A 56,847-nucleotide genomic window follows, 5' to 3' on the forward strand; every position below is an offset into this window, starting at 1 on the left:
GTCCTTTTTCAGCTGTATTGACGGCGATCGGCGGCTGAGTCCGCCACCTTCAGGAGCCCGAATGGTCTGATGTCCCCCAAAGAGGGGACAGCAAACAGTCGGAAACTTCTCGTACACTTGAATCACACGTTGTGCGAGTGTGCGGTGTCGCTGTCCCCAGCAGCGGAAGTGCCTGTCCCCAGCAGGCCCACCGTCTGCACAGCGTTCGGACCCTCTCGAGTCGCCCAGTCCCCAATGAGCGACTCGAGAGGGTCCTCTCTTCTTCTCTGCGATCCGTCGCCCGGCTCGGACACGCCGTCCGCCGCGATTACGCTGGGGACGTGGCATCCGGCAAGAAGCGCCCCAAGACGCACGCGAAGCAGCTCGAGTTCCGCAACACCCAGCTGGCCGACGCGCTGCAGACCCAGGACATTGCGGCTGTCGCGTTCGCTCTGCGGCACGGGCCGACCGTCGTCCCGCTGATGCACGCGGGCGCCCGCGACGACCCGCGTGATGCGGGCGAGGTCTGGACGTTCCGCGATCCGAGCTCGGGCGACGTCGCGCTGCTGCTGTTCAGCGATGCCGTGCACAAGCCCGAAACGCTGCCGCCCGCGGTCGGCCTGCACTCGCCGGCGTGGCTGCGGTCGTTCCTCGAGGCGCACAGAGACGAGATCACGACCGTGTTCTTCGACATCGCAGGTCCCCACCCGATGCAAGCGACGCCGTCCGACATCATCGCGGCGCTGGAGGCCTGAAGCTCAGAACTCGGGCACGCCTTCGGTGGATGCCGGGGCCATCGCGGTTGCGGCGAGGGTGCGGATCGCGTGGCCGATCGACTCGGCCCGCTCGTCGATCACCGTGCGGTAGCCCAGGCGCGCGGCCTCGTTGCGCCGCTGCGCCGCCTGCGCGACCGGCCGGATCTCGCCCGACAGGCTCAGCTCGCCGATGGCCGCCACGTCGTGCCGCACGGCCTTCTCGCCGCGGGCCGTGGCGATCGCGATCGCGATCGCCAGGTCGGCGCCCGGCTCGACCAGGCGCACCCCGCCCACGGTGGAGACGTAGACGTCCTGCTTCGACAGCTCGATGCGCGCCCGCTTCTCAAGCAGCGCGAGGATCATCGCGACGCGCGACGAGTCCACGCCGCTGACCACGCGACGCGGGTTCGGCCCGGGGGCGGCGACCGTCAGCGCCTGTACCTCGACGGGGATCGCGCGGCGCCCTTCGAGCGCGATCGTGACGCACGTGCCGGCCACGGGCTTGCCGCTGCCGAGGAACAGCCGACTGGGATCGGGGACTTCTTCGATTCCCGACCCCGTCATGTCGAAACATCCGACCTCGTCCGTGGGCCCGAACCGGTTCTTGAGCGTGCGCAGGAACCGCAGCGACGTCTGCCGGTCGCCCTCGAAGTGGCACACGACGTCGACGAGGTGCTCGAGGATGCGCGGGCCCGCGATCGACCCGTCCTTCGTGACGTGGCCGACGATGACCACCGGCAGATGCCGCTCCTTCGCGACCCGGATGAGGGTGGCCGCGACCTCGCGAACCTGGCTCGGGTGGCCGGCCAGCCCGTCCGACAGCGCCGACGACACCGTCTGCACCGAGTCGACGATCAGCAGGTCGGGCTCGACCTCGTCGACGTGACCGAGGATCGTTGCAAGGTCCGTCTCGCTGGCCAGGAACAGTTCGTCGTGCAGGGCGCCGGTGCGCTCGGCACGCAGGCGGACCTGGGCCGTGGACTCCTCGCCGCTCGCGTACAGCACGCGCCGGCCCGCCCGCGCCGACTGTGCGGCCACCTCGAGCAGCAGCGTCGACTTGCCCACGCCCGGCTCGCCCGACAGCAGGATCGCGGCGCCCGGCACGACGCCCCCGCCGAGCACGCGGTCGAACTCGGCGATGCCGCTCGTGCGCCGCGGCGTCGCGGTCGTGTCGATCATCGTGATGGGCCGGGCGCTGCGACCGGCCGCGGGTGCCATGGGGGCGACCTTGCGCGCGGCGATCCCGGTCGACTCGGTCGCCTCGACGACCGTGCCCCATTGCTGGCACTCCCCGCAGCGGCCGACCCACTTCAGCGTCGTCCACCCGCATTCCGTGCAGCGGTAGGGGGACGCGGTGGGTCGCTTGGTGGCCATGGATCCCAGGCTATGCCGCGGCTGCGACATCCCTCGTCACGACGTCGGTGCGGGCTCGCCCATCCAGCGTCGGATGCGGGAGGTGCGGTATGCGTCCTTCGCCCCGGCCAGCGCGTCGCTCGCGTCGTCGAAGGTGCCGCCGGCGAACGTCACGCCCACGCGTGCGGCGCGGTGGCCGCCGAACTCGACGTAGCAGACGCCGCCCCCGTCGTACTGCGCGGTGCCGGCCGCCGAGTGGATGCGCGCGGAGATCCGGTCGGCGACGACCGCCGCCTGACCCTCGGCGAAGGCGCCGGCCTTGGGCGTTCCGGCGCCGGCGACGTCGCCGATCGCGTAGACGTCGGGGTGACCGGTCTGCAAGGTCGCCGGGTCGACCGGCACCCAGCCGTCGACCACGAGACCGGAGGTCGCGACCACCGGCGGGGCGACGTGGCGCGGAACGCCGAGGAAGAAGTCGTACGGCAGGGCCCCGGCATCCTCGAACACCACCTCGTGCGGATCGAGCCGGGCGATCACCCGGTTCGGGTGCCACCGGATGCCCCGGTCGGCGAACGCCTGAAGCAGGGCGTCGGATGCCGCCGGCACGGGCGGGACCGGGGCAGGCAGCGGCATGACGAGGTCGATCTCAGAGGCCCCGCGCAGCCCGCGGGCGCTCAGGTGCTCGTGCATGAGCAGCGCGGTCTCGCTGGGCGCGGGCGGGCACTTGAACGGCGCCGACGCGACGCCGATCACCACGCGTCCGCCGCGGAATCCGGCGAGCACGTCGGCGGCGGCGAAGGCGCCCTCGGTCGAATAGAACTCGTGGCCGTGCTCGGCGAGCCCGGGTGTGGCCGATGGGTCGAGGTCGGCGCCGAGCGCGATCACGAGATGTTCGGCCTCGAAGTCACCGGCATCCGTCTTCACGCGCCGTGCGGACGGGTCGATGGCGCGGATCTCGGTGCGCACGAACCGCACGCCAGGCTTCGCGAGGCGCCGATACGGGTGCGAGACAGCGGAGGCCGTGCGCTTGCCGAACAGCACGTCGAGCTTCGCAAAGCCGAAGACGAAGTGCTCGGATCGGTCGACGAGCGTGATCTCGATGTCGTCGGCGAACCGCTCCGACAGGCTCGCCGACACTTCGAGGCCGCCGAACCCGGCACCCAGGATCAGTACACGTGCAGGCATCGACGACCTCCGTCCACGGGTCGGGCGGCGCGTGCCGCCCGGCTCCGGCGCCAGCGTATCGTGCGCCGGAGAGGTGCCGGGCCGTCGACGCAGAGGCGGACGGCGCCCGGTGACGGAGGTAGCGTGGGATGCGGCATCCACCCTCTTCTCGAAGGCACGATCATGACCCAGCCCCAGGGCGCCCACCTCGTCGGCAGCGTCAACTACGACGACGCCGAGACCACCATGCGCACGGCCGCCGAGATCCTCGGCGAGAGGCTCAAGCGCATCCCCGACGGCGAATGCGGGCCGCGGTTCCACTGGATCATGTTCCAGCCCGACGTGCTCGGGCAGACCGAGGGCATCGAGCGGGTGGGTGCGGAGCGGATACCGCTCAGGATGCTGGATGCCCGGCCGCTGCGCGTCGCCGACGGGGTCGACCCGGCCTCGCTGCGGCTGCCGCCGCTCGGGTACGCCGCCGCGGCGGAGGAGTCGTACGCGATCTTCCGGAGGCTGCGCGAAGAGGGTGCGATTCCGCCGGCAACGAGGTTCCAGGTATCGCTGCCGACGCCGCTGGCGGTGGTCGGGGCGTTCTTTCCGCCCGAGCAGCGCGCCGCGATCGAGCCCGTCTACCGGGCGGCGATGTACCGCGAGCTCGACGAGATCCTCGCCGCGATCCCGCACGAGGACCTCGCGATCCAGTGGGACAACGCCGTCGAGTTCGGCATGATCGAGGGCGTCTCGGCCGCGCCGTGGTGGGAGGGCGACGTGTGGGACGGGCTGACCGCGCGCTCGGCGGAGCAGGCAGATCGGGTGCCGGTCGACGTCGAGGTCGGTTTTCACCTCTGCTACGGAGACGTGGCCGAGAAGCACTTCGTCGAGCCGACCGACGCCGCCAACCTCGTGCGGTTCGCGAACGACATCGTGGCGGCCGCGTCGCGCCGCATCGACTGGATCCACCTGCCGGTGCCGATCGAGCGCGACGACGACGCCTATTTCGCGCCTCTCGATCGGCTTCGGGTCGGCGATACGGAGCTGTACCTCGGGCTCGTGCACCGCGAGGACGGCGCTGCGGGCGCGGCGCGCCGGATCGAGGCCGCGCTGCGGCACGTGCCGGTGTTCGGCGTGGCGACCGAATGCGGCATCGGGCGTGCACCCGAGGGGACGACCGAGGGCATCCTGCGCACGCACGCCGAAGTCGCCGCCGCCTGGTGAGGTCGGGGCGCGGTCGCTGAGCGGCCCGCGCGAGGCGCGAGCGAATCGAAACGGCCCCGGTGATAGGCCGAATCCCGTCGATTCGCGACGACGCCGGTCGTGCCGTAAACTTGTCGGCGGTGACGTGTCCGAGCGGCCGAAGGTGCAACTCTCGAAAAGTTGTGTAGGGTAACCCCCTACCGTGGGTTCAAATCCCACCGTCACCGCGGAAATAAACACCAGATCAGCGCCTCTTCCGAGTGGCGCTGATCTGCGTTTGGGTAAAGATTTGGGTAAACGCGCCGACATTGTGCGTCGGATCGCGCCGTCAAGTCACCATTCTGCTGGGTCCCCTTTACCCACGTTTACCCGCGCGGCTCTGGCGCGCTGGCCGGTGGTGCATCGACCCCCGAGATTCCGCGGATCTGTCGCCGCTCGTCGGATACCTACGGTGGGAATCTGCATCTTCATAGGTGGCGCCGTGAGCAGTGCGGGCAGTGTTCATCCCCTCCGGTTGCGTCGGGAGTGATCCGGTACCCGCAGCATCCACCACGGCGTTACGTCTTTCGTGACGGGGCCTCAGGCGTGTCATCTGCGCGCGGCGCGAGCGGCTGCCAGTATCCGTACATGACGGTCGCGGATGATCAGGACGCCTCGCAGGAGTGAATTCACACCGGGGGAGATCGCGACGATGTTTCACATCTCCCGGGCGATTGTGTATCGGGTCGCAGAGCGCTACCGGCAACGGATCGAAGAGTGATCGACGTCGATCAGTTTCAAGGAGATGCAGTGGCACTGGGGTTCATCGACCGGTTTCGTGTGCGTCGTGATCCGATCCGGAAGGATGCACGACGGCACCTCTATCCGAGTCTCTCGAAACTGTCTGAGCGGATAGCACTGTTCAGGCAGGCCACGCCCGAGGTGCAACGGCAAGTACTTGTCGAGACGGACTTGGTTGCTGATGACAGGGAACCAGGCACGCGTGGACCTGCCATGTTGGCCGTTATTACCGTGGCGGCGACTGGCGCGACGCTGCTGATGGGGTTCATGATCGCTCTGATGAACGGGGCGATCGCGACTACGCCGTACGACCAAAGCACGGGGGCGTACACGGGGGTCGTTGGCCGAAAGCTGTTCGAGTCGATCGAGCAGACCGAGGCCCTCCTGGGCGGGTTGATCGGCACTCTGGTCCTGATCGCGTTGCTTGTGTGGCTGTTCTCCTGGCTGTCGGACCGAGAGCGAGTCCGGGCCCGTGCATGGGCACGGGTTTATCGCGAAGCACAGAAGACCCTGGCAGCACGTCCGCGTCTCATCGGCCCTATTCGCCACCGCGCGCCACGGCTGCCGGGACATCACCGCCGATTGGTCCAATCGCCAGTGACCCGACGTCGATCCGGCGGCGGGGGGTTGTGCCGCGGCGGCTGCGGGGACTCACGAATGATTCGTGAGGGCACTGGCTGCGGTGGTGGAGGCGACGGAGGCGCGGCCGGGGGAGGAGTGTCGGACATGTGTGTCTCCAACCGTTGAGGTCAGTGCGGCGGCGGCGAAGATGATCGCCAGGGCAATCATCCCGAAGCCGATCGTGACGAGAGTCGCGCGCCACCGGAGGGCGCGCTCCTGCTCTAAGAGCGTGTTGTGCTTCCAATGCGCGAGGGTCCACCGGCTCCGCACACTGCCGTAGTTCCACAGCTCAGTCTCTGCGGACGTGTCGGTTGCCATGACGGAGACCTCGGGCGCGGCACGAGGGATAAGGATCACGACGCCGAGGATCGCGGCGATGGCAGCGCACCCTACGGACGCTGCGTACAGGGGGTCCTCGATGGCTGACACCTGGAGGCCGGTCATGATTCCCGCTGCACCGACGAGCAAGGATGCCCGCGTGGAGATACTACGCGTTCGCGCGCCCACTGATTCGAGCTGACGGTCCACCTCATCGGAGAGGATTCCGATCAGCGCTGCACGATGTTCAAGCTCCTCATCCGTTGGAGGTTGCGGAGCAGAAGCGTCGCTCATTGCACCATCTACCCAGGCAAGCGGACTGGGAGTCAACACCCGGACGCCCGCACCCACAAGACGAACCGGGCCTTGGGGCTGTCGGAGGGTTCGATACGGGAGCAGCTAGCGGTGCTTCCTCGGCTTCGAAGGACGCTCAAGTGCAGAGCCGACCCCAACGATGTGCCACCAGCCGCAGTACGGACATCGGACAACTTGGGTCGGCTTGTGGGCACGTTCAGCAAGAAGGACCGCTTCGCCCTTCGAGCCAATCGCGGCTCGTTTCGTCGGACAGCGTACAGACATGCCGCGACAGTACACGGCACCTACGACATTCCGCGGCCGGCCCGGCGTCGGTCGGATCGCACATCGGGCAACGGTCGGCGGTATACTAGTCGCAGTAAACGCAAAGCTCTGCGTTTGAAGCGAGGTTGATCATGTCTGGTGCGGTGTTGGAGGAGACGTATCTTCCGAGCGACGGCCGTGTGCTCGCGCCGGTCCTCGACTTCCTCACGTCTCACGAGGCACAAGCTGGTGCGGCCAGCGGGCGCTACTTCTTGTCGGGTGCGGAGCAGGGCGACCAGGTGGAGTTGCCCGAGCCCGTCTACCGGGCGCTGGTGAAGGTCGTTGATGCGATGCGGAACGGCCTGGCCGTCTCGGTGGTGCCGCAATCGACGCGGCTGACGACGCAACAGGCAGCGGACCTGCTCAGCGTGAGCCGTCCCACGGTGGTGAAGCTACTGGATGCGGGCGAGATCCCGTTCGAGAAGGCCGGCACGCACCGTCGCATCCGTTTGACCGATCTTCTCGAGTATCGGGAGCAGCGTCGGCAGCGACAGTACGAGTTCCTCGCTGCGACGGGCAGCGAGGTCGGCGAAGACAACATCGAGGACACCCTCGCTGACCTGAAAGCAGCACGGAAGGCCGTTGCGGCGCGGAGGGCGCGCACGGCCGACTGACAGGATGGTGTCGTGTTCACCGCGACTCTCGACACCAGCGTGCTGTGGCCGAGCCTGCAACGGGACTTCCTGCTCTCGCTCGCGATCGAGGGTGCGTACCGGCCCACCTGGAGCGCCGCCATCTTGGACGAACTCGAATTCCACGAGCAACTGAAGCTCGAACGGATCGGCATCGAACCACTCGTTGCCGCCCAGCGCGCAGCAAAGCTGATTAGTCAAATGCGGGCCGTCTTCGCTGACGCAGAGGTCGAGGGATGGGAGCCACTGGTCGGCTCCTTCGGTCTTCCCGACCCAGACGATGAGCATGTGGTCGCCGCAGCACTCGTCGCCGGCGCCCGCGCGATCGTGACCGAGAACTTGAAGGACTTCCCCACCGTACAAATTCCGCCGACCATTCAGGTGCTCCGTGCGCGCGAGTTCGCCGCGAACACTGTCGCGTTGAATCCGAGACGAGCCCTCGACGCCGTGAGGGAGATCGCCGCCCGGTCGGGAGCGCATGGGCCGAGGCGCTCAGTGGGTGAGATCCTCGACATCCTCGAGTCCCGATACAGCATGGTGGACGCCGTCAGAATGATGCGCGACACGAGTTGAGCAACTTTGCGACGTGGGTAAACCGTGGGTAAAATCCTCCGAAGCTGACTCGGGCCGAGATGAACTGAATCGTGCCCAACGTGACTTGAGGCCGTCGCGAACCCGCGTGGAATCAACGGAACGCCAACCAACGCGCCGCGAGGGCGGGACTCAGATTGCGGCGCGATATGCCACGACGACCGTCTCCGGAACCGGAATCCGATCACGCGACGAGACAGTGTAGCCGTTTTGGGGCTGCTCATTCGCGGATCTCGGCGGGTGTCACCGGCGCTTGATCGCCGGACCACATCGCTGCGGCACTCAAGGACAGCGGCGCCCACGATGACCACTCGCAGCGAGGCGATGTCCCGACGAAGAAGCGCAACGGTTAACAGACAGCGTCAGTCGCCGCGCGCCACACGATCTCGTAGTCGATGTCCCCGTATTCGTGAGCAAGGACGTTCCGGATGCTGACGATCTTGTCGAGGTCGGGGACTCGGGCTGCCGTACCCGCATCATCTCTGCGGAGTCGGTTCAGCGCCTCGCCGAGAATCTCTAGCTGACGCTCGACCGCCGAGCGGACGACAAGGTCGGAGGTGAATCAGCCTCGGTCTTGCCGTGGGCGAATTCGTGGACTAGTTTGGCGGCCTCGACTGCATCCCAAAGATGCGCACCTGCCTCAGGCCGCATATAGATCCTGCGCGCTCCCGAAGGCTGCCGCCTTGAAGAAGGGGTTCCTCACTGAACGCTCCACGACGAGGTCGACTCCCCGGCCGACGATCCGTTCCAACTCGAACTTCAGATCGAAGTAGTCGTGGAACAGGTTCTCCCGCTCCGGTCGGAAGGTCACGAGGAAGTCGACATCGCTCGTCTCCGGATTGAACCGATCGGTGAGCACCGAACCGAAGACACGGAGCCGCTCCACACCATACCGCTCGCAGGCGCGCCGGATCGCCTCGGTATCGAGCGGCACGGCGGTTTCCATGCGGCCAGTCTCGCAGATCGGCTTCAGCTCCGCGAGGCGCCCGTGCAAGAGCCGATCTCCGACGATTCATCGTGAGACGTGGCCGAGCATGCTGTTATGCGGCATAGTTCCAATCCCACCGTCACCGCCCTGTGAGACCCCCGCGGTCCCTTGAGAGCACTGGGGAGCGCGGGTGCTTCTTCGTGTGCGGCGCGCCAGGGGGCGCTCCTGCATCTGTACTGCTCCACAGCATGTTGAAGCGCGGCGGCCAGGGGTCGAAGCACGCACGACCGAAAGCAACCCCTATCGCGTGCGAGAGCATCGGTGTATATGGTTCGAGGATGGATGCCATGGAGACGATGGTCCGCACTGAGATCTCGGTGAACGGGGGGACGTTCCCCTTGGCGCAAGGGCAGGAGATCGAAGATCTGAAGCGACGGATCGTAGGCGCAATCAACACCGGGGGAGCGTTCGTCGATTTCGTGGTGGTGGGGAACCGTGAGGTGAGCGTGTTGTTCTCGCCGGTCACACAGGTCTCGTTCACAGTCGAGACAGTGCAGTTCGACCCTCGCGACACCGGTGATGCACGAGACCCCTTCGGTGGTCTGTTCGATGATGTGTAAGGCCTGATTGCCGTTCCTCAGCTCACTGCGGACGATGTGCCCGATGGCGTCGAAGAGCAGTTCAACGGCGCCGCCTACATCGGCCTGTGATCCGGTGCCGAGCTGGTCGAGCGCGGTGATGGGCCTGGTCCAACGGCGGTACGCAGTTCGGCGACCGCGGCGTCGACGCCGATGATCCCGTTTCTGCCGTCCACGTGCACGACGATGGGCGCGTAGTCCGGCAGCTCCTGCTCGTCGTAATCGGCGTAGGAGATCACGATGATCGTGTCGCCGGGGTGCACGAGACGAGCTGCAGCTCCGTTGACCTGCATGGCTCCGGTGCCCCGTTCGCCGCTGATCGTGTACGTCTCGAAGCGACTGCCGTTGTTCACATCCACCACGTGGACGAGTTCGTGGGGGAGGATGTCGGCGGCTTCGAGCAGGTCGGGATCGATCGTGATCGAGCCCACGTAGTCGAGGTCGCTCGCAGTGATGGTCGCGCGGTGGATCTTCGACTTGAGCATCGTCCTGCGCATCGAGGCACCTTTCAATCAGTCGCGTTCGGATGTTACCCGACCCACCGCTAGCCTTGGTTTCGCTGCGACACCGAGAGAAATCGGCGTCGAGTTGCAGACGTCACACAGTGTTCCTCGGATCGGAGAAGTGGGATGTCGCGGCCAGCGGCACATGCCATTTGTAGCGCAGGGCGAGCAGGCGGAACGCGAACACCAGGGCGGCGGTCGCGATCTCGGTCCAGATGTTCCACGCGCCGAGTGTCCAGAGGGCGGTGATCGTGGCCGCCCCGAACATCGCCGGAACGGCATAGAGGTCATGCGGGTTGAAGAGCTGGGGGTCGCGGTTCGCGACGACGTCGCGCAGGAGTCCTCCACCGACCGCGGTGGTCACGCCGAGCAGGGCGGCTGAGACCGGATTGGCGCCGTGTTCCAGCGCCTTGATCGTTCCCGTGATGCAGAACAGCGCCAGTCCGCCGGCATCGAAGAACAGCAGCGTCTTCGGAAAGCGCTGGACGCTTCGTGACAGGAAGAGGACGAGCGCCGCTGCGGCAACCGGGGGGATCAGATAGAAGGGGTTCGCGAAGGCGGTCGGCGGCACGCCGAGGATGAGGTCTCGGATGACGCCGCCGCCCAGTCCGGTCAGGGAGCCGAGCAGGAGCGACCCGACGATGTCGAAGCCTCGGCGCGCGGCGAGCAGGCTTCCCGAGAGTGCGAAGAAGAAGGTCCCGAGCAGATCCAGGACGAGTGACCACGGCACGACCCCAGCGTACGGTGTCCCGGCGGACGACCTACCGTGGCGTGCCCAGCCAGGCCATCGCGGCGACGACGGCGGCCGCGGTGCCCACTTCGAGCGTGGGCTCGATCACGGGCGCGAACGCGGGCGAGTGGTTGGCGGGGATGTCGGTCGTCACCGTGCCGGCGGTCTCGGCCTTCGCGTACAGGTCGGGGTCGATGCATCCCACGCCCCAATAGGTGTACGGAACGCCCAGAGCGTCGGGGATCTCGCTGAAGTCCTCACTGGCGGACTGGCGCTCGATGGTGAACGCATCGTCGCCGAAGTGGCGTGCGAAGGCGTCGGCGACGCGGGATGTCGGGGCGTGGCCGTTCTCGGTGACCGGGTAATGGTCGTAGAACTCGAACGTGGGTGGCTTCGGCGACCCCGAGGTCGCGCATTCGCCTTCGACGATCCGACGGATCGCGTTCACGATCGTCGTGCGCGTCTGCGTGCTGAAGGTCCGGATGTTGAGTTCGAGCACCGCATGGTCCGAGATGATGTTGCTCTTCGACCCGCCCGCGATCCGTCCGACGGTCAGGACCGCAAACTCGCCGGGCGTGACCTCCCGCGAGACGATGCCCTGCAGCCGCAGGACGATCGTCGACGCGAGGACCACGGGGTCGACGGACAGCTGCGGCATCGAGCCGTGGCTGCCGCGCCCCCACACCGTCACGCGCATGCTGTCCCCGCTGGAGAGGAAGGCGCCCTGCCGGGTGCCGACCTTGCCCGCCGGAAACGGCAGCACGTGCTGGGCGAGAGCGACATCGGGCCGGGGGATCTTGTCGGCCAGCCCGTCCGCGAGCATCGCCTCCGCCCCGTCGGCGAGCTCCTCCGCCGGCTGGAACAGTGCGATGTAGGTGCCCTGCCAGACGTCCTGCCTCATGGACAGCAGCCGCGCGGCGCCGAGCAGGCACGCGACATGAGCGTCGTGTCCGCATGCGTGCATGACCGGCACGTCCTGGCCGTCCGCGTCCCGCGCGCGATCCATGCTCGCGTATGGCAGACCGGTGGCCTCTTGGACCGGCAGGGCGTCCATGTCCGCACGCATCAGCACGACGGGCCCGGCGCCGTTCGCGAGGACGCCGACCACACCGGTACCGCCGATGCGCTCCTGGACGTCGAATCCAGAGCCGCGCAGTCCGTCGGCGACCGCTGCCGCCGTCTTCACCTCCTGGTGTCCCAGTTCCGGATGCCGGTGCAGAGTCCGGTAGAAGTCCTCCTGCCAGTCCTTGATCTGCGGCTGTCCGGCGAGGAGTGCGTCCGCGACGTCCAAAGAATCCATTCCCCGCCTCCGCTCTCTGGCAGGCCACGCCGCCGTTCTCACGGTACGGGTAATCGAGATGGCCCGGAAGGCGAGATCGGCACTGTGCGCAGAGTCATAGGAATAACGCCGCTCCAGCCGGCACGATCACTCCTTGAAGATGTGGGTGGCTTCGCGGGCCGCGTAGAACACGACGACGAGTGCGGCGGCCGGGTCCGCCCACCACAGTCCGAACAGAGAGTCCAGGAGCAGTCCTGCGAGCACTGCCGTGGCCAGGATGCCGTCGATCAGGGTGACTCGCCCCTCGGTCATGAGCACGGGGTTCCCCAGCCGCCGGCCGACGGCGTGTTTGCCCCACGCGAGCGCGAACATCATGACGGCAGTCGCCGCCGTCCACCCGACTCCTCCGGCGGCGGGCGACGCATGGTGACCCGACACGAGCGCGACGACCGCCTGCACGGACAGGTACACGGCGAGCAGGACGAACGCCCACCCGATGAGGGTGAGGGCGCGTCGCCGGCGCCGCTCGCCGGTATCGGTGAGCTCCCAGATCACGACGATGCTGGCGCCGATCTCGATGAGGCTGTCCAGCCCGAACGCGAGCAGCGCCACCGACGCGGATCGGTAGGCGAGGAATGCCAGCAGCACGACGCCCACGATGTTCCACAGCAGAGTCACGACTTCGAGCGCGATGCCCGCACGGCGCAACGTGAGGTCGTGGTGTCGGTCGCTCACCATCCGACTCTAGTTGCGCACGTCGGCAGTCATCCTCGCATCACCGTCGCCCACTCCGTGCGGGCAAGGGGCACAATCGTGTCAAGGCCCTGTTTTCGGACCGACACTTCGGCCCACTGTTGAGGTCTGCACACCGCTGAGGAGGTCCGGCAGTGCGAAATCTGAGTGAGGTCCTGCACCACACGATCGGCACGATCGAGCGATTCAAGGGTCTGGACCGGGTGTCGACGCCCCTTGCGACCCTTGTCAAGAAGGTGACGGGGAATGAACGCATCAAGAACGCCCTGTCGGGAACGTGGCTCGGCCATCAGCTCCATCCGGCTCTGACCGACCTTCCCATCGGGGCCTGGGCCGCGGCATCCGTAATCGATCTCACCGCCGGTGAGCAAGGCTCCGTCGCCGCACGTCGCCTGGTCGGCTTCGGGGTGCTGACCGCGGTTCCCGCAGCGGCGGCGGGTGCGTCCGACTGGTCCGACAGCTATGGGCCCGAGCAGCGCGCCGGGCTCGTCCACGCCATCGCGAACAGTGCCGGGACCGTGCTGCAGGTCTCGTCGTGGGTGGCGCGGCGTCGCGGTTCTCGAAGCCTGGGCGCCGTGCTCAGCCTTGCCGGGCTGGGCATGACCCTGGCGGCCGCCTACCTGGGCGGGCACCTCTCGCTGGTGCGAGGAGTGGGCGTCAACCACACCGCATTCGAATCGGGCACGACGGACTGGTCGGATGTCGCGGCCGACGCGGACGTCGTCGATGCGACGCCGATGCGCGTCGAGGTGGCCGGTGTTCCCGTCGTGCTCGTGAGACAGAACGGTGTCATCCATGCCCTCTCGGCCACGTGCACGCACGCCGGCGGCCCGCTCGATGAAGGCACCCTGGTCGCGGACGGATGCCTGCAATGCCCGTGGCATGGCAGCCGATTCCACATCGCCGACGGAACCGTCGCGCGCGGCCCTGCGACGGTCCCGGAACCGGTCTGGGATGTGAAGATCGCGAACGACCGGGTGTGGATCCGCGCCTCGGCCTGATGGTGTGCCGGCCGCGTGGGCGATGACGCGCGAACGGCCGAGCGCGTCTACCGCCGCAGGGCCATCCGCGCGAGCCGGTTGCCGAGGAACTGGGCGGCCTGCACGAGGATGATGATCACCAGGACCGCGGCCCAGGTCGCGATCCAGTCGTAGCGGTGGTAGCCGTACTGGATGGCGAAGTCGCCGAGTCCGCCGCCCCCGACGCTGCCGGCGATAGCCGACAGATCGACGATCGCGACGAACACGAAGGTGTAGCCGAGGATCAGCGGGCCGAGGGCTTCGGGGATGAGCAGCGTCAGGATGATGCGCCACGGGCTCGCGCCCATGGCGCGCGCCGCTTCGATGACACCGGGCTCGATCGTGACGAGGTTCTGCTCGACGATCCGCGAGATGCCGAAGCTCGCCGCGATGACCATGGGGAAGATCGCGGCGGCCGTGCCGATGAACGTGCCGATCACGCTGAGCGTGAGCGGAGCCACCGCGGTGATGAAGATGATGAACGGGATCGGTCGCACGATGTTCACGAGCACGTTGAGGATCGTGAACACCGGTGCGTTCTGCAGCAGCCCGCCCTTACGGGTGGTGTAGAGCAGCACGCCCAGGATCAGGCCGAACAGTCCGCCCAGCAGCAGCGTCGCGATCACCATCCACAGGGTCTCGCCGATCGCCTGGACGAAGACGGGCCACAGCGTCGACCAGTCGGCTTTCATCGGGCGACCTCCTCGACCTGGGTGATCGCGCGCAGGTCGGCGATCAGGCCGTCCACGGCATCGTCGTCGCCGAGCAGCTCGAGGGTGAGACTGCCGAACGACTTGCCCTGCAGTGCGCTGATGCCGCCGAAGACGATCTCGAAGCGCACACCGCCGGTCGCGAGCGCATCGGAGAGCACGGCGCCCAGCCGCCCGTCGTCGTGGACCCGGGCGGTGACCAGACGCCCGCCATGGCGTGCTCTGAGCCGCTCGAACTCGACCTCGTCGGGTTCGTTCTTCAGCACGGTGCCCACGAAGCGCCGCGCGGTCTCGGTCTGCGGGTCCGAGAACACGTCGAACACGGTGCCGGTCTCGATGATCCGGCCGGCGTCGAGCACGGCGACCCGGTCGGCGATCGAGCGGACGACCTCCATCTCGTGGGTGATGACGACGATCGTGACGCCGAGCTCGCGGTTCACACGGGCGAGCAGCCGCAGCACGTCCGCGGTCGTCTCCGGATCGAGCGCCGACGTCGACTCGTCGGCGAGCAGGATCTTCGGGTTGGTCGCGAGGGCGCGGGCGATCCCGACGCGCTGTTTCTGACCACCGGAGAGCTGGTCGGGGTAGCTCCAGGCCTTGTCGGTGAGCCCGACGAAAGCGAGCAGCTCGGCGACGCGGCGCCTGCGATCCGCCCGCGGCCACCCCGCGACCTTCAGCGGGTAGGCGACGTTGCCGAACACGGTCCGCGAGCGGAACAGGTTGAACTGCTGGAAGATCATCCCGATCCCGGCCCGGATGCGACGCAGCTTCGCCTCCGACAGCTGCGCCACATCGACGCCGTCGATCAGCAGCTCGCCGCTGGTCACCGGCTCGAGGGCGTTGATGAGGCGCACCAGCGTGCTCTTGCCCGCACCGGAGTACCCGATGATGCCGAAGATCTCACCGCGCGCGATCGACAGGGTGACAGCATCCACCGCCGTCACCCTGTTCGCACCCGAGCCGAAGCTCTTCGAGACCTCGCGGAACTCGATGAGGGGGCCTTCGGTCACTACCGGGCCGCCTGAACGGTCTTCTCGAGACCCGCAAGGATGCCGGCGAGCTGCGCCTGCGGACGCTTGACGATCACGGCGGTGTCCTTCGACTCGGCGAGCACCGCGTCGGTGACCGCCGTGCTCTGGTAGAGCGCAGCGATCTTCAGATAGACGGGGTTGTCCTTGTCGGCGGCGCGGGCGACGAACGCGTTGATGTACGGCTCGGCGGCAGCCTTCTTCGGATCGTCCTGGAACAGCGCACTCTTCGGGTCGATCCCCGCGGTGAGCGCGAAGTTGTTGTTGATCACGGCGCCGTCGGCCGAAGCGAGAGCCGGCGCGGTCTGCGCGGCATCCACCGGCACGACGCTCACCCGGGACTCGGCGGCGATGATGTCGGCCGGGGTCGACAGCACGCTGCCGCCGTCCTTCAGCTTCAGCAGGCCCGCCTCCTGCAGCACGAGCAGTGCCCGCGCCTGGTTGGTCGCGTCGTTCGGGATCGCGATCTTCGCACCGTGCGGGATGTCGGCGACTGCCGTGTACTTCTTCGAGTACAGCGGCAGCGGCACGACGAGGGTCGACGCGATCGGCGTGAGCGTGTCGTGATTGGACACGTTGTAGTCGGCCAGGAACAGCAGGTGCTGGAAGAGATTGAGGTCGATCTGCTTCTGCGACAGCGCCGGGTCCGCCTGCGTGTAGTCGCTGAAGTTCACGACCTTGATGGTGATGCCCTCCTTCGCGGCGAGCTTCGTGAGGATCGGCCAGTACGGAGCGGCCGCCTCGGTCGTGCCGATCCGCACCGTCGTCGTCTCGGCCGCGGCGGTGGACTTCGGCGCCGTCACGTTGACGATCACGAGCACGACGGCCACGATCACCGCGATCGCAACCACGCCGATCCCGATCACCCAGCCGAGCTTCGACTTCGGCTTCTCGGGAAGCGGCAGACCGTTCGGGTCGCTCGGCTGCTCGGGAGTGGTCGTGGACATGCGCGTGCCTCTTTCGTGAAGGGGGGAGTGACGGTGGATGCTGTCTCCTGCCGCCCTTCGAGCCTCGCCGTTGTCCGGGCCAGAACCCAAAACGTGTTCCGCACTGTGACGCCGCGCGACGCTCTGTTTCCGTGCCGCGCACGCCGGTGGCCGGCACGCTCTCGTCGTGCCGGCCACCTCACTGCCTCAGTGGTTGAGGATCGTGAACTGCTCCACGCCGCACGCCGAGGTGGCGGGCTGGTTGCTGGCGTCGCCGCTGTAGCTGGAGGCCCAGCGCCAGGTCCCTTCCGCGCTCGCCACGAACGTCGTGTTGGTGGTGCTGTAGACGCCGTTTCCGCTCGCGACGGAAACAGTCTGGGTCAGCGCCGGGGTGCCGGAGCAGGTGGCATCCGTCGGCGCATAGAGGTTGAACGTGATGGAACCCGTCGGGCTGAAGCCGCCCGCGAGCGTCATCGCGTCGTTCGGGATCACCTTCTGCGCGGTGGACACGGTGGGCTGCAGCTTCTTGACCGTCAGCACCTCCGACATGCACGCGCTCGTGGCGCTGTTGTTGTTCGCGTCACCCGAATAGACCGCCTGCCAGTAGAAGGTGCCTACGGTGTTGAACACCAGCGCGTTCGAGTCCGTGACCACTCCGTTGGTCACCGGCTTCGTCCCGGCGTCCCGCGCGCCCAGTGTGCAGGCGTTGTCGGTGTACACGGTGTAGGTCACCGTGCCGCCGGCGTTCGCCGTCGCGCCGGTGAGGCTCGCCGAGTCATGCACGGACGAGCCCACGTCCACGCTCTGTGCCGACAGCGTCGTGGCGATCGTCGGACTGTTCGTGAAGTGGTTCGTGTACGTGCAGGTGACGTTCTGCCCCGGTGCGAGGTCGATCGTGACCGTCTTGCCGCTGATCTGCTCGGTGGCGTCACAGGTCAGGCTCACGAAGTTCCAGTGCGCGGGGTTCGCTCCCTCTGTCACGGTGTAGGTTCCCACGCCCAGCTTGTCGAAGACCTTCTGGCCTCCGCCGGCGAGCGTGAACGACGTCGGTGTCAGGTTCGTCGTCGTGTACGGGAACGTCGTCGTGTCATTGGCGGGCGCGTTCTGCGTGACCTTCTTGATCGTGATGCTGCCGCAGTTCGAGATCTGCACCGGGATCGGGGCGATGAAGTCCTTCAGCTCGGCCGTGAACGACGACGACGAACGGCTCTTGATGAAGGCCGATCCGAACGCCTCGCACACGTTCGGAGGGAACACGCCCGCATCCGTCAGGTTGATGGCCGTCTCGCCGAACAGCCCGGCGCCGAGGGTGCCTCCGGCGATCGGCTCGTCGATCGTGCCGGTGTTCACCGCCGCCTCGGAGAAGCCGCTCACGCTCTTGTGCTTGCCCCAGCAGGGGAGAGAGCTGCTCGAGTAGCAGTCCGCCGCGGTGCCGTTGTCGGACGTCACCCACGTGTTGATGCCGATCGTGGGTGTGCCGCTGCCGCCGAAGTCGTAGGTGACCAGGAGGTCGCCCGGAGTGCGGTTGAGCGTCACCGCTCCGGTGGCATCGGCCGTGAACGTCGGGCTCGTCGCCTGGTTGATCTCGAAGTCGAGGTTCGCGTTGCCGATGTTGACCAGGCGCTCCCACCCGAGGTACAGGAAGATGTCTCCGTTGGAGACCTGCTCCGATGCCTCGTAGAAGCGCGTCAGATCGTTCTTGTTCGGCGGGATCGAACCGGTCACCACCGTCGGGCCCGTGTCATCCTCCTTCGTGCCCTGGCCGAAGGAGTTGTCGGTCTTGCCGGTGGGGCGGTCGATGCCGACGCTGCGGCCGGCCACGTTGTCCCAGTCGGTCGTCGTCGAGCTGGCGTGGACCAGATTGCCGTCGTTGCCCTCGAAGGTGCTGCCCGGCAGGATCGCATCGGCGGCGCCGGGAGTGAGGAAGGCGATCGTACAGGCGCCGATCACGCCCATCGCCAGAAGTCCCCGCCGACGCGTCGACATGGGGGATTGCTTGGACATCTGAAACTCGCTTTCCGGGCATCGTGCGCCCGAGTGCGCCGGCCGTTTCGCCGGCATATGGACATGTCGGTGACCGGGGGCGCGGCGAGAGGCAGCGCGGAGCAGGCACTCCGCGCAGAATGACGAGTGTCAGAAAGACGAGAGTCGGAAGGATGTGTGAGCAGAATCGCCCGTGTGCGTGTTCGTCCCCAGCCCCGGCGGAAACGGTCGCGCGGCATCGCGAGCTTCGGGTGGCGACAACCGGAACATGTCCGTGGCTGGCCCGCCGTGTCGTCAGCACTCAACGAGCGCTGATCGCACGAATATTACTCTTCCGGCAGATCTCCAGTCAATGCATTTCTTGTCGTGAATCAGACCTCGCGCACCGGGCGCGACGCGTAGGCTCCGAGGCATGTGCAGACGCTCTGTGAGAGGCCGCCGCTGATGCCCGAACGGCTGCTGGAAGACGTCGCCGTGGAGCTGTACTCCGGCCCCCCGGCGGAGTTCATCGGGGCGCGCAACGCCCGTGCCGACGACGTCTCGGATCCGGATCTTGCGAACCAGATCCGCACGCTGCGCAAACCGTCGGTCGCCGCGTGGATCGTGAATGTGTTCGCCCGCGAGCGCGCGGGCGAGCTCGGTCAGGCGCTGCAGCTCGCCGAGGAGCTGCGTGAGGCGCAGAGCGACATGGATGCCTCGACCCTCGCCGAGCTCGGACGTCGGCGCCGCGCGCTGACCGACAAGCTCGCCCGGGATGCGGTGGCGCTGGCATCCGCTCGTGGCGCCCGGGTCACGGCATCCACTCTCGAGGCGGTGCAGCAGACGATCGCCGCGGCCTTCTTCGATCGGGATGCCGCGGCCGCGGTCGCGTCGGGACGTCTGGTCCGCGAGCTCGAGCCGTCGAGCGGGGTCCCGTTCGACGTGGCCGCGGCGGTCGGCGGCGGCGCGCCGAGCGCACCGGTCGCCGCTGGCCCGCAGGTCGACGAAGTGGCCGCGCGTCGGGAGCGTCGCCAGGCCGAGCGGGCGGTGCGCGAGGCGGAACAGGACCTCGCCCGTGCGCAGCGCGAGCTCGACAGGGCCGACCGCGAGGCCGCTGACGTCGCCCGCCGCCTCGAGCAGCTGACGGGCCGTGAGCGTGAGCTGGACGCCGAGCTCGCGCGTGTCCGGGAGCAGCTGCGGAAGGCTCAGGGCGAGGCCCCGGTCGTGGACGAGCGCAGGGCGAGCGCCGAGGCCGCCATCGTCGCGGCCGAGCACGCGTTCGAGGCCGCCCGCAGAGCCGCCGACGCGTGACAGCGAGAGCGACCGGAGCTCATCGCACCGCGGATGAACGCTGTCGCGCGAGGGCGGTGGCGCCGGTCGTGACATACAGGGCGGCCGCTGCGACGAATCCGACCGACATCGCGAACGACAGCCAGCCGTTGTCGGTCATCATCGTGCCGACCCCGGCGAGGAACGTCAGGATGACGACGACGAACGCCGACAGCGCCGCTCGCACCGACAGGTCCTCGTGTCGCGCGGCCAGCCAGACCCGCACCGACACGACGATGACTCCGATGCCCACCAGCGCGTGCAGGCCCAGAACGATGCCCGCCACCACGGCCCCGGCGCCGGTGTTCTCTTCGGGGCTGCCGACGAGGTTCGCGCCCATGCCCAGCAGGAACTGAGCCGCCAGCGTGATGAGGGCTTCGCGAGATCGACGAGTCAGGATTTCGGGGAAGCTGGGAGTGGACATCGGCGTTCCTTTCCTCGAGGGGGATCGCGTCGTTCCTTCACATTCTCGGCGCCTGCGGCCGCGTCGTCATCGGGCCGCGGGAGTATCTGTCCGTACTCCTTGCGGAGTAGCTTCCGCGCCGAGCGCGGCTGGGGCGGTCGAGGTGCTGGTGAGAGCGCCCAGCGTGACGGCGACCGCGAGATCGAGCAGGCCGAGGACGCTGAACCAGAGGGCACGACGGAACTCTCCCCGTGCAACGCGGCGCATCACAGACGGCTGAGGTCGGGCAATGACGGGGACCCAGGGTATCGTGGCTGACGTGCGTCGGCAGAGAGTCACGGTGCGGATCGGTGTGCTGTGCCTCGCCGTCGTCAGTCTCGGCATCCTCGTCTTCGGCCTCGTGATCGCGATCGTCCCCATGGGCAGCGACGAACTGCTCTATCGCGCCGACGGACTCGCGTCGATCGGGTTCGGCCTGTTCGGCGGCCTGGTGGTCGTCTTTCCGTTCCGCCGGCGCGAGCGCTGGGCATGGGTCGCGCTGTGGTTCTATCCGATCTTCTGGGCACTGCACCTGGTGGGCGGGCTTCCGCCCGGCAAGGACCACATCCACCAGATCGTGTTCATCGCGCTCTCGCTGATCGGGCTGCTTCTGCCCGTGCGGGAGTTCTTCGGGCGACGCGGGTGGCGCGCTGCCCTGAGGGGACGCGCGTGAGGGTGATCCCGAGCGCTGCGGTGAGGACGGCGACCGCGGCCGCCGCGGTGAAAGCGGCCGAGAATGCGGCGGCTCCGAGTGCGCCGGTGCTCTCGCCGGCGACGTCCATGCCGATCGCGGTGAAGGCGGCCACTCCGAGCGCGGCTCCGATCTGAGTGGCCGATCCGGCGAGGCCCGAGGCGAGGCCGGTGCGTGCGTCCGGGAGGCCGGATGCGATGACCATCGTGGTGGGCGTGAAGCTGAGCGCGACGCCGGTGGCGACCAGCAGCAGTCCGGGCAGAACGGCAACGAGGTAGCCCGCGCCGCGAGGGGCGCAGGCCAGCCAGAGGTGGCCGGCGGCGAGGACGATCAGCCCGATGACGAGGCTGCGCTCCGGACCGATGGCGCGCAGCACCCGGGGGAGCAGTGCGAGCGACACCGCGAAGCCGGCCAGGGACGTCGGGACCATCGCGAGCCCGCCCTGTGCCGGGGCGATGGAGAGGGCCTGCTGCAGATACAGGGCGATGAGGACGAAGGTGGATGCTCTGGCCGCCCCGCCGAGAAGGGCCAGACCGACACCGATCGACAGAACCGGCGACCTGAAGAGCGCAAGCGGGACCAGCGGGTCGGCGGTCCGCCGCTCGATGAGCACGAAGATCACTGACAGCAGCGCTGCGGCGGCGAGACTGCCGAACGTCGACGGCGAACTCCAGCCGTGCTGAGCGGCGGAGAGCGCACCGTGGACGAGGGCCACGACGGCTGCGGTGATCGTCGTCGCGCCCGCCAGGTCGAATCGGCGGCTGGGGCCGGCATGCGTTTCGGCCAGGAGCCTGCGGCCCATCAGGATCGCGGCGGCCGAGAAGGGAACCGTCACGAGGAAGACGGACTGCCACCCGAGCCATCCGGACAGGATGCCGCCGGCGACGACCCCGGTCGCCCCTCCCAGCGTCGAGGCTGCGCCCCAGACGCTCATGGCCTTGGCGCGCTGCGGCCCGGGGAACATGTGCAGGAGCAGTGACATGGCGGCTGGACTGAGCGCGGCGGCGCCGATGCCCTGGACGATCCGGCCGGCGATGAGCAGCTGCGCGCCGGGCGCACTCGCAGCCATCAGCGTGCCGATCGTGAACAGCGCAGAGCCGACGGCGAAGGTGCGGCGTCTGCCGAACAGGTCTGCGACCCGGCCGGAGAGGAGGAGCAGCCCGCCGAACGCGAGCACGTAGGCGTTGACCACCCACGTGAGCGCCGCCGGGTCCAGTCCGAGGTCGGCTTGGAGGGACGGCAGCGCAACGTTGACGATCGAGGTGTCGAGCATCACCACGAACTGTGCGGACACCAGCAGTCCGAGGGCGAGGTTTCTGGCGCGTCCGCCGACAGTCGGGGCAGGTGCGTGCGGGCTGCGGGTGCGGGGAGTGGATGCTGTGGGCATGGCGTTTCTCGATGATCGTGGTCGACGAGACCAGGGGTTCAGGAGCGCGCCGCGGCGGTGGCGCGGGAGTATGCGTCGGGGGACCAGCCGGCGATGACCTTGTCGCGGAGCGTGGCGCCGAGGCGACGGTAGAAGCGCTGGCCCGCCTCGTTGTCGGGCTCGACGCCCCAGGTCACGGTGAGGCCGTCCGGCGCGGCGAACTCCGAAGCAAGTGTGGTCATGAGCAGGCGGCCGACCCCGTGGTCGCGGAAGGCTTCGCGAACGTAGAGGTCGTCGAGGGCGAGGATGTCGGTGTCGTTCCACAGGTGGATGCGGCGGACCGCGGAGACGTACCCGAGCGCGCCGCCGCCGCTGTGCGCGATGAGGACGACGACATCGTGGCGGGCGAGCACTTGGGCCCAGCGATGCGTCGTGACGGTCAGGTGCGCGAGGTGACCCTCGTGCTCGGCGATCTCGCGGACCATCTCCATCACGGTCCCGGCGTCCTCGGGTTCCGCGCGGCGGATGTCGATCTGGGTGGTGGACTTTGTGGTCATGTCGGTAGGTCCGTTCCGTGGGGATGTCGGTGTCGCCTGCCGGGTCGGGAGACGACAGCACCACCGTGTCATCGGGGTCGCCGGGTTCGCGCCGGCGAAATCGCCGGGTTGCGTCGCACGCGGGCGGTGTCAGGCCGCCGGGGCGGACGTGTCGTCTGCGAGGCGCTGGAAGAGGAGGTGGTCGCGCCACTGGCCGGCGATGTGCAGGTAGCGGGGAGCACGCCCGATGAGGGTGAAGCCGTTGCGCCGGAGGACCTTCTGCGAGGAGTGGTTGTCGGTGAGGGTGCTCGCTTCGAGCCGGTGCAGTCCGTGCTGGGCGAAGCACTCGGCGATGACGTGGCCCACCGCGGCGGTGGCGACACCGCGCCCCGTCACCTCTTGGGACACCCAGTAGCCGAGCGATGCGCTGCAGAAGGGGCCGCGCACGATGTTGGTGACGTTTATCCGACCGGCCGGGCGGCCGTCGACCTCGATGAGGTAAGGCTCGGCTCGCCCGTGCTCGCGATCGGCGAGTGCGCCGGCGATCCGGCGGGCCTGCCCGGCGGTCGTGAAGAACTCTTCGGCGCGGGTGGGCTCGAACGGTGCGAGGTGGTCGCGGTTGGCGCGGTACAGCTTCGCCAGGGTGGCGGCGTCGTCTGCGTGAAGCTGCCGCAGCCGGATGTGTGGCGTGCTGGGACATCCGGACATGGTGATCATCCTCGCAGGTCGGAGCTCGCACCGCGAGAGATCGGGGCCGGCCTCGCGTACACGCGGCCGGCCCCGATGCCCTCATTCGGCGGCGATCGCGGTGAGCACGTCGAGCCGGGATGCGCGCCGGGCCGGCAGGAGGCCCGCGGCCAGCCCCGCGAGGACGGCGACGGCCGCGGTCGTGACGAGCTGACCGGTGGGCACGATGACGATCGGCTGCGGACCGGGTGCCAGCGCCCAGACCGTGGCGACACCCAGGGCGATCCCGAACGCTAGGCCGACGACGGCCGCGATGGCGGCGACGAGCACGGCTTCGGCGCAGATCATCCGGCCGAGCTGACGCCGGGTCATGCCGATCGCCCGCAGCAGCCCGATCTCGCGGGTGCGCTCCACGATCGACAGCGTCAGCGTGTTGGTGATGCCGAGCAGTGCGATGAAGACGGCGAAGCCCAGCAGGACCGTCACCAGCCCGAGGACCTCCTCGATCGCCGCCGCGCGCCCGGCCGCGGCCTCGGCGTGATCGCGGATCTGCGCGTTGGGGAAGCCTGCGAGCGCGGCGTCGAGCGCCGCCCGGGCCCTGCCCACCGACACGCCGTCGGCGACGGCGACGTAGACGGTCGCGTCGATCTTCTCGTTGTAGTGGTCGGCGTACGCGTCCAGCGAGATCACGTAGTCCGTCGACAGGGCCTGCGCGGTGCTGTCTGCCATCACGCCGACCACCGGCATCCTCTGCTCACCATCGCGCGGGAACGTCATCGCTAGCGAGTCGCCCGGTGCGAGGTGCCGCGAGGTTGCGACGGACTCGGCGACCACGACTCCGCCGTTCGCGATGCGGGAGAGGCTGCCCGAGTCCATCCGGATCTGCACGACGTCCGGCAGGGTGGACGGATCGACCGCGGTCAGGGCATTGGCGGTGCCGTCGTCGAGCCAGTGGCCGAACCGGGTGACCGACGTGGCCGCCACCTCGGGGCGGGCGGCAGCGCGCTGGGCGACCTCGGGAGAGAGCCCGCCCAGCATCTCATCGTTGCTGCTCTGCACGAGCAGGTCCGCGGTGACGACCTCGGCGCCGCCTGCCGTGAACGCCTTGACCGAGCCGCCCACCACGGCCACGAAGCCGATCAGGGTGAGGCCGATGGCCAGGGCCGTCACGGTCGCCGCGGTGCGGCCCGGATGGCGGACCGCCGACTCGCGCGCCAGCTGCCCGGGCACGCCGAGGGTGCTCAGGGGGCGCCCGACGACACGGACAAGCCACGGCGCCACGACCGGGCCGAGCAGGGCGAGCGCGGCCAGCAGAAGCACGGCGCCGACGGCGACCATGCCCGCGTTGCGGACGAAGGCGACCGCAGCCACCAGGACCACGCCGGCACCGAGGGCCGCCCAGCCGGTGACGATCCGTGCCCGGCGGCGTGCGGCCGGAGCCGGATCGGAGGCCCGCATCGCCTCGACGGGAGCGACCCGGGCGGCGCGGCGGGCCGGGCCCAGGGCGGCCAGGAGGGTGACCCCGGTGCCGGCGAGCAGCGCGACGAGGATCGTCTCGGTGGTCACGGTCAGCGGCCCGTCGGGAAGGGCAAGGCCCGCACCCTGCGCAAGCCCACGCAGTCCATAGGCGGCGCCGACGCCGAGCAGGATGCCTCCCCCTGCGCCGGTGAGCCCGACGATGAAGGCCTCGCCGACGATGGAGCCGAGTACCTGGCGGCCGGTGGCTCCGGCCGCACGCAGCAGTGCGAACTCCTTCGACCGGTGCGTGAGCACGATGCCGAACGTGTTCGCGATGAGGAAGGCGCCGACCACGAGGCCGGCACCGGCCAGGGCCAGCAGGACGATGCGCAGGAACTGCACGCTCTGCTGCGCGGACGCCGCGCTCGCGGCCGCGGCGTCCTGGGCGCCGGTGACCGCGAATGGGGCGCCCAGGCGGTCGGCGATCCGCTCGCGCAGTGCCGAGACGCCCGTGTCGGCGGCGGCCACGACCTCGACCGCGGTGACGCGGGATCCGAGCCCCAGCAGCGACTGGGCGGCGGGCAGGCTCGTGAGCGCGACGGTGGTGTTCGCGAGGCCGTCCGCGTCGCCGACCCCGACGAGCCCGACCACCCGCAGGGTGCGGCTGGCGCTCGCCGACACGGTGATCGTGTCGCCGAGGGCGATCTGCCGCCGACGGGCGGTGGCCAGGTCGATGACGGCTTCGTCCGCCGCACGAGGGGCGTGTCCTGCGCGCACCACGTAGGGCGCGAACGGCGCCTGTTCCCACGAGCCGAGCAGGATCGGCATGCTCGGCATGCCGGCCCCGCGGGTCGCCAGCTGGGCGCTGCCACCGGCGGTGGCGCGAGCCGCGGCCACACCGGGGACGGCGCGGACGCGATCGGCGAGGTCGGCCGGGAGCGGATCGCGCTCCACGGCGACCCCCATCGCCGAGTCGAAGGCCGCCGCCGCGCGGACGGTGAGGTCCACGCCGGCCGCTGTGGTGCGGAACTGCTCGTCCAGCACCCGGGTGCTGGTATCGGTGAGCACCAGGCTTCCGGTGACGAACGCGACGCCGAGCGCCACCGCGATCCAGGTGAGCGCGAGTCGCGAGCGGTGCGCGAGCGTGTTCTTGAGAGCGAGTCGCCACATCGGGATCACCGCCCCTGCGCGGTCTCGAGGTTCGACATGCGGGCGAGCACCGTGTCCGCCGTCGGGTCGGCGAGCTCGTCGACGATCTGTCCGTCGGTGAGGAACACGACGCGGTCGGCAGACGCCGCGGCCACCGGATCGTGCGTGACCATCACGATCGTCTGCCCCAGGGAGCGGGTCGCGTGGCGCAGGAAGTCCAGGAGGGCCGCTCCGGCACGCGAGTCGAGGTTGCCGGTCGGCTCGTCGGCGAAGACCAGCTCGGGACGGGCGATGAGGGCGCGGCCGACGGCGACGCGCTGTTGCTGTCCGCCCGACAACTGCGAGGGGCGGTGGGAGAGTCTGCTGCCGATCCCGAGTACATCGACCACCTCGGCGAACCAGTCGGAGTCGGGACGTTTGCCGGCCAGGGTCAGGGGCAGCGCGATGTTCTCCCGCGCGGTGAGGGCGGGGATCAGATTGAACGCCTGGAAGACGAACCCGAGTCGTTCGCGGCGCAACAGGGTCCGCTCCCGCTCGGAGAGCATGGTCAGATCGAGGTCGCCGAGCAGGATGCGGCCGGAGTCCACCCGGTCGAGGCCCGCCAGCGCGTGCATCAAGGTCGACTTGCCCGATCCGGATGGTCCCATCACGGCGGTGAACCGGCCGCGGGGGATCGTCACGGTCGCGCCGTCGAGCGCGCGGACGACGGCGTCGCCGTGCCCGTAGGTCTTCACGACGTCGACCGCACGGGCGGCGACGGGGACGGACGGGGCGGTCCGCGGGGCCTCGTGAGGCGTGGTGATCGTGGTGGTCATGATTCGTCCTTTCAGGTTCGTGGTGTCAGAGGATGTGCTGGCGGAAGGCCGAGCCGTACGCCGTCGTCGGCGCCTGTGGTGCACGGACGAGCGGCCGATCGGACTCGATGCGCGCGGCGTGATGCTCGCGCGCCGTGCGGAGCGGGCGTCGTGCGGTCGTGATGGTGCGGGTCAGGCGGGTGCGGATGGTCGTCATGATGGATGCCTTTCTGGCAGCGGATGGGTGATGGCGGGTGCCGCCCGCCGGGTGATCAAGGGATGAGGGTGTGGCCGGCGTCCTCGATCGCGGCGGCGATGTCGGCGCGATCGACCGGCTCGGCGACCGTGACGGTGACGGTGCCGGACGCGGCGTCGATGGTCACGGCGGCGACGCCGGGCAGACGTGCGATCTGCCGGGAGACCGCACGTCCGCTGTCGGCGGTGGTCATGCCGGTCACAGCGAAGGTGGTCGTGCCGATGAAGGTGCGGGGTGTGCCGTGCAGCATCGATCAGTGACCGTGCCCGCCGTGCGGACCGTGCGCACCGTGGCCGGCTGCCGCGGACTTGCCGCCCGGGACGGCAAGCAGCGTCAGCACGAACAGGGCGGCGAGCACACCGGCCACCACGAGGAACGCGTGCGAGTAGCCGTCGATGAGTCCCGCCCTCGTCGTGAGGTCGCCGGCCACGGCGGTGAGTGCGGCGACGCCCACGGCGGCACCGATCTCGTGGCCGGTCATCATGAGACCTGAGGCGAGTCCCGCCTTGTCACCGGGCACGTCGCGCATCGCGGCGACCGCGATGGCGGCGAACATGGGGCCGACGCCGGCTCCGGTGACGAGGAAGCCCGGCAGGACGTGCGCGGCATACGAGGCACCGTCGGCGTTCGCCGCGAGCAGGAGGACGCCGGCGGCCATGATGGCGAGGCCGATGAGGATGAGGATGCGGGGCCCCACTCGTCCGATGACCTTCGACGCCACCGTCGCCGAGATCGTGATCGCGGCGGCCAGCGGAAGGAACTCGAGACCTGCGACGATCGGTGACGCGGCGAGGGCGCCCTGCAGGTGCACTGAGGACAGGAAGATCGCGCCGACGACGGCTCCGGTGACTCCGGCCATGACGGCGGATGCGGACACGAGAGATCGGACGCGCCAGATCGCGGGTGCCACCAGCGGGTGGGCCGCACGTCGCTCGATCAGAGCGAACGTCGTGAGCAGGGCGGCCGAAACCAGGAGCGCGATCCACGTGATGGGTGCGGCCCACCCGGCGGAGCGGGTCGCTTCGATGCCGAACACGAGCGCCAGCAGTCCGCCGACGAGCGTGAGGGCCCCCGGCGCATCGAGCCTGCGCAGCGCCCCGGCCTGAGACCGGCCACGGGTCACGCAGTACAGCGTGCCGGCGACCACGGCCGCGCCGATGGGCACGTTGATGAAGAACACCGCACGCCAGCCGAGTGCGCTGGTCAGCGCGCCGCCGAACAGCACACCGGCTGCGATGCCGAGACTTCCCACGGTTCCCCAGATCGCAAGTGCGGTCTGCCGCTGCCTGCCGGCGTACGCGGTCATGATGATCGACAGCGCTGCCGGCGTGAGCAGGGCGGCACCGGCCCCCTGCGCGGCGCGCGCCAGGATGAGCGTGAGCGCGCCGTCTGCGAGACCGCTCACCAATGAGGCCGCGGTGAACAGCCCGATGCCGGCCAGGAACGCGCCGCGCCGGTCGAAGAGGTCGGCGATGCGTCCGCCGAGCAGGAGCAGCCCTCCGGACAGCAGCACGTAGACGCTGACCGCCCACTGGAACTCGGCCGACGACAGCTGCAGCGAAAGGCCGATCGACGGCAGTGCGACGTTCACGACCGACACGTCGAGGATCACCATGAACTGCGCTGCGATCATCAGCGTGAAGATCGTCCATGAGCGCCGCGGGGGATGAGGATGCCGCGCCGGCGCATCCGAGGTCTGGGCGGCGTCGCTCGCAGATCGATCGTGATGCGGGGACGGATGTGCGGTGGTGTGCGATGACATGATGTTCTCCTTCGGATGGAAGCGGTCGAGGCTTCCGCCAGGATCGCTTCGGAGCGGGGTCGCTCACACCGGCGGAATCGCCAGGTTCTTCGAATCCGCGTATCCCGCCGGGTCGCTACGATCGGGGTGTGCTGGCGGGACGGGACCACGAACGCGCGGCGATCACCGCGCTGCTGGACCGCGCGCGTGCGGGCAACGGCGGGGCGCTCGTGGTGCGGGGCATGGCCGGGTCCGGCAAATCGGCGCTCCTGGCCGATGCCGTCGCCGACGGGGCCGTCGGCGCGACGGTCCTGCGCACGTCGGGCGTCGAATCCGAGTCCCCGCTGGCCTTCGCCGCGCTCCAACGACTCGTGCGGCCTCTGCGCACCGGTCTCGGTGCGCTGCCGGCACCTCAGCAGACGGCGATGCGCGCGGCACTGGGCGAGACGACCAGCGACGGCGACCGGTATCTCACGTTCCTGGCCACCCTGAGTCTGCTCTCGGATGCGAGTGAGACCGCGCCCGTGACAGTGGTCGTCGACGACGCCCACTGGCTCGACGATGCGTCGGCTGCGGCGCTGCTGTTCGTGGCTCGACGGCTCGACGCCGAACGGGTGGCGCTGCTGTTCGCCGCGCGCGACGGCGACGCGCACGGGTTCGACGCGCCCGACGTGCCTGCACTGACCCTCGCCGGTGTGGCGGGTGCCGACGCCGACACGCTTCTGTCGGGCGCTGCGGGCGAGAGCTGCGCCGTCGATCCGGCGGTCCGGGATCGGCTCGTGCTCGCCACCGGCGGCAACCCGCTCGCGCTGCTCGAGCTCTCGTCCGCCCTCGACCACGACCAGTTGGCAGGACGTGCGCCGCTGCCCGACCCGCTGCCGTCTGCGGGTGGGGTGGAGCGTGCGTTCATCGACCGACACCGACGGCTGCCCGACGCCGCCCAGCAACTGCTGCTCGTCGCCGCAGCCGACGACACCGGCCGACTCTCCGTCGTGCGCGCCGCGGCCGAACGACTCGACGCGGGCGGCGACGCGCTCGATGCCGTGGAACGGTCGGGGCTGCTGCGCATCGACGACGAGGTCGTGTCCATGTACCACCCCCTGGTCCGCTCTGCCGTCTACCGGGCTGCGACGAGCACCGCACGCCGCGCCGTCCACGGCGCTCTGGCAGATGCTCTGCACGACGATCCCGACCGCCGCGCGTGGCACCTCGCTGCTGCCGCGGACCGGCCGGATGAGCAGGTGGTCGCCGCCCTCGACACGGTCGCGCAGGGCGCTGCCTCTCGCGGCGGGCACGAGGCGGCGGCAGCCGCGTGGAGTCGCGCCGCCGAGCTCACCGCCGGAAGCGAAGACCGGGGCCGGCGGCTCTACTTGGCGGCGTCCTCGGCCTGGCTCGGCGCACACCCGTCCCGGGCAGATGCCTTGGCAGCGTCCGCCGCGCAGCTGATCACCGAGCCGCGTCTGCGCGCGCAGCTGCTGACGCTGCAGGGCCAGGTCGCCTGGAACACCCGTTCGCTCGATGACGGGTACGACCTGATCGTGCAGGCCGCCCAGGTCGCCGCCGGCGTCGACGAGGAGATGACGCTCGGGCTGTCGATGCTCGCGGCGTCGCTGACCGCATTCGGAGCCCGGTCAGCACCCGGCGTCGATCCGGAGGCCGTGCTCGGCGCTGCGGTGACGGAGTCCGCATCGCGGGGAAGCGCCACGGGCGCCCTCATGCACGGTTTCGCGGCTGTCGCCGCCGGCGACTGGAAGCAGGCTACGGCATGGTTCGGCGAGGCGTTCGCGCTCACCGACGCCCGCTCGGTCGACGACGACGTGCTGCAGCCGAACCTCGGCATGGCTGCGCTGCTCGTCGACGACGATCGACGGTGCCTCCGCCTGCACGAGGAGCAGCTGGTCGCCGCCCGCCGAGCGGGCGCCCTGACCAGGATCGAGCATGCCCTCACCCGCGGCTTCTACCCCCAGATCGCGACCGGCGCCTGGTCGAAGGCCGCAGCGGCCGCCACCGAAGCGCTCCCGCTGGCCGCCAGCACGAGCCACATCGGTATGACCGCGCTGCCCAATGCCGAACTCGCCCTGATCGCGGCGCTGCGCGGCGAAGACGCCGCCGATGATCACCTGGACCGGGCTGCACGGATCCGCGACCGCCATCCCATCGGCATCACCGACGGTCTCGTCGTCGACCTCCTGCACTGGACGCGCGCCCTGCGGACGATCGATGCGCCCGAGACCGCCCTGCACCTGTTCGACCAGGTCCGTGCGCCGTGGCTGCGACGCCTTGCGGCCCCCGACGTCTTCGAGCTGTCTGCGCGCAACGATCAGCGTCAGGTCGGCGAACGATGGCTCGACGACATCGTGAGCTTCGCCGACGGCGTGCAGTCCCCGGCGGCGATCTCCCTCGTCGAGCACGGGCGGGCAGTCCTCGCGGCCGACGACGACGCGGAACAGCACTTCGAGCGGGCACTCGCGGCAGGTGCGGACTCGCCGCGCACGCCGCTGCGCGCCCGCACCGAACTGGCCTTCGGCGAGTGGCTCCGCCGCAACCGGCGGCGCGTCGACGCCCGCTCGCATCTGCGCACGGCGCTCGCCGCGTCGGAGGGGCTCGGCGCCGCGCCCTGGACGACACGGGCCGCGCAGGAGCTGCGGGCATCCGGCGAGACCGCTCGACGCCGCGACGCCTCGACGGCCACCGACCTGACCGCCCAGGAGCGGCAGGTCGCCATCCTCATCCAGCAGGGCCTGTCGAACAAGGATGCCGCAGCCCGGCTGTTCGTCAGCCCCCGCACGATCGACTTCCACCTGCGCAACGTCTTCGGCAAGCTCGGTGTCGCCTCGCGCGGTGAGTTGAGTCAGGTGAGCCTGGACTGACCGCACTGGCGATTTGGAGCGGCCGCGTCAGGCGTCGTCCGCCTCGGAGAGGTCCTCGACGCCCAGCGGCTGCCGGCCGACGAAGTTCACGCCGATGCCGTATTCGTCGCCCATCGCGAGACCGCACTCGGCGAAGCGCAGCATCCACGTGCCGTCCTCCCACACGACGGCCTCGGGCATGTCGAACGGTGCGGCGGCCAGCGACGCGAGGTCCGTGGCATCCAACCCCCACTCGGGCGCGGTGAGCGTCGCGACCAGATACGCGGCGGCGACCTCGGCGAGCGGGGAGAAGTCTGCGATCACTCCCGCCGCGGTCTCGATCGCCTCGGGCGTGGGCGGCCCCGCCGGCTCGATGAGGATGCTGACGGTGCCGGCATCGGCGATCTCAGCGGCCCAGCACGAGAACTCGTCGGTGACGGCGGTGCTGTGCAGCGGCGTCCCGTGGACGTCGACGATCGCGGGCAGCTCGTCCATGTGCCGAGTCAACCAGATATCGCGGGCCCGCAGGGTTCCACGTCTGCTCAGCGGGCGGGGACCGGCCCCAGTCTGCCGACCAGCGGAAGCCAGTTGAGGATGGCCAGTCCGATGCGGTTCCACAGCCCGGTGAAGAACACCGCGGCCGTCAGCGCCAGGATCACCGAGCCGATCACGTCGGTGAGGTAGTGGCCGCTGACGTACAGACGGGCGGCGGCCATGACGGCCACGGCGACGACACCGGCCACTGCCACCGGACCCTGCGCCCGGGTGCCGCGCGCCAGCAGATACGCGGCGATCACGAACGATGCGATGAACGCGGTGTGGCCGCTGGGGAAGCTGTCGTTGCCGACCTCGGCCATCAGCGGGTGGTCGAGCAGCGCTCCGTTCGGGCGCGGTTCGGCCACGATGATCTTGAAGAGCTCTGTGCTCAGCCAGCCGAACGCGGCAGCGCCCGTGAACGCGAACGCGTTGACGGGAGAGCGCCGCACGAGCAGAAGGTAGATGAACGAGAGTGCCAGGATCAGGGCCGCCCCGGGAGGAGAGAAGACCGTCGACAGCCCGATGCCGATCGCGTTCAGGACGCTGAACTGGTGATCGGTCAGCGCCTCGTCCAGCCTCAGCTCGGTCGGCAGGACCCCGGGCAGCAGTTTCGCCGAGAAGCCGAGCAGCAGCAGCGCGAGCGTGCCGATGAGGCTCACCAGCAGCCAGTGCTGCAGCTGGGGCAGGCGCGCCAGTCGCGTCCGCGGGTCTGCAGCGGTCGGGGGCTGGATGCTGGTCATTCGGTCGCTCCGGGAGTCAGTGGGCAAGAGACGGGCGGGGAGAGTGCCGCACATTCGCATCCGCTGTCCCGACACTGAGCGTAATCTCCGTCACCTAGGAACCCGCCGTGTGGGGGCCGGCCGCGCCGCCGGATCGACCCGATCAGTGATTCGCGGGTGGAGGGGCCGTGGACCCTCGGACGATGAGCTGTGATTCGAGGGTGGCGACCTCAGGCCGTGTGCCATCGGAGATCGCCTGAAGGAGGAGTTCAACAGCGAGCGCACCACATCGCTCGATCGGCATGCGCACCGTGGTCAAGGCGGGCTTGACTGCGGCGGCGATGTCGATGTCGTCGATGCCGACGATGCTGATGTCGTCCGGACACGTTCTGCCGAGGTCTGACATCCCGGCCTCGAGTCCGAGCGCGACCAGGTCGTTGTAGGCGATGACGGCGGTGGCACCGCTCGCGGCGGCCGGAGCTGCGGCCGCGCGCCCACCCTGGATCGACGCTTCTTGGTGGCTGAGCCGGGTCAGACGGATGTCGAATCGCTCACACGCCTTGGCCACCGTGTCGGCCCGGCGCGCGTCGGCCCATGAGCCCTGCGGGCCGGCCGCATATGCGACGTGCGTGTGCCCGAGTGCGGCCAGATGCTCGATAGCCTGCTGCGGGCCGTGCTCGGTGTCCATGAGGACGTACGGCGCACCGGGAAGCATCCGGTTCACGACAACGAGCGGTGTCTCGCCGACGAGTGCGCGAATCTCGTCGTCGGGCAGCCGCGGTGAGCACAGGAGCATGCCGTCGAGTTTTCGGGCGCGCTCGATCTGCTCGCGTTCTCGGCGGGGGTCTTCGTCGGAGTCGAAGAGCACGGTGCGGTGGCGGCCGTGCCACGCCTGCGTGTGGATCCCTTTGAGGAGTTTCGCGAACACCGGGTTTGCGACGTCGGGGACGATCACCGCGAACGACCGGGAGGTCGCTGCGGCCTGGGGATTCTCGTACCCCAGTTCGCTTGCGGCGTTCAGTACGCGCTCGAGCGTCGTGCTGGCGAGGCGTGCCGGTTCGCCGAACGCGCGGGATGCCGTCGCGATCGACACGCCCGCACGCCGCGCCACCTCGGTCAAGGTTGCAGCCATCGTCGCCTTCCTGCCCTCGAGAGGACAATCTCATCATGGTCCATTCTCGCCGCATGTAAGTGCTTGACAAGCTTGTGCAAATCATTCATGATCGTTTTCATGCCCATCGTCGACGATTCCGGAACGGCCGCGGACCCCGTGCCGGGTGACGACGCTCGCTGCCCCGCGCAGCGCCTGTCCCGGTCGCAGGCGGTCCGCGTTCCGCGGCAGGCAACGCCGAAGGCGGCGGGAATCGTGCACCTGGGTCTCGGCAACTTCCATCGTGCCCATCAGGCCGTGTACACCGCGGCCGCGCTGGCGGCCGACGGCGGAGACTGGGGGATCATCGGCGTTGCTTCGCGCTCGCGCACGATCGTCGACGCGATGCGCGCGCAGGACTTGCTGTACACGGTCGCCACCATCTCACCGGAAGGAGCGCCGTTGGCCGTCCCCGGCGTTCACACGGATGCTTTTGTCGCACGCGACGACGTCGAGCGGGTCATGCGGAGTGTCGCCGACCCGGGCATCCGGATCGTCACCCTCACCATCACCGAGAAGGGCTACAGTTACTCGTCCTCGACGGGACACCTCGACACCTCCGACCCGGCGGTGGCGTCGGACCTTGGTGGCGGGCTGCCGCAGTCGACCATCGGTCAACTCGTCCGCGGTCTTCAGCGCCGTGCAGCAAGCTCGGGCGCGCCCCTCACGGTGCTCAGCTGCGACAACCTGGCTGCGAACGGACATCACACCGAGCGGCTCGTCCGCGAGTTCCTTCAGGCGCTGCCGCACGGAGAGGGCGCGGAAGCGCTGGCGTACCTCGATGAAGCCGTCACATTCCCCTCGAGCATGGTGGATCGGATCGTGCCGTCGACGACCACGGAGCTCCGTGAGCAGGTGTCGCGGGCGCTCGGCGTGCGGGACGAGATCCCGGTTCCCGCAGAGCCCTTCTCGATGTGGGCCATCGAGGACGACTTCGCGGCCGGCCGACCCGCGTGGGATCGGGGAGGTGCCGTGTTCAGCACCGAGGTCGACCGATACGAGCAGATGAAGGTGCGTCTGCTCAATGGGACCCACTCGCTCATCGCTTACCTGGGCGCGTTGCGAGGGGCGCGGACGATTCCCGAAGCAGTCGGGCACGAGGACATCGAGCGTGCGGCGCGGACGGTGCTCGCTCGCGAGTACACCCCCTCGATCCAGGTGCCAACCGGCGTCGACATCGACGACTATGAGCGCCAACTGTTCCTGCGGTGGGGGAACAGCGCACTCGGTCATCGCACGAGTCAGGTGGGCACGGACGGATCGGTCAAGCTTCGGCAGCGCATCCCCGGGCCTGCCCTTCTGATGCTCGATCGCGGCGAGATGCCGCACATGATCGCGCTGACCGTGGCGGCGTATCTGACATGCATCGCTCCCCCTCAGGGCTTCGAACCGGGATCGTCCGCGCGGGCGATGACCGACCCCGTCAGAGGTCGCCTCCAGAGTCTGTCGTTGCCGGCCCGTACTGGACGGGCGCTCGCCGAGCACGCGATCGCCGGCCTGCAGCTCTTCGGAGAGCAGCTGGCCGATCGGCAGCCGTTCATCGAGCGGGTCGGCGGCGTGATCGACACGATCGTGCGGGACGGTGTCGATGCCGCGATCGTCGACAGCCTCGAGGCATCCGAACCCGCGATCGTCGACAGCCTGCAGGGGCCGTCGACATGACGACGGATGCGATCGATCCGATGCGCCGCGATGTCGCGACGACTCACGAAGACAGGGCAACCATGAAGACTCTCGCCATCCACGGCAAGGAAGACATCCGCTGGGAGGATCGGGATCTCCCCGTCCCTGGTGACGGCGAGGTCCGGCTCCGCGTCAGGTACGTCGGGATCTGCGGGTCGGACCTGCACTACTACTTCCACGGCGCGAACGGCGAGTACACCATCCGGGAGCCGCTGACACCGGGTCACGAGATCTCGGCCGTCATCGATCTCGACCCGTCAGGGCGCCTCCCGAAGGGCACCCCCGTCACCATCCATCCTGCCCGATACGGGCCGGACGTCGCGGGGCTCGAGAACCGGCCCCACCTGCGGCCCGGTGGGGACTACTTCGGCAGTGCCGCGACGATGCCGCACCGTCAGGGCGGAGCAGCGGAGTACCTCCTCGTCGAGGAGCACATGATCCGCCGCCTGCCCGACGGTCTGCCCCTCCAGCGCGCCGCTCTCGCTGAACCCCTCGCCGTCGCGCTCCATGCCGTTGGATCGGCCGGCGACGTCCACGGCAAGCGCGTCCTCGTCATCGGTGCTGGCCCCATCGGACTGCTCGTCCTGGCCGCCGCCGTGCATGCCGGTGCCGCCACGGTCGCCGTGAGCGATGTGCGCACCGAACCGCTCGAACGTGCGGCGGCGCTCGGCGCGACCGAATTCGTCCTCGTCGGGCGAGACGACATTGCGGACGAGTCATACGAGATCGTCTTCGAGTGCTCCGGTGTTCCGGCATCCGTCACACAGGCGATTCGAGCCGTGCGACGCGCGGGCACTGTCGTTCAGGTCGGCATGCTGGCCGATGCCGAGATCAGCGTCAATCTGGCACCGATGCTGGCGAAGGAACTGACCGTGCGCGGCGCCTTCCGGTTCTCGACCGAGATCGACGACGCCGTCGCGCTGCTCGCCGAGACGGCCGATCTCGACCGCGTCATCTCGCATGTCGTCCCCGCGGCCGACGCCGCCGCAGCGTTCGCGCTGGCTCGCGATTCGTCGGCTTCGGCCAAGGTCCTCCTCGGTCTCTGACCCTGTCCCGCACCCATTACGAAGGAGTAATCATGAGTACGCCCGACATCCCCAGCGTGGACGCGCCCGCGCCGCCGCCCACCGTCCAGCGCAGCATGGGCGACCTCGTCCGCGCCGCATTGTCCGGATGGCTTGGCACCGCGCTGGAGTTCATGGACTTCCAGCTCTATTCGCTCGCCGCCGCCCTGGTGTTCAGCCAGCTGTTCTTCGCCGGCGAGAGCCCAGGGATGGCAGTGGTGCTTGCCATGGCGACCTACGGGGTCGGCTACGTCGCCCGCCCGCTCGGCGCGCTCTACTTCGGCCGCCTGGGCGACAAGATCGGGCGCCGGAAGGTGCTCTTCTACACGATCGTCCTGATGGGGGCGGCGACCACGCTCATCGGCGTCCTCCCCACGTTCGAGCAGGTGGGCATCCTGGCCCCGATCCTGCTCGTGCTGCTGCGCCTGCTGCAGGGCTTCGGCGCGGGAGCGGAGATCTCAGGGGCGGGCGTCATGCTCGCCGAGTACGCGGCCCCGAACCGGCGCGGGATCATCGCGTCGCTGGTTGCCCTCGGCACCAACTGCGGCACGCTGTTCGCCTCTGCGATCTGGGCCATCCTGCTTGCAGTGATGACCGACTCCGAGGTCATCTCGTGGGGCTGGCGCATCCCGTTCGTCGCCAGTGCGATCGTCATGGTCTTCGCCGTCTGGGTGCGGCTGACCCTGAAAGAGAGCCCGGTGTTCGAGGAGCGCGTCGACGTGGTCGACGGGCGAGCGCTGCCGCGCGCCGAGGTGGTCAAGCAGGCGACGGCCACCAGCGACATCCGCACTCTGGAGTCGCTGGAGCGCAAGCCGATCAAGGCGACCCTCGTCAGCTTCTTCCTGCGCTTCGGTCAAGCCGGCAACTCCGGCCTGATCCAGACGTACCTGATCTCGTTCATCACGATCACGCTCGCCGTGGAGAAGGGCGTCGGAGCGCAGGTCGTCATCGTCTCGTCGCTCATCGGATTCCTGACCGTGCCGCTGGTCGGGTGGCTCGGCGACAAGGTCGGCCGTCGGCGTATGTACATCGTCATGTCGGCGATCTCGCTCGTACTCATCGTGCCCACGATGCTTGCCATCGACTCGAAGCAGATCGGGTGGATCTTCTTCGGATACGTCATCATCCACAACGTCTCGGTGCTCGGCCTCGCATCGCTCGAGAACATCTCGATCCCCGAGATCTTCGGCGCGCGCAACCGCTACACGGCCACCGCGATCGTCCGTGAGCTGGCGGCGATCGTCGCCACCGGAGTCGGCCCCATCGTCGCCGCCGCCTGGGTCGCCGCCGCGACCGGCAGCGCGATCCCGGTCATGATCCTGCTCGGGCTGTTCACCCTGTCGACTTTGATCGTCGCGATCTGGGCGCCCGAGTGGACAGGCCGCGACTTGACCGATCCGCGCGCAGCGATGTGATCCGCGGGATCCGACAATGACACGCCGGGTGCGACCGACCAGCGGTCGCACCCGGCAATCGAAAGGCGAAAAAATGGCTATCGAGAGCATCGATGTCAGCATCACGAGTCCGGGACGCAACTTCGTCACGCTCAAGATCGTGACCGCCGATGGGATCGTCGGCTGGGGGGACGCGACCCTCAACGGGCGCGAGCTGGCGGTCGCTTCGTACCTGTCGGATCACGTCGCTTCGACGCTCATCGGGCGCGACGAGGATCGGATCGAAGACACCTGGCAGTACCTGTACCGCGGGCCCTATTGGCGCCGCGGTCCCGTCACTATGGCGGCCATCGCGGCGGTCGACATGGCGCTCTGGGACATCAAGGCCAAGAAGGCGGGGATGCCGCTGTACCAGCTGCTCGGCGGCGCGAACCGGTCGGGGGTGCGGGTGTACGCCCACGCCTCCGGCACCGACTACGCGGCGCTCGCGAACGCCGTCGCCGGTTATCAGGAGCTGGGGTTCACCGCTGTGCGCGTGCAGACCGGCGTGCCGGGGCTCGGCCAGATCTACGGCGTCTCTTCGGCTGGGCCGGGGGTGCGTTACGACTACGAGCCGGCGAAACGAGCTGCAGACGGCACCGCAGCCGTCGCTCCCACCGAGGAGACGTGGGACACGCGGGCGTATCTCTCGCACATGCCCGGCATCTTCGAGCGTATCCGCGAGGACTTCGGGACCGGGCTTCGCATCCTCCACGACGGTCACCATCGAATGTCGCCGATCGAAGCGGCGAGGTTCGCCAAGGACACCGAACCGTACGATCTGTTCTGGCTGGAGGACTGCACGCCGGGCGAGGACCAGAGCGCGCTGCGGCTGGTCCGCCAGCACTCCACGACCCCGCTCGCGATCGGCGAGGTCTTCAACACCGTGTACGACTATCAGACGCTCATCACCGAGCGGCTGATCGACTACGTGCGGTCGGCGGTCACGCATACGGGCGGCATCACCGCGATGAAGAAGCTGCTCGACTTCGCCGCGATCTACGGGATCAAGTCCGGCATCCACGGCCCGACCGACATCTCGCCGATCGGGATGGCCGCCGCGCTGCATCTGGATCTTGCGATCCACAACTTCGGCATCCAGGAGTACATGCCGCACAACGAGAAGACGCTCGAGGTGTTTCAGACCTCGTTCACCTTCGACCGAGGCTTCCTGCACCCCGGAGACACCCCCGGACTGGGTGTGGAATTGGACGAGCAGGCGGCATCCGCCTTCGAGTACACGAAGGCCTACCTGCCGGTGAACCGGCTCGTGGACGGGACCGTCCACGACTGGTGAAGTCCCCGTGACGAGCGGTTGACCGCCTGTCGTCACCCCATCCAGGATCTACGGCCGAACCGCGCCCAGCGCTCGACGACGCGCGGGGTCACGGCATCCGTTTCGTCCGCGGCCGGTCCGTAGACCATGCGGCCCTCGATGAACACGCGCTCGACGCGTGAATCGACCGCGAGCGGGTCACCCGACCAGACGACGATGTCGCCGTCACGTCCGGTCTCGAGGGCGCCGACCCGGTCCTGCAGCCGCAGGATCTCGGCCGGGTTCGCGGTCAGAGCCGACAGCGCCGTCGCGGCCGGCAGCCCCTCGCGCACCGCGAGGATCGCCTGCAGCCGCAGCTGGTCGATCGGCACGACGGGATGGTCGGTCGTGATCGCGACCTTCACGCCGGCCGCGGCGATCAGGGCGAGGTTGCCGATCGCCCGGTCACGCAGCTCGACCTTCGAGCGCGAGGTCAGCAGCGGCCCGAAGATGACCGGAATGTGCTTCTCGGCGAGCACGTCGGCGATCTTGTGCGCCTCGGTGCCGTGGTTGACCACGAGGGTGTAGCCGAACTCCTCGGCGATGCGTATGGCCGTGGCGATGTCGTCGTGCCGGTGGCAGTGCTGGTCCCACAGCAGGTCGCCGGCAAGCACCGCGGCCAGGGTCTCTTTGCCCAGGTCCCGCTCGAAGGGCTCGCCCTTCTCGGCTGCGGCATCCCGCTTCTTGGCGTACGACTGCGCGGCCGTGAACGCGTCGCGGAGAATGGATGCCACGCCCAGCCGCGTGGCGGGGGTCTTGCTCTTCTCGCCCCAGACGCGCTTCGGGTTCTCGCCCAGCGCGGACTTCACCGACACGTCGCCGGCGAGCACCTGCTCGTCGACGGTGCGGCCTCCCCAGGTCTTGATCGCCACCGTGCGCCCGCCGATCGGGTTGCCCGATCCGGGCTTGACGACCACGGTGGTGACCCCGCCGCGCAGCGCGTCACGGAAGCCGACCTCTTCGATGTCGATGCCGTCGATCGCCCGGAACCGCGACCCGTTCGGGTCGGTCATCTCGTTCGTGTCGTTGCCCGACCAGCCCTCGCCGTCCTCGTGAACGCCCACGTGCCCGTGCGACTCGACGAAACCGGGCACCACCCACGAGCCGGCGGCGTCGACGACCTCGGCCCCGGTGGGCACCGCCATGTCGGGGCCGCCCACGGCGGTGATGACCCCGTCGGTCACGATGACCGTGCCGTTCGGGATGGGGTCTGCGCTGACGGGGACGACGTGGCCGCCGGTGACGGCGAGGATGCGGGGCATCCCTCCAACCTACGCCCAGCCGCGGACGGCCCCCGGCTCACGGCACGCGCAGCTCTTCGGGCTCGACGACGACGTCGACCAGAGCGCCGTTGCGCCACACGGTCATCTCCATCCGGCGGCCGATCGCCGTCTCGACCATCGCCCGCTGCACGCCGGTCGGATCGAGGATCGGGATGCCGTCGAGCGAGATCACGATGTCGCCCGAGCGGGCACCGGCGGCGGCCGCGGGGCTGCCCGGCACGACCGAGACGACCTGCATCCCGGCATCCGCCCCCACCTTCGCCGCCGCTTCGGGATTCAGCCGCACCCGCGCGCCCGCGACGCCCAGCCACGCGCGCCGCACCCGGCCCGTCGAGCGCAGCGCGTCGATGATCGCCCGGGTCGTCGCGTTGATCGGCACCGCCAGGCCCAGCCCCACGCCGGCAACGGCCGTGTTGACGCCCACCATGCGCGCCGCGCTGTCGGCGAGGACCCCGCCGCTGCTGCCCGGGTTGAGTGCGGCGTCGGTCTGGATCACCTCGTCGATGACCCGGCCCGACCGGGTCGGAAGTGAGCGGCCGAGTCCCGACACGATGCCGGCGGTGACACTGCCGGCCAGGCCGAGCGGATTGCCGAGCGCCACCACCAGCTGGCCGACGTGCAGGGCGGTCGCGTCGCCCAGCGGCACCGGCGGCGGTGTCGGTCCGTCGGCGCACAGAACCGCGAGGTCCGAGAGCGGATCGGCGCCCTCGAGGCGAGCCGCGGTGCCGGTGCCGTCCGAGAAGGCGAGGTCGATCTGCTCGGCGCCGTCGACGACGTGTGCGCTGGTCAGCAGGTGTCCGTCGTTGGTGATCACCGAGGCGCTTCCCGCCCCTCCGCCCCGGTGTGAGCGGACGGTCACGGCCGCCACCGACGGCAGCACCGAGCGGGTGACGCGGATCACGGTCGCGGAGTACGCGTCCAGCGCGTCAGCGTCCGGCTCTGTCTCGTTCACGCCCTCAGTCTGCGCCGTCGGAGTTGGCTGTGGCCCGAGTTCGCGCACGGCGGACTCGCGGGGCGGATCTCGGGTCGCGACATCCTTCTTCGTGGCGCCGCGGCACATGAGCCGCAGGACGTCGAACTGCGGCTCAGCGCTTCGCCGAGTAGGAGGACGCGGGTTCGGACAGCCGCCGGTCGAAGCCCACCACCGTGCGGTCGGGCCCGATCGCCCCTTCGGAGCGCATGCGGTCGATGTCGTCCGTCGTGTAGCCGACCTCGCGCAGCACGGCGTCGGTGTGCTCGCCGACGGTCGGCGGGATCAAGCGCAGCGGAGGCGTGCTGCCGTCGTACTTGACGGGGTGGTTCACGACGCGCACCGTCCCCGCTTCGGGATGCTCGAAGGTCAACACCGTCTCGTTCGCCGCGATCTGCGGTTCGTCCAGCAGATCGGCGTATTCGTTCACCGGCGAGTTCCACACGCCGATCTCGTCGAGGCGCTCGCGCCAATGCGCGGTCGTCTGCCGGCGCATGTGCTCGACGATGATCTCGTTGACCTGCTCGCGCTGGTCGAACTGGTCGTCGCGCGTGAATGCGGCCAATCGCGGATCGTCGAACGCGTCGGCGAGGGTCGCGCCGTCCGCGAGCGACAGCGTGAGCCACCCGTCCGACGTCTGGAACACGCCATAGGGAGCCTGGTGGAACCGCGACGAGATCCCGGAGGGGCTGCGATCCCACAGCTCTCCGCCGTTCAGATGCGCGTTCAACGGCTCGAGCTGCAGATCCATCGCGGCGGACAGGAGGTTTCCGTCGACCTTCGCGCCTTCACCGGTGCGCGCCCGTCGCACGAGCGCGGCGGCGATGCCCATGGCGCCGAGCGCTGCCGAGTGCTCGTCGACGATCGCCGACCCGACCAGCACCGGCGGATCGCCCGCGCGACCGTTCAACGAGGCGAGACCGCTGAAGGACTGCATCAGCAGGTCCTGCCCCGGCCGCGCCGCGAGGGGACCGGTGGGCCCGAAGCCGGTCAGCGAGCAGTACACGATGCCGGGGTTGCGCGCCTTGACAGCCTCGTAGCCGAACCCGCGGCGTTCGAGCACACCGGGCCGGAAGTTCTCGACCACGACATCGGCGCGTTCGAGCATGCGCCACAGCACCTGCTCACCCGCCTCGGAGCGGAGGTTGATCTCGGCGCTGCGCTGGTTGCGCCCGGCCAGCAGGAAGAACACGCTCTGCTCGCCGACGAAAACGCGGGCCCCGGACCAGAATCGTTCGTACGATCCGCCGATCGGCTCGATGCGCACGACGTCGGCGCCGAGGTCGCCCAGCAGCTGCGAGCAGGACGGACCCTGCAGATAGTGCGTGAAGCTGACGACCTTGATCCCGTCGAGCATTCCGGTCATGCGGGCTCCTCCTGTGTCTCGATGACGTCGTCGGCCGTATCGCGCGGCGCGGTGAAGTGCGGTGGCCGCTTGGCGGCGAACGCCGCGAGCCCCTCTTCGAGGTCGGGTCCGCGGAAGACGCTCGCGCTGTCGACGAGGGATGCCGCGACGGCCTCGTCGTCGGTCTGGAGGGGGGATGCCGCGACCCCCGATTTGATCAGCGACAACGCGAGCGCCGGTCCCGCGGCCAGGGCCCCGGCCAGCGCGAGCGACGCGTCGAGCGCACTGCCGGCATCCACCACTCTGTTCACGAGTCCCCACCGCAGCGCCTCGTCGGCACCGATCGTGCGACCCGTGTACAGCAGATCCAGCGCGCGGGCCGGTCCGACCAGGCGCGGCAGCCGGATCACGCCGCCTGAACCGGGGAACACACCGAGGTGCACTTCGGGGAACCCGATCGCCGACCTCTCGTCCATCACCCGCAGATCGCACGCGAGCGCCAGTTCGCCGCCGCCGCCGAGGCAGACGCCTCCGATCGCGGCGATCGTCGGGATCGGCAGTGCGGCGACCGCCGACATGGCCTCGTTCTCGCGGGCGAGCTTCTTGCCGACCACGTCGTCGCGCACGGCGTCGAACTCGCGGATGTCGGCTCCCGCGCAGAACGCGCGGTCGCCGGCACCGGTGATGACCAGGGCGCGGATGCCGCGGTCGGCGCGGATGCGTGCGACGGCGTCGATCAGCTGAGCCGTGAGCCCGAGCGTGATGAGGTTCAGCGGCGGGTTGTGCAGCGTCAGCAGTGCGACGCCGCCGTCGAGGGTCTCGCACGTGATCTGGGCGGCCATGGTGCCATCCTGCCGTGGACCGGTCATCACCGCGGGGCCGGAACCGAGAAGGTGCCCGCGCGCTTGCCGGTGCGGATGTTGACCGACTTCAGCTCGGTGAACTCCTCGAAGCCGGCCTGTCCCATCTCGCGCCCGACCCCGCTCTGCTTGTATCCGCCGAACGGCATCTGCGGCGGTGCGTCGATCGTCGTGTTCGCGTACACGGTGCCGCTCTTGAGCGCCTTGGCCACGTCGAGCACGGTGTCGACGTTCTTCGACCACACGCTGTTGGCCAGTCCGTACGGCACGGCATTGGCCAGGCGCACGGCCTCGTCGCGTGAGGCGAACCGCGTCACGGTCAGCACGGGGCCGAAGATCTCGTCCTGGAAGGCCGGGGTCTCGGGCCCGACGCGGTCGATGACCGTCGGCGCCACGAACTGGCCGAGCGCGAACTCGCCGTCGGTCAGCCGCGATCCGCCGACGATGACCTCGGCGTCAGAGGATGCCGCGCCGTCGATGTACGACGTGACCTTCGCGAGGTGACCGGCGTGGATCAGCGCACCGACGTCGGTCGTGCGATCCATGGGCTGGCCGACCTTCAGCAGCCGGGTCTGCCGGGCGACCTCGGCGACGAAGTCGTCGGCGACATCCCGGTCCACGAGCAGGCGGGGCTGCGAGACGCAGCACTCGCCGTTGTTGAAGTTCACCCCGAACACGACGCCGGCGGCGGCGTCGGCCAGGTCGGCGTCGGCGAACACGACGTTGGCGGCGTTGCCGCCGAGCTCGAGCGACAGCTTCTTGATGGTGCCGGCGGACGCGGCGATGACCTTGCGGCCGGTGACCGTCGAGCCGGTGAACGACACGAGGTCGATGCCCTCGGCGGCGGCGATCGCGCCACCTGCCCGGCCGTCGCCGGCGACCATCGAGACGACACCGGCGGGGATGCCGGCCTCGGCGGTGAGCCGCACGATCTCGAGTGCACTCGAGCTGGTGAGCTCGGAGGGCTTGACGATGGCCGTGCAGCCGGCGGCCAGCGCGAACGGCAGCTTCTGGCTGAGGATCAGGGCCGGGAAGTTCCACGGCACGATGAGGCCCACGACGCCGATCGGCTCGCGCAGCACGAGCCCGGTGAAGTCGGGGCCGTTGTTCGTATAGGTCGCGCCGCTCATGGTCAGGGCGAGGGATGCCGCATACCGCCACAGACCTGCCGCGCCGGCGATGTCGTTCTCGGCGAGGGTGATTGGCTTGCCGGTCTCTTCGGCGTCGAGCACGGCGAGACGGTCGGCGTCGCGCTCGATGAGGTCGGCGACGCGGTTGATGCGCACAGAGCGCTCGAGCCCCGTCATCCGGGGCCACGGCCCGTCGTCGAATGCGTCGCGGGCGGCGCGCACGGCACGCGCCACCTCGCGCTCGCCGCCGGCCTGCACGATGCTCACGACGGCGCCGGTCGCCGGTGCGAGCCGGTCGATCGGCTCGGCTCCATCGCTGTCGACGGTGTCTCCGGCGATGAAGTGCGGCACGGCGCGGGGTGCTGCGATGGTCATGTTGTCTCCTTCGGTACGACGACGAGGCGTGGCACGTCCCGTCAGATCGCCTTCTCGTACAGTGCGATGAGGTCGTCGAGCGACACCTCGCGGGGGTTGCCGGGCAGATCGGCCTGGATGAACGCGTCGCGTGCGAGCTCGGGGATGGCCTCGACCGGGACGTTCACGTCCGCGAGCCGCTGCGGCACCCCGGTCTCGTCGGCCAGGCGGTGCACCGCCGCGGATGCGCGCAGGGCGGCCTCGCCCTCGTCCAGGCCCGCGACATCCTCACCCAGCGCCGCTGCGATGCGTGCGAACCGTGCGGGGGCAGCCGGGATGTTGAAGTCGATCACATATGGCAGGAACAGTGCGTTGGCGGTGCCGTGGTGCACGCCGAAATGCGCACCCAGGGTGTTCGCCAGGGCGTGCACGGCGCCCAGGCCCGCGTCGTGGAATCCGATGCCCGCCATCGATGACGCGACGAGCATGCTGTACAGCGCGTCGGCGTCGCCGCGCGAGGCCGCCACGAGGTTCTTGCCGATGATCTCGATCGCGCCGAGGTTGATGGCGTCGGTGACGGGGTTCGCGCCCTTGGCGACGTAGGCCTCGATCGCGTGGGTCAGAGCATCCATTCCCGTCGTCGCGGCGATCCGTCCGGGGAGCCCGGCGACCACGCGGGGATCGAGCACCGCGATCGTGGCGAACATGAGGTCCGACACGATGATCATCTTGACCTGCGTCTCGGGGTTCATGATGACCGCGCCCTTGGTCACCTCCGACCCCGAGCCGACCGTCGTCGGGATCACGAGCACGGGCAGGGGCCGGTTCGTGAAGCGGTCCACGCCCTCGTAGTCGGCGATGTCGCCCCCGTTCGCGCCGAGCACCGCGACCGACTTGGCCACGTCGATGCTCGAGCCGCCGCCGATCGCGACGATGACGTCCGCCCCGGCGTCGCGCCGGGCAGCATCCGCCCGGCGCACCGTGGCGATATCGGGGTTGCCGACGACGTCGGCGAACGTCGTGGTGGGCAGGGTCGAGCCCAGCACGTCGGTGACGGTCGCATGGATCCCCGCGGCGACGATGCCCGGGTCGGTGACGATCAGCGCGTGCGTGCCGAGGGCTGCGAGTTCGGCGGCGGCGGTCTCGAGGGCGTCCGCGCCCATGATCAGCCGCGGCGGCGATGAGAAGTGCTGGCTCATTGCAGGATCTCCTGGTGTGTGTCGGTGGACGAGGTCTGATCGGCGATACCCGCGAGGGTCCGCAGCTGAGACGAGGATGCCAGTCGCCAGAGTGCTTCGGTGAAGTAGTAGTCGCCCCACATCACAGACTCGTCCACGCCCAGTCCGCGCGCGGAGTGGTAGATCGCGTGGCGGATGACGCCTTCCCAGCTGCCCGTCGGGTCGGCGAGGTAGCCCGGGCCGGCGAGAGTGCCGAGGATCCGGGCCGCATAGCGTGCGTAGTCGGCGCCGTGACCGCCGGCGAGCCCGGCCAGCTGCAGCAGGCCCGCCGCGGCGATGCTTGCGGCCGATGCCTCGTGCTTCTGAGTCGGGCGCGGGTCGTCCCAGTCGTTCGGCGGGACGAGGGCATCTCCGGTGCGCTCGATGTAGGTGCGGGCGAGGGACTCGGCGGTTGTGAGGAAACGCGGGTCCTCGGTGTGCAGGTAGGCGGTGCCGAAGCCGTACAGACCCCACGCGAGTCCGCGCGCCCAGCAGGAGTCCGCGCGGAACCCTTGATGCGTGGCCGCGCGGAGGAACTCGCCCGAGGCCGGATCGAACCAGCCTTCGTGGACGGTGGTCGCGTCTCCGCGCACGAGGAAGCGGCGCGTCGTGAGCGCGTGCTGGACCGCGACGTCCGTCAGGGCGGCGTCGCCGCGCAGGGTCGCCGCACGGAAGATGATGTCGATGTTCATCATGATGTCGATGAACGTGCTGCCGGCCGCGACCCATGTGCTCAGGTACCGCCCGTGCGGATTGAAGCGACCGGCCATCGTGCGCCCGGCCTGCACGAGGACGTCGGCGGTGCGTGCCGACGGCTCCAGTTCGTGCCAGCGGCCCCAGCTCGGCGTGAAGATGAAGCCGATGTCGTGCGTGCCGGTGTCGAGCTTGCGCTGCTCCAGCGCCAGACTGTAGCGGCGGGCCGCGTCGTACCAGCGGGACTCGCCGGTGCGCTCGGCGAAGATCCAGAGCTGCCCCGTGAGGAATCCCGCGGTCCACACCGGAGCCCATGGGTCTTCGTCGAAGACCCATTCGCCGTGCGTCGTGTACACCGGGACGCGGTCGGGGTGTGCCGCGATGAGCCGGTCCACCTGCGACTGGGCGACGTCCAATGCGCGATCGATGTCCAGTGGACGCTGCGGCATCGGCTTCTCCCTCGTCTCACGACGGCTCCTGCGAGGCGTCATCACGACGCTAGATCGGGGCTGGCCTACGATCAATAGCGGTGAGATAATGGTGTTTGCGAGGTGCTAACGCTACGACGAAGTAGGGGTGAGCATGCCATGACCGAAGTTCCCGACGCGGCCGCCGCAGGCATCGTTCGCACCGTGGGATCGGTGCGACATGCGATGACCCTGCTGCGGTGTCTGGCCGCGGCCGGCGCGCCGTTGACGCTCAGCACCCTGGCGCGGCGGGCGGGGCTGAGCAAGCCGGCGACGTACAACCTGCTGTCGACGCTGGTGGGCGAGCAGCTCATCGGCCGCGACGACCGGCTGCGATACGCGTTGTCGTGGCGACTGTACGAGTACTCATGCGCCGTGGTGGAGGCACAGCGGATGACGGGCGCCGCCCGGCAGGCGCTGCATGAGCTGGCGCGCGCGACCGGAGGCGCCGTGCTGGTCTCGGTGCTCGACCGTGACGGCGTGCTGTACATCGACAGAGAGGATGCCGCGACCATCCGCATGCGCGCGGACACGGGTTTGCGCTCGCCGCTGCACACGACGGCATCCGGCAAAGTGCTGCTCACCGCACTCCCGGAGCTGCGCGTCGATCGTGTGCTGCGCGCAGGCCTGGTGGCCAAGACGACGGCGACGATCACCGATCCCCGCGCGCTGCGCCGTGAACTGGTCGCCACGAAGGATCGCGGCTATGCCGTGTGCTGGGAGGAGCAGGAACCGCTGCTCTCGAGTGTCGCGGTTCCGGTGCTGCGCGCCGACCGCTCGGTGTGCGCGGCCGTCGCCGTCGCGTTCCCGACGGTGCAGCTGCGCGCGATCTCGCCCGACCGCCTCCGAGGGCGACTGCACGCCGCCGCGGCGCACATCTCCGCGGAGCTGGCGGCGCGGTCGCGACTCGCTCCAGGGCAAGGTCGGTCGATTAGCGAGCAATGAACGCTGTTCGCCACTGCCTAACACTTTTGTTCGGAAAGCCCTTGTTGCGCTCTGCGGCCGATGCGACGCTTCTGTCGATCGTCGAGGACGACGACACCAGGGATGGAGGCTTTCCATGAAGATCACAACCGGCGGCAGGGCGGCGACGCTCCTCGGCGCCGTCCTGCTGTTCGCGGGTCTGGGTCTGGTCGCGTGTGCGCCGGAGTCGGGATCCGCGGGTCCACAGCCCGGAAACAGCGATCAGGCGGCATCGGTCGAATCCGGCTTCAAAGTGGGGCTGCTGCTGCCGGACGAGACATCGACGCGATATGAGACGCAGGATCGCCCGAGCTTCGAAGCGGCGCTCAAGCAGGCCTGCCCGAAATGCGAGGTGCTCTATGCGAACGCGAACCAGGACGCATCGAAGCAGCAGCAGCAGGCGAACTCGATGCTGACGCAGGGCGCCAAGGTGCTCGTCGTCGACCCGTGGGACGGCGTGGCCGCTGCCAGCATCGTCGACCAGGCCGTCGCACAGCACGTGCCCGTCGTCGCCTACGACCGGCTCATCAAGAGCCCGCAGCTGTCGTACATCATCTCGAACAACTACGAGAAGGTGGGCGAGCTGCAGGGGCAGGCGCTCGTCGAGAAGCTGAAGGCCGACAAGGTTCCGGCCGGCAGCGGGATCGTCATGATCAACGGCGCCAGCACCGACAACAACGCCGTGAACATCCGCAAGGGCGCGCTCAGCCAGATCGAGCCGGCGGGCTACAAGGTGCTCGCCCACCTCGAGACGTGGGACGGCCCCACCGCGGAGAAGTTCGCCGCGTCGCAGATCGCCAAGTTCGGCAACAAGATCGTCGCCTTCTACACCGCGAACGACGGCAACGCGCAGGCGGCCATCTCGGCGATGAACGCGGCGGGCATGAAGCTCGTGCCGACCACGGGCCTGGATGCGACGCTCGCCAGTGTCCAGTCGATCCTGGCCGGTCAGCAGTACATGACCGTCTACAACTCCTTCAAGGGCGAGGCCGACCAGGCCGTCAAGGTGGCGCTCGAGCTCGCTCAGGGCAAGACGCCGACCTCGACCGACTCGGTCGACGGCATCCCGGCGTTCCTGCAGCAGCCGCAGTCGGTCACCGCCGACACGGTCGCATCGACGGTCGTGAAGGACGGGGTCTACAAGGTGAGCGACATCTGCACCACCCAGTTCGCGGCGGCGTGCACGGCGCACGGCATCCAGTAGGCGACCGGAGGCCGGCCGGGACCCGACCCGGCCGGCCGAAGGGTCCCTCGACGTCACCGCAGAAGGAGCACCGTGAGCACCACGACACCAGAACCCGAAGCGTCTGCCGCTGAGCGTCCGCTGCTCTCGCTGCGCGGCATCTCCAAGGCGTTCGGCGCCGTCAGCGCCCTGACCGACGTCGACCTCGATGTGTACGCGGGCGAGATCGTCGCGCTGGTCGGCGACAACGGCGCCGGCAAGTCGACGCTCGTGAAGATCCTCGCCGGGGCTCATCCCGCCGACGCGGGGTCCATTGAATGGCGCGGCGAGCCGGTGACCATCTCGTCGCCGCTGGACGCGCAGCAGCTGGGCATCGCGACCGTCTATCAGGACCTCGCCCTGTGCGACAACCTCGACGTCGTCCAGAACCTGTTCCTCGGCCGTGAGAGCGGATCGACGCTGGCCATGGACGAGGTCGACATGGAGAAGCGATCCTGGGGCCTGCTGGCGCAGCTGTCGGCGAAGATCCCCTCCGTGCGCATTCCCGTGGCGAGTCTGTCGGGAGGTCAGCGGCAGACGGTCGCCATCGCACGATCGCTGGTCGGAGAGCCGTCCGTGGTGATCCTCGACGAGCCGACCGCGGCGCTCGGCGTCGCGCAGACCGCCGAGGTGCTCAACCTCGTCGAGCGGCTCCGCGACCACGGGCTGGGCGTCATCCTGATCAGCCACAACATGGCCAACGTGCAGAACGTGTCGGACCGCATCGTGGTGCTCCGGCTCGGCCGCAACAACGGCGCGTTCATCACCCGCGACGTCAGCTACGAAGACATCATCACCGCCATCACCGGTGCCGCCGACAACTCCGTCACCAAGCGTGCAGCGGCCCACCACGTCGACAACCCTCCGGCGAAGGAGCAGATCAGATGAGCCTCAAGCCCCGGGTCGAGGCATCGACACCCGTGACCCTCGATCTGCAGGATGAGCGGCTGCAGTCCGCGACCGGCATCGCGGGTGAGCTGCGCACGCTGTGGGGTCGCATCCGCCGCGGCGACATCGGGTCGCTGCCGGTGATCATCGGCCTCGTGATCATCGCAGTGGTGTTCCAGACGCTGAACCCGCTGTTCCTGTCCAGCATCAACCTCGTCAACCTCATGCTCGACAGCGCGGCCGTGGGCACGATCGCCGTCGGGGTGGTGCTCGTGCTGCTCCTCGCCCAGATCGACCTGTCCATCGGCTCGGTCAGCGGATTCGCCGCCGCGATCCTCGCCGTCACATTCGTGCAGCTGGGGTGGCCGCTGTGGCTGTCGCTGACCCTGCCGCTCGCAATGGGTGCGGCGCTCGGCGCGATCTATGCGCTGCTGTTCCTCCGGTTCGGAGTGCCGAGCTTCGTCTCGACGCTCGGCGGCCTGCTGGCCGTCCTCGGGTTCCAGCTGTTCATCCTGGGCACCAACGGCTCCATCAACCTGCCGTTCGACTCCTTCATCGTGCGGTTCGCGCAGAAGATGTTCCTCGCGCCGGTGGCGTCGTACGTCCTCGTGGTGGTGATCGCCGGGGTGTATGTCGTCGTCACCCTCGCCTCCGCAGCCAAGCGGCGGCGCGACCGGCTGTCGGCGGCGTCTGCAGCGGGCATCTGGATCCGCGGCATCCTTCTTCTCGTCGGCCTCGAAGCGGTCGTCTGGTATCTGAACCAGTCGCGCGGAGTGGCGATCATGTTCCTGTTCTTCCTCGCGGTGATCGGCGTGGTGGCGTACGCCCTGCGCCGCACGCGCTGGGGGCGGGCCATGTTCGCGATCGGCGGCAACGTCGAGGCTGCCCGTCGCGCCGGCATCCGGGTCGATCGCATCTACTTGACCGCGTTCATCCTCTCCAGCGTGCTGGCTGCCGCCGGCGGACTGATGGCGGCCGGTCGCCTTGCCGCCGCGACCCTCAGCAGCGGGACCGGCGACGTGAACCTGGACGCCATCGCGGCGGCCGTCATCGGAGGCACCAGCCTGTTCGGCGGACGTGGCAGCGCGCAGTCGGCGCTGCTGGGCATCCTCGTGATCGAGGCGATCGCGAGCGGGCTGAACCTGCTGAATCTGGACTCGTCGATCCGCTTCATGATCACCGGCGGCGTGCTCGTGCTGGCCGTCGTGGTCGATTCGCTGTCGCGTCGGTCGCGCGCCGCGCACGGGACGGCGTGAGGGCAGTCGGACGAGTTACGCTCGACAGTGGCGAATCGAGGGAACGGAATGAACGCTTCACAGACGCAGAGCGCCACGGTGAAGGACGGATCCCGTACGGTCCGCTCCGTGGTCCATGCGGTCAAGCTGCTCAAGAGCCTCTCGAGGTCCAGCGGACCCAGCAGCCTCGGCGAGCTGGCGGCGGATGTCGGGCTGAGCAAACCGGCGACGTTCAACCTGCTCAAGACGCTCGAGCTCGAAGGCTTGGTGGCCAAGGACGGGTCCGCCCGCTACCGGCTGACCTGGGGCATGTACGAGCTGGGCAGCGCCGTCGTGCGCTCCACCGATCTCACTCGGGTCGGCCGATTCCACCTGGACACGCTCGCCGATGCGACCGGCGAGGCCGTGCTGCTGGCGATCCTGGACGACAATTCGGTGCTCTACATCGACCGCGGCCAGTCGGCGGACTCGTTCGCGATGGTCGCGAACGTCGGCAGGCGCTCGCCGCTGCACACGAACGCATCCGGCAAGGTGCTGCTGGCGTGGCAGAGCGCGGACTTCCTCGACGAGTTCCTGGGCTCCGGTCCGCTGGAGCGTAAGACGCCGTACACGATCACCGACCCCGAGGTCCTGCGCGCCGAGCTCGCGGCCGTCCGGCGAGACGGGTATGCGATGTGCGCGCAGGAGCAGGAGGAGGGGCTCTCGAGCATTTCGGTCCCGGTGATCGGTCACACCGGAGAGGTCGTGGCGGCGATGACGATCGCCGCGCCCACACAGCGCATCGATCTTCGCTCGGCGCCCGGACTGCGCAAGCAGCTGATCGCCGAGGCGGCGGCGATGTCGAGGCACCTCGGATCCGAGACGGTGGGGGAGTAGGGCACGCTCTCCCGGCGGTTGTCCACGCCCGACGCCCGATAAGATCCGTGAACTCACGGATCCCGGGCCGCCACGAAGGGGTCAGGCTGGCAGCGTGCGCATCGAGATCGTGCTGGACGACGCGGATCCGCCGGTCGGTCGGGTCCGCTGCCGTGGGGAGGCGATGCCCTTCCGCGGCTGGATCGACCTGCTAGCCGTGCTGTCCGGAGTCCTCGAGACGTCGAGCGACGAACACGGCGAGCTCGGTGCGCGAGCGCAGCCCGAGCTTGGTGAGGACGTTTGACACATGGCTCTCGACCGTTCGCCGCGAGACGCTCAGACGCTGGGCGATCTCGGGATTGGTCGCGCCCGTGGCCACCTGGTCGGCGATGCGCAGCTCGGTGCGGGTGAGCGAGCCCCAGCCGAACGTCGGCCGCGCGCGCGGATGCGCGAGCACCGCGACGCCCGCGCGCCGGAAGACCGCCCGCGTGCGCGCGACGTCGTGATCGGCGCCGATCTCGGCATACAGGCGCAGCGACGACTCCGCGAGCGCCCGGGTCTGGTCGTCGCGTGCCGGCAATGCGAGCGCCGCGAGCTCGGCCAGTCGCGCGGCATCCAATCGTCTCGGCGTGCCCGCCATGAGCCGCGCGGCCTCGACGAGCGCCCCCGGCTCGCCGTCGCCCTCCCCGTCCCCGATGCTCGGCACCGCCCCGGCGTTCTGCACCGCCAGCGCGGTGGCCCGCAGGTGGGTGACGCCGGGGTTGCGATCGGCGAGCGCGGTGACGACCTCGGCGACCTCGTGCGCGGACTCCAGCGCGACCCGCCGCTGCGGGGCATGGGTGTGCGCCACGCGGTGCGCGAGGGTCGCGAGGTCGAGGGCGAGGTCGGCGCAGTCCATCAGCATGTCGCCGTGGCGCAGCTCGTGCCAGCCGTCCCAGAGCACCGCGAAGGTCGCGGCGTCGTCGCCCCGCGCCCGCGGGGCCTGGCTCAGCCCGAGCCACATCCAGGCGCGCCCGCGGCCGGCCCAGAAGGAGCGGTCGGGCGGCGGGTCGAGCAGGGTCGACCATTCCAGCGCGGCGGCCGGCCCGCTCTGATGCGCCACCAGGTGGGCGCGCAGTCCGAACATCGGCGGGTTCATGCGGACATCCATCGAGTCCACCAGGGACCGATGTGCGTCGAGCTCGGCCGTGGTGTCGGAGAGGATGCCGGTACGGCTGCGCGCCTGCGCGCCGAACGCGTGGGCGGCGACCACTCCGGTGCGGTAGCCGAACTCCTCGGAGACCTGCAGGGCGCGCTGCAGCAGGGCGAGCGCCTCGGCGGTGCGGTCGGTGTCGGCCAGCGCCAGGGCCAGCAGCGCGTGCGGGAACGACTCGATCGAGCCGAGGGACGGATGCCGGTCGGCGGTCGCCGTCGCCTGCATGAGCAGATCGATGCCGAGGTCGAGGTCGCCCTGGAACTCGGCGATCTGTCCGTGCAGTGTGAGCGCGAGCACTTCGGCGCCGTGGTTGCCGACCTCGGCGGCCATCTGCGCGCCCTCGCGGGCCATGCGCTTGGCGCCGTCGAGATCGCCGAGCATGAGACGGGGCCAGCCGGCGAACGCGAGGTGGGCCGCTCGGTCGGCGGGCTCGAGCACCTCCGAGACGGCGTACCGCTCGGTCTGGTCGCGGGCCTCGGCATGGCGATGCTGCTGCATCAGGGCGTGCGTGTAGGTCGCGCTCAGGTCCGGCAGCACGTCGGCGGGGACGTCGCGCCGCAGCGCGCTCTCGGCCAGGGCGCACGACTGCGCCGCCCGGCCGGCGCTCAGCGCGGCCCGCGCCAGGCCGGCCGTCGCTCGGACGTTCATCGCGTCGCCGGGCGCGGTCGTGGCGATCACGCGTTCCCAGAGCTCGGCGGCCGTCGCGGGGGCTGCCAACGCCGTGCGCTGCGCGAGCTGCAGGATCCACGGCAGGTCCTGCGGCGCGGTCGGGGCGCGCAGCAGATGCCCGGCCACGGTCTCGGGCGCGACGTCGGCCGCATCCAGCCGCAGCGCGATCTCGCGCTGCAGCTCTGCGCGCACCGCGGTGGGCAGGTCGTGCAGCAGCACCTCCTGGATGAGCTCGTGCCGAAAGCCGAGCACGTCCTCTTCGGTCTCGGCGAGGAACCCGGCGGCGAACGACTCCTGCAGCAGCGGGACGAGCGCGCTCATCGGGCGATCTGCCACCACGCGCAGCTGCGCGACCGAGAACCGGGTGCCGAGCAGGGCGGCCGAGCTCAGCAGCTCTCGCGTCGGGGCGCTCAGGTGGCTGAGGTGGCGCATCATGACCATCGCCAGCGACGGCGAGGGGCCCACGGGCGCGTCCAGCAGCGCCTCTCCGCTCGCGCCGATCGTGAGCGCGCCGTCGCGCAGCAGCGCTCGGACCATCTCGGTCAGGAAGAGGGGATTGCCGCCGGCCGCGGTGACGTACCGCGCGAGCGGTCCCTCGACCCGCCCGCCGGCGAGACGCTCGGTGATCTTCAGGCACGCCGCGTCGGACAGCGGGGTCAGATCGATCGGCCGCAGCAGGTCACGCTCGCTGAGCACGCTCAGCAGCCGGTCGAGCTCGGGCGGCGTCTCGTGCCGCGCCTGCGTGCGCATCGAGCCGATGATCGTCAGCGGCAGCTGCTCGAGCGTCCGGCTCAGTCGGGCCAGCAGCCCGAGCGAGTCGGGGTCTGCCCACTGCAGGTCCTCGAGCACGAGGATCGTCGGCGCGACGGCCACCTCGTCGATCAGCGCGTACAGGCGCTCGCCGGCGGCGTAGCGGTTCGGCTCCGAGACGACGACCCGGTCCTGGTCCGACAGTCGCGGGGCGAACGCGTCGATCAGCAGCCCGTAGGGGCGGCGACGGTCCATCGCGTCGGCGCTCGCGGTCAGCACGACGTGGTGCGGCAGGGCCCGCCGTACCGCCGCGTCGATCAGCGACGTCTTGCCGATCCCGCCCTCGCCACTGACCGCGATGAAGCGACCGGTCGGCGCATCGCCCGTGGGGAACGCCTCGACCAGTTGGTCGAGCTCGGCATCACGGCCGATGAACACGTGCCGGGGCGGAGGGGAGGGGACCGCACGGCGGATCGTCGAGCGCATGCGCTGGCCCCCGCCTTTCTCCCAGTACCCCCGTGCCAGAGTCTACCGGCGGCGGTGCGCCGATGAGCGGGCGGGAGGGCACTCTGCAGCCGTTCGCCTCACGGCTGGCCGCGGAATGGCTGCGCGACTGCCCCGAGCGCCGGCACCGGCGCCTGCCGGGCACGATGGTCTTCGCCGACATCTCCGGTTTCACGCGGCTGACCGAGCGGCTCGCGCGGCGCGGCAAGGTCGGCGCCGAGCTGATGAGCGACACCCTCGACCAGACGTTCGCGACCCTGCTGGCCCCGGCGCTCGACGACGGCGCCGACCTGCTCAAATGGGGCGGTGACGCGGTGCTGCTGCTGCTCCGCGGCGACGGCCACGCAGCCCGGGCCGCGCACGCGGCGCATCGCATGCGTGCGCGTCTGCGCGAGCTCGTGCGCACGCGCGCCCTGCCGGTGCCGGCGCCGTTGCGCATGTCGATCGGGATCCACAGCGCCGACGCGGGCGACGGTGACGACTCCCGCGGATTCGACTTCTTCTTCGTCGGGGACACGGCCAGCCATCGCGAGCTGATCGTGGCCGGTCCCGAAAGCAGCCACCTCA

Annotated in this window: 52 protein-coding genes, 1 tRNA gene and 1 pseudogene (2 of these 54 running past the window's edge); 21 read left to right on the forward strand and 33 right to left on the reverse strand. The window is 69.5% G+C overall.

The annotated features are described in order from the left end of the window. On the forward strand, positions 1-21 hold the 3' end of the coding sequence (locus AC3RX0_RS11855; RefSeq protein WP_491506182.1) for a hypothetical protein. Its footprint begins 693 nt before the window's first position; 21 of the gene's 714 nt are visible here — the last part of the coding sequence; its start codon lies beyond the left edge, outside the window; the stop codon is at positions 19-21. 299 nt (positions 22-320) lie between these two features. Further along, the gene (locus tag AC3RX0_RS11860; RefSeq protein ID WP_491506183.1) at positions 321-734 is read left to right on the forward strand and encodes a dehydrogenase; all 414 of its coding nucleotides are present in this window, start codon (positions 321-323) and stop codon (positions 732-734) included. Between the two features lie 3 nt (positions 735-737). Here the strand turns inward: AC3RX0_RS11860 and radA are convergent, their stop codons facing one another. Together radA and AC3RX0_RS11870 are read right to left on the reverse strand one after the other, a co-directional pair. Beyond that, positions 738-2,108, reverse strand: a complete 1,371-nt coding sequence (gene radA, locus AC3RX0_RS11865; protein WP_491506184.1) for a DNA repair protein RadA — start codon at positions 2,106-2,108, stop codon at positions 738-740. Between the two features lie 36 nt (positions 2,109-2,144). Further along, entirely contained in the window at positions 2,145-3,272 is a 1,128-nt protein-coding gene (locus AC3RX0_RS11870) for an NAD(P)/FAD-dependent oxidoreductase (RefSeq protein ID WP_491506185.1), read from the reverse strand. A 162-nt stretch (positions 3,273-3,434) separates the two neighbouring features. On the opposite strand from AC3RX0_RS11870, the gene AC3RX0_RS11875 reads away from it, so the two are divergent. Continuing rightward, positions 3,435-4,466, forward strand: coding sequence for a hypothetical protein (locus AC3RX0_RS11875; protein ID WP_491506186.1), 1,032 nt, complete (start codon positions 3,435-3,437; stop codon positions 4,464-4,466). A gap of 118 nt (positions 4,467-4,584) precedes the next feature. Further along, positions 4,585-4,672: transfer RNA gene (locus AC3RX0_RS11880), tRNA-Ser, on the forward strand. Positions 4,673-5,876: 1,204 nt separating this feature from the next. Here AC3RX0_RS11880 and AC3RX0_RS11885 read toward each other — a convergent pair. After that, a complete protein-coding gene (locus AC3RX0_RS11885; protein WP_491506187.1) occupies positions 5,877-6,458 on the reverse strand; it encodes a hypothetical protein in 582 nt (193 codons plus the stop codon). Between the two features lie 416 nt (positions 6,459-6,874). Between AC3RX0_RS11885 and AC3RX0_RS11890 the strand changes: the two genes are divergently transcribed. Next, positions 6,875-7,396 (forward strand): helix-turn-helix domain-containing protein, encoded by a 522-nt coding sequence (locus AC3RX0_RS11890; protein WP_491506188.1) that lies wholly within the window; start codon positions 6,875-6,877, stop codon positions 7,394-7,396. A gap of 12 nt (positions 7,397-7,408) precedes the next feature. Beyond that, a complete protein-coding gene (locus AC3RX0_RS11895; RefSeq protein WP_491506189.1) occupies positions 7,409-7,987 on the forward strand; it encodes a PIN domain-containing protein in 579 nt (192 codons plus the stop codon). 367 nt (positions 7,988-8,354) lie between these two features. On the opposite strand, the pseudogene AC3RX0_RS11900 reads toward AC3RX0_RS11895, so the two are convergent. Together AC3RX0_RS11900 and AC3RX0_RS11905 are read right to left on the reverse strand one after the other, a co-directional pair. Then, a pseudogene (locus AC3RX0_RS11900) lies at positions 8,355-8,555 on the reverse strand (HepT-like ribonuclease domain-containing protein); the annotation flags it as partial. 90 nt (positions 8,556-8,645) lie between these two features. Then, positions 8,646-8,951 carry a nucleotidyltransferase family protein gene (locus tag AC3RX0_RS11905; RefSeq protein WP_491506190.1) on the reverse strand — a complete coding sequence of 102 codons (306 nt, stop codon included), beginning with the start codon at positions 8,949-8,951 and terminating at the stop codon, positions 8,646-8,648. A gap of 320 nt (positions 8,952-9,271) precedes the next feature. Here AC3RX0_RS11905 and AC3RX0_RS11910 point away from each other — a divergent pair, with 320 nt between their 5' ends. Continuing rightward, the gene (locus AC3RX0_RS11910) at positions 9,272-9,553 is read left to right on the forward strand and encodes a hypothetical protein (protein WP_491506191.1); all 282 of its coding nucleotides are present in this window, start codon (positions 9,272-9,274) and stop codon (positions 9,551-9,553) included. A gap of 74 nt (positions 9,554-9,627) precedes the next feature. Here AC3RX0_RS11910 and panD read toward each other — a convergent pair whose 3' ends face one another. The 4 genes from panD to AC3RX0_RS11930 form a co-directional block, all read right to left on the reverse strand. Then, entirely contained in the window at positions 9,628-10,068 is a 441-nt protein-coding gene (panD, locus tag AC3RX0_RS11915) for an aspartate 1-decarboxylase (protein WP_491506192.1), read from the reverse strand. Positions 10,069-10,168: 100 nt separating this feature from the next. Beyond that, on the reverse strand, positions 10,169-10,804 hold the full coding sequence (locus AC3RX0_RS11920) for a trimeric intracellular cation channel family protein (RefSeq protein WP_491506193.1): 636 nt from the start codon (positions 10,802-10,804) through the stop codon (positions 10,169-10,171). 31 nt (positions 10,805-10,835) lie between these two features. After that, positions 10,836-12,104 (reverse strand): amidohydrolase, encoded by a 1,269-nt coding sequence (locus AC3RX0_RS11925; RefSeq protein ID WP_491506194.1) that lies wholly within the window; start codon positions 12,102-12,104, stop codon positions 10,836-10,838. Between the two features lie 126 nt (positions 12,105-12,230). Next, a complete protein-coding gene (locus AC3RX0_RS11930) occupies positions 12,231-12,818 on the reverse strand; it encodes a cation efflux transmembrane domain-containing protein (protein WP_491506195.1) in 588 nt (195 codons plus the stop codon). Between the two features lie 152 nt (positions 12,819-12,970). On the opposite strand from AC3RX0_RS11930, the gene AC3RX0_RS11935 reads away from it, so the two are divergent. Further along, on the forward strand, positions 12,971-13,837 hold the full coding sequence (locus tag AC3RX0_RS11935; RefSeq protein ID WP_491506196.1) for a Rieske (2Fe-2S) protein: 867 nt from the start codon (positions 12,971-12,973) through the stop codon (positions 13,835-13,837). Positions 13,838-13,884: 47 nt separating this feature from the next. Here the strand turns inward: AC3RX0_RS11935 and AC3RX0_RS11940 are convergent, their stop codons facing one another. From AC3RX0_RS11940 to AC3RX0_RS11955, 4 genes are all read right to left on the reverse strand, one after another. After that, the gene (locus tag AC3RX0_RS11940; protein ID WP_491506197.1) at positions 13,885-14,547 is read right to left on the reverse strand and encodes a methionine ABC transporter permease; all 663 of its coding nucleotides are present in this window, start codon (positions 14,545-14,547) and stop codon (positions 13,885-13,887) included. Further along, on the reverse strand, positions 14,544-15,575 hold the full coding sequence (locus AC3RX0_RS11945) for a methionine ABC transporter ATP-binding protein (protein ID WP_491506198.1): 1,032 nt from the start codon (positions 15,573-15,575) through the stop codon (positions 14,544-14,546). Before AC3RX0_RS11945 ends, AC3RX0_RS11940 begins: the two co-directional genes overlap by 4 nt. After that, positions 15,575-16,540 carry a MetQ/NlpA family ABC transporter substrate-binding protein gene (locus AC3RX0_RS11950; RefSeq protein WP_491506199.1) on the reverse strand — a complete coding sequence of 322 codons (966 nt, stop codon included), beginning with the start codon at positions 16,538-16,540 and terminating at the stop codon, positions 15,575-15,577. Before AC3RX0_RS11950 ends, AC3RX0_RS11945 begins: the two co-directional genes overlap by 1 nt. A 186-nt stretch (positions 16,541-16,726) precedes the next feature. Further along, a complete protein-coding gene (locus tag AC3RX0_RS11955; protein WP_491506200.1) occupies positions 16,727-18,505 on the reverse strand; it encodes a hypothetical protein in 1,779 nt (592 codons plus the stop codon). Between the two features lie 441 nt (positions 18,506-18,946). Between AC3RX0_RS11955 and AC3RX0_RS11960 the strand changes: the two genes are divergently transcribed. Beyond that, the gene (locus AC3RX0_RS11960) at positions 18,947-19,792 is read left to right on the forward strand and encodes a transposase (RefSeq protein ID WP_491506201.1); all 846 of its coding nucleotides are present in this window, start codon (positions 18,947-18,949) and stop codon (positions 19,790-19,792) included. A 19-nt stretch (positions 19,793-19,811) separates the two neighbouring features. On the opposite strand, the gene AC3RX0_RS11965 is transcribed toward AC3RX0_RS11960, so the two are convergent. Then, entirely contained in the window at positions 19,812-20,234 is a 423-nt protein-coding gene (locus AC3RX0_RS11965) for a hypothetical protein (RefSeq protein ID WP_491506202.1), read from the reverse strand. Between the two features lie 298 nt (positions 20,235-20,532). Between AC3RX0_RS11965 and AC3RX0_RS11970 the strand changes: the two genes are divergently transcribed. Beyond that, positions 20,533-20,925, forward strand: a complete 393-nt coding sequence (locus AC3RX0_RS11970; RefSeq protein WP_491506203.1) for a hypothetical protein — start codon at positions 20,533-20,535, stop codon at positions 20,923-20,925. On the opposite strand, the gene AC3RX0_RS11975 is transcribed toward AC3RX0_RS11970, so the two are convergent. The 8 genes from AC3RX0_RS11975 to AC3RX0_RS12010 form a co-directional block, all read right to left on the reverse strand. Then, positions 20,834-22,330 carry an MFS transporter gene (locus AC3RX0_RS11975; RefSeq protein WP_491506204.1) on the reverse strand — a complete coding sequence of 499 codons (1,497 nt, stop codon included), beginning with the start codon at positions 22,328-22,330 and terminating at the stop codon, positions 20,834-20,836. The two genes, AC3RX0_RS11970 and AC3RX0_RS11975, sit on opposite strands and share 92 nt — an antisense overlap. A 38-nt stretch (positions 22,331-22,368) precedes the next feature. Further along, a complete protein-coding gene (locus tag AC3RX0_RS11980) occupies positions 22,369-22,866 on the reverse strand; it encodes a GNAT family N-acetyltransferase (RefSeq protein ID WP_491506205.1) in 498 nt (165 codons plus the stop codon). A gap of 129 nt (positions 22,867-22,995) precedes the next feature. Further along, the gene (locus AC3RX0_RS11985) at positions 22,996-23,553 is read right to left on the reverse strand and encodes a GNAT family N-acetyltransferase (RefSeq protein ID WP_491506206.1); all 558 of its coding nucleotides are present in this window, start codon (positions 23,551-23,553) and stop codon (positions 22,996-22,998) included. 81 nt (positions 23,554-23,634) lie between these two features. Beyond that, a complete protein-coding gene (locus AC3RX0_RS11990; RefSeq protein ID WP_491506207.1) occupies positions 23,635-26,160 on the reverse strand; it encodes an ABC transporter permease in 2,526 nt (841 codons plus the stop codon). Positions 26,161-26,165: 5 nt separating this feature from the next. Next, on the reverse strand, positions 26,166-26,954 hold the full coding sequence (locus tag AC3RX0_RS11995) for an ABC transporter ATP-binding protein (protein WP_491506208.1): 789 nt from the start codon (positions 26,952-26,954) through the stop codon (positions 26,166-26,168). A gap of 25 nt (positions 26,955-26,979) precedes the next feature. Next, positions 26,980-27,150 carry a hypothetical protein gene (locus tag AC3RX0_RS12000; RefSeq protein WP_491506209.1) on the reverse strand — a complete coding sequence of 57 codons (171 nt, stop codon included), beginning with the start codon at positions 27,148-27,150 and terminating at the stop codon, positions 26,980-26,982. Between the two features lie 55 nt (positions 27,151-27,205). Beyond that, positions 27,206-27,439 (reverse strand): heavy-metal-associated domain-containing protein, encoded by a 234-nt coding sequence (locus AC3RX0_RS12005; protein WP_491506210.1) that lies wholly within the window; start codon positions 27,437-27,439, stop codon positions 27,206-27,208. Positions 27,440-27,442: 3 nt separating this feature from the next. Continuing rightward, positions 27,443-28,822 (reverse strand): MFS transporter, encoded by a 1,380-nt coding sequence (locus tag AC3RX0_RS12010; protein ID WP_491506211.1) that lies wholly within the window; start codon positions 28,820-28,822, stop codon positions 27,443-27,445. Between the two features lie 257 nt (positions 28,823-29,079). Here AC3RX0_RS12010 and AC3RX0_RS12015 point away from each other — a divergent pair, with 257 nt between their 5' ends. Next, a complete protein-coding gene (locus tag AC3RX0_RS12015; protein ID WP_491506212.1) occupies positions 29,080-31,800 on the forward strand; it encodes an AAA family ATPase in 2,721 nt (906 codons plus the stop codon). Between the two features lie 27 nt (positions 31,801-31,827). On the opposite strand, the gene AC3RX0_RS12020 is transcribed toward AC3RX0_RS12015, so the two are convergent. From AC3RX0_RS12020 to AC3RX0_RS12030, 3 genes are all read right to left on the reverse strand, one after another. Continuing rightward, entirely contained in the window at positions 31,828-32,274 is a 447-nt protein-coding gene (locus tag AC3RX0_RS12020; RefSeq protein ID WP_491506213.1) for a hypothetical protein, read from the reverse strand. Between the two features lie 47 nt (positions 32,275-32,321). Beyond that, positions 32,322-33,056, reverse strand: coding sequence for a phosphatase PAP2 family protein (locus tag AC3RX0_RS12025; RefSeq protein ID WP_491506214.1), 735 nt, complete (start codon positions 33,054-33,056; stop codon positions 32,322-32,324). Positions 33,057-33,198: 142 nt separating this feature from the next. After that, positions 33,199-34,167, reverse strand: coding sequence for a LacI family DNA-binding transcriptional regulator (locus tag AC3RX0_RS12030; RefSeq protein ID WP_491506215.1), 969 nt, complete (start codon positions 34,165-34,167; stop codon positions 33,199-33,201). Between the two features lie 99 nt (positions 34,168-34,266). Between AC3RX0_RS12030 and AC3RX0_RS12035 the strand changes: the two genes are divergently transcribed. From AC3RX0_RS12035 to manD, 4 genes are all read left to right on the forward strand, one after another. Continuing rightward, positions 34,267-35,847, forward strand: coding sequence for a mannitol dehydrogenase family protein (locus AC3RX0_RS12035; protein ID WP_491506216.1), 1,581 nt, complete (start codon positions 34,267-34,269; stop codon positions 35,845-35,847). Positions 35,848-35,909: 62 nt separating this feature from the next. Further along, positions 35,910-36,914: a zinc-binding dehydrogenase gene (locus AC3RX0_RS12040; protein ID WP_491506217.1), complete on the forward strand. Its 1,005-nt coding sequence runs from the start codon at positions 35,910-35,912 to the stop codon at positions 36,912-36,914. A gap of 32 nt (positions 36,915-36,946) precedes the next feature. After that, the gene (locus tag AC3RX0_RS12045) at positions 36,947-38,347 is read left to right on the forward strand and encodes an MFS transporter (protein ID WP_491506218.1); all 1,401 of its coding nucleotides are present in this window, start codon (positions 36,947-36,949) and stop codon (positions 38,345-38,347) included. A 73-nt stretch (positions 38,348-38,420) separates the two neighbouring features. Continuing rightward, positions 38,421-39,662, forward strand: coding sequence for a D-mannonate dehydratase ManD (gene manD, locus AC3RX0_RS12050; protein WP_491506219.1), 1,242 nt, complete (start codon positions 38,421-38,423; stop codon positions 39,660-39,662). A 32-nt stretch (positions 39,663-39,694) separates the two neighbouring features. Here manD and AC3RX0_RS12055 read toward each other — a convergent pair whose 3' ends face one another. The 7 genes from AC3RX0_RS12055 to AC3RX0_RS12085 form a co-directional block, all read right to left on the reverse strand. Next, positions 39,695-40,942: an amidohydrolase gene (locus AC3RX0_RS12055; RefSeq protein ID WP_491506220.1), complete on the reverse strand. Its 1,248-nt coding sequence runs from the start codon at positions 40,940-40,942 to the stop codon at positions 39,695-39,697. 37 nt (positions 40,943-40,979) lie between these two features. Beyond that, positions 40,980-41,915 carry a S1C family serine protease gene (locus AC3RX0_RS12060; protein ID WP_491506221.1) on the reverse strand — a complete coding sequence of 312 codons (936 nt, stop codon included), beginning with the start codon at positions 41,913-41,915 and terminating at the stop codon, positions 40,980-40,982. Positions 41,916-42,048: 133 nt separating this feature from the next. Next, entirely contained in the window at positions 42,049-43,299 is a 1,251-nt protein-coding gene (locus AC3RX0_RS12065) for a CaiB/BaiF CoA transferase family protein (protein WP_491506222.1), read from the reverse strand. Next, positions 43,296-44,120, reverse strand: a complete 825-nt coding sequence (locus tag AC3RX0_RS12070; protein ID WP_491506223.1) for an enoyl-CoA hydratase/isomerase family protein — start codon at positions 44,118-44,120, stop codon at positions 43,296-43,298. Before AC3RX0_RS12070 ends, AC3RX0_RS12065 begins: the two co-directional genes overlap by 4 nt. A 26-nt stretch (positions 44,121-44,146) precedes the next feature. Next, on the reverse strand, positions 44,147-45,643 hold the full coding sequence (locus tag AC3RX0_RS12075; RefSeq protein WP_491506224.1) for an aldehyde dehydrogenase family protein: 1,497 nt from the start codon (positions 45,641-45,643) through the stop codon (positions 44,147-44,149). Between the two features lie 41 nt (positions 45,644-45,684). Then, positions 45,685-46,821 carry an iron-containing alcohol dehydrogenase gene (locus AC3RX0_RS12080; protein ID WP_491506225.1) on the reverse strand — a complete coding sequence of 379 codons (1,137 nt, stop codon included), beginning with the start codon at positions 46,819-46,821 and terminating at the stop codon, positions 45,685-45,687. Next, on the reverse strand, positions 46,818-47,981 hold the full coding sequence (locus AC3RX0_RS12085; protein WP_491506226.1) for a glycoside hydrolase family 88 protein: 1,164 nt from the start codon (positions 47,979-47,981) through the stop codon (positions 46,818-46,820). Before AC3RX0_RS12085 ends, AC3RX0_RS12080 begins: the two co-directional genes overlap by 4 nt. Positions 47,982-48,119: 138 nt before the next feature. Between AC3RX0_RS12085 and AC3RX0_RS12090 the strand changes: the two genes are divergently transcribed. From AC3RX0_RS12090 to AC3RX0_RS12110, 5 genes are all read left to right on the forward strand, one after another. Then, positions 48,120-48,944 (forward strand): IclR family transcriptional regulator, encoded by an 825-nt coding sequence (locus AC3RX0_RS12090; RefSeq protein WP_491506227.1) that lies wholly within the window; start codon positions 48,120-48,122, stop codon positions 48,942-48,944. A gap of 115 nt (positions 48,945-49,059) precedes the next feature. Further along, on the forward strand, positions 49,060-50,166 hold the full coding sequence (locus AC3RX0_RS12095; protein WP_491506228.1) for a substrate-binding domain-containing protein: 1,107 nt from the start codon (positions 49,060-49,062) through the stop codon (positions 50,164-50,166). A gap of 72 nt (positions 50,167-50,238) precedes the next feature. Next, positions 50,239-51,072: an ATP-binding cassette domain-containing protein gene (locus AC3RX0_RS12100; protein ID WP_491506229.1), complete on the forward strand. Its 834-nt coding sequence runs from the start codon at positions 50,239-50,241 to the stop codon at positions 51,070-51,072. Further along, entirely contained in the window at positions 51,069-52,328 is a 1,260-nt protein-coding gene (locus AC3RX0_RS12105; protein ID WP_491506230.1) for a sugar ABC transporter permease, read from the forward strand. Before AC3RX0_RS12100 ends, AC3RX0_RS12105 begins: the two co-directional genes overlap by 4 nt. 48 nt (positions 52,329-52,376) lie before the next feature. Next, complete coding sequence (locus AC3RX0_RS12110; RefSeq protein ID WP_491506231.1) at positions 52,377-53,183, forward strand: IclR family transcriptional regulator; 807 nt, start codon at positions 52,377-52,379, stop codon at positions 53,181-53,183. A gap of 190 nt (positions 53,184-53,373) precedes the next feature. Here AC3RX0_RS12110 and AC3RX0_RS12115 read toward each other — a convergent pair whose 3' ends face one another. Further along, positions 53,374-56,262, reverse strand: coding sequence for a helix-turn-helix transcriptional regulator (locus AC3RX0_RS12115; RefSeq protein WP_491506232.1), 2,889 nt, complete (start codon positions 56,260-56,262; stop codon positions 53,374-53,376). Between the two features lie 32 nt (positions 56,263-56,294). Here AC3RX0_RS12115 and AC3RX0_RS12120 point away from each other — a divergent pair, with 32 nt between their 5' ends. After that, on the forward strand, positions 56,295-56,847 hold the beginning of the coding sequence (locus AC3RX0_RS12120; protein ID WP_491506233.1) for an AAA family ATPase. 3,299 nt of this gene lie beyond the right edge of the window; 553 of the gene's 3,852 nt are visible here — the first part of the coding sequence; the start codon lies at positions 56,295-56,297; the stop codon falls past the right edge of the window.

The sequence above is a fragment of the Microbacterium sp. W1-4-2 genome (assembly GCF_058349885.2).

Bases quoted from the DNA above. Each gene is read 5' to 3' on its own strand.
- radA (WP_491506184.1), bottom strand. From the start codon at position 2,108: ATGGCCACCAAGCGACCCACCGCGTCCCCCTACCGCTGCACGGAATGC.
- AC3RX0_RS11870 (WP_491506185.1), bottom strand. From the start codon at position 3,272: ATGCCTGCACGTGTACTGATCCTGGGTGCCGGGTTCGGCGGCCTCGAA.
- AC3RX0_RS11875 (WP_491506186.1), top strand. From the start codon at position 3,435: ATGACCCAGCCCCAGGGCGCCCACCTCGTCGGCAGCGTCAACTACGAC.
- AC3RX0_RS11885 (WP_491506187.1), bottom strand. From the start codon at position 6,458: ATGAGCGACGCTTCTGCTCCGCAACCTCCAACGGATGAGGAGCTTGAA.
- AC3RX0_RS11890 (WP_491506188.1), top strand. From the start codon at position 6,875: ATGTCTGGTGCGGTGTTGGAGGAGACGTATCTTCCGAGCGACGGCCGT.
- AC3RX0_RS11905 (WP_491506190.1), bottom strand. From the start codon at position 8,951: ATGGAAACCGCCGTGCCGCTCGATACCGAGGCGATCCGGCGCGCCTGC.
- AC3RX0_RS11910 (WP_491506191.1), top strand. From the start codon at position 9,272: ATGGATGCCATGGAGACGATGGTCCGCACTGAGATCTCGGTGAACGGG.
- panD (WP_491506192.1), bottom strand. From the start codon at position 10,068: ATGCGCAGGACGATGCTCAAGTCGAAGATCCACCGCGCGACCATCACT.
- AC3RX0_RS11925 (WP_491506194.1), bottom strand. From the start codon at position 12,104: ATGGATTCTTTGGACGTCGCGGACGCACTCCTCGCCGGACAGCCGCAG.
- AC3RX0_RS11940 (WP_491506197.1), bottom strand. From the start codon at position 14,547: ATGAAAGCCGACTGGTCGACGCTGTGGCCCGTCTTCGTCCAGGCGATC.
- AC3RX0_RS11950 (WP_491506199.1), bottom strand. From the start codon at position 16,540: ATGTCCACGACCACTCCCGAGCAGCCGAGCGACCCGAACGGTCTGCCG.
- AC3RX0_RS11955 (WP_491506200.1), bottom strand. From the start codon at position 18,505: ATGTCGACGCGTCGGCGGGGACTTCTGGCGATGGGCGTGATCGGCGCC.
- AC3RX0_RS11960 (WP_491506201.1), top strand. From the start codon at position 18,947: ATGCCCGAACGGCTGCTGGAAGACGTCGCCGTGGAGCTGTACTCCGGC.
- AC3RX0_RS11965 (WP_491506202.1), bottom strand. From the start codon at position 20,234: ATGTCCACTCCCAGCTTCCCCGAAATCCTGACTCGTCGATCTCGCGAA.
- AC3RX0_RS11975 (WP_491506204.1), bottom strand. From the start codon at position 22,330: ATGCCCACAGCATCCACTCCCCGCACCCGCAGCCCGCACGCACCTGCC.
- AC3RX0_RS11980 (WP_491506205.1), bottom strand. From the start codon at position 22,866: ATGACCACAAAGTCCACCACCCAGATCGACATCCGCCGCGCGGAACCC.
- AC3RX0_RS11985 (WP_491506206.1), bottom strand. From the start codon at position 23,553: ATGTCCGGATGTCCCAGCACGCCACACATCCGGCTGCGGCAGCTTCAC.
- AC3RX0_RS11990 (WP_491506207.1), bottom strand. From the start codon at position 26,160: ATGTGGCGACTCGCTCTCAAGAACACGCTCGCGCACCGCTCGCGACTC.
- AC3RX0_RS11995 (WP_491506208.1), bottom strand. From the start codon at position 26,954: ATGACCACCACGATCACCACGCCTCACGAGGCCCCGCGGACCGCCCCG.
- AC3RX0_RS12000 (WP_491506209.1), bottom strand. From the start codon at position 27,150: ATGACGACCATCCGCACCCGCCTGACCCGCACCATCACGACCGCACGA.
- AC3RX0_RS12005 (WP_491506210.1), bottom strand. From the start codon at position 27,439: ATGCTGCACGGCACACCCCGCACCTTCATCGGCACGACCACCTTCGCT.
- AC3RX0_RS12010 (WP_491506211.1), bottom strand. From the start codon at position 28,822: ATGATCGCAGCGCAGTTCATGGTGATCCTCGACGTGTCGGTCGTGAAC.
- AC3RX0_RS12020 (WP_491506213.1), bottom strand. From the start codon at position 32,274: ATGGACGAGCTGCCCGCGATCGTCGACGTCCACGGGACGCCGCTGCAC.
- AC3RX0_RS12025 (WP_491506214.1), bottom strand. From the start codon at position 33,056: ATGACCAGCATCCAGCCCCCGACCGCTGCAGACCCGCGGACGCGACTG.
- AC3RX0_RS12030 (WP_491506215.1), bottom strand. From the start codon at position 34,167: ATGGCTGCAACCTTGACCGAGGTGGCGCGGCGTGCGGGCGTGTCGATC.
- AC3RX0_RS12035 (WP_491506216.1), top strand. From the start codon at position 34,267: ATGCCCATCGTCGACGATTCCGGAACGGCCGCGGACCCCGTGCCGGGT.
- AC3RX0_RS12040 (WP_491506217.1), top strand. From the start codon at position 35,910: ATGAAGACTCTCGCCATCCACGGCAAGGAAGACATCCGCTGGGAGGAT.
- AC3RX0_RS12045 (WP_491506218.1), top strand. From the start codon at position 36,947: ATGAGTACGCCCGACATCCCCAGCGTGGACGCGCCCGCGCCGCCGCCC.
- manD (WP_491506219.1), top strand. From the start codon at position 38,421: ATGGCTATCGAGAGCATCGATGTCAGCATCACGAGTCCGGGACGCAAC.
- AC3RX0_RS12055 (WP_491506220.1), bottom strand. From the start codon at position 40,942: ATGCCCCGCATCCTCGCCGTCACCGGCGGCCACGTCGTCCCCGTCAGC.
- AC3RX0_RS12065 (WP_491506222.1), bottom strand. From the start codon at position 43,299: ATGACCGGAATGCTCGACGGGATCAAGGTCGTCAGCTTCACGCACTAT.
- AC3RX0_RS12070 (WP_491506223.1), bottom strand. From the start codon at position 44,120: ATGGCCGCCCAGATCACGTGCGAGACCCTCGACGGCGGCGTCGCACTG.
- AC3RX0_RS12075 (WP_491506224.1), bottom strand. From the start codon at position 45,643: ATGACCATCGCAGCACCCCGCGCCGTGCCGCACTTCATCGCCGGAGAC.
- AC3RX0_RS12080 (WP_491506225.1), bottom strand. From the start codon at position 46,821: ATGAGCCAGCACTTCTCATCGCCGCCGCGGCTGATCATGGGCGCGGAC.
- AC3RX0_RS12085 (WP_491506226.1), bottom strand. From the start codon at position 47,981: ATGCCGCAGCGTCCACTGGACATCGATCGCGCATTGGACGTCGCCCAG.
- AC3RX0_RS12090 (WP_491506227.1), top strand. From the start codon at position 48,120: ATGACCGAAGTTCCCGACGCGGCCGCCGCAGGCATCGTTCGCACCGTG.
- AC3RX0_RS12095 (WP_491506228.1), top strand. From the start codon at position 49,060: ATGAAGATCACAACCGGCGGCAGGGCGGCGACGCTCCTCGGCGCCGTC.
- AC3RX0_RS12105 (WP_491506230.1), top strand. From the start codon at position 51,069: ATGAGCCTCAAGCCCCGGGTCGAGGCATCGACACCCGTGACCCTCGAT.
- AC3RX0_RS12110 (WP_491506231.1), top strand. From the start codon at position 52,377: ATGAACGCTTCACAGACGCAGAGCGCCACGGTGAAGGACGGATCCCGT.
- AC3RX0_RS12115 (WP_491506232.1), bottom strand. From the start codon at position 56,262: ATGCGCTCGACGATCCGCCGTGCGGTCCCCTCCCCTCCGCCCCGGCAC.